This is a genomic window from Gordonia cholesterolivorans (assembly GCF_039531975.1).
In the GTDB taxonomy this organism is placed as follows: Bacteria; Actinomycetota; Actinomycetes; order Mycobacteriales; family Mycobacteriaceae; genus Gordonia; species Gordonia sihwensis.
In genome coordinates this window covers 1-55,021 of the sequence record NZ_BAAARB010000013.1, presented here as the reverse complement: position 1 = coordinate 55,021, position 55,021 = coordinate 1, and the positions used below count along the sequence as shown (strand labels likewise).

The following is a 55,021-nucleotide window of genomic DNA, read 5'->3' as shown; positions in this document are numbered from 1 at the left end:
CGATGATGGCGGATTTGCCTCGATCGGACTGCATGGTCAGCATCGCCTCGCCGACCACGACGTCGGCGCTCGCCGCATCGAGCCCGGTGTCGTCGGCGTCGGCGTGAACCACTCGGCCGCGGTCGCCGATCGCGGCCGCGGTCAGTGCGACGGCCTGCTCATCGGCTTCCACGCCGAGGTAGCTCCGCGGCCGGCGGCCGAGGATCTCGACCGCGGTCTTGCCGAGGCCCGGTGCCAGTTCCACCACGTCGGCGCCGGCGAGCGCGGCATCGTCGAGCAAGGCGGCGGTGAGCTCGCGGCCGCCGGGCCGCAGCACGCGCTTGCCGACCTTGGCGAGCAGCCAGTGGCCGGGCAGATCCTCGTCCCGGCGGTCGGACAGAGGGAGCTCTCCTGTATGCGGATCGGACATGACCACTCCTGCCTATTCAGCGGAATAAATTCCTTTAAATAGGCTAGCCTAAGCTAGTTCGCTTGCCTAGGGGTCAGACGCGAGGTCGCCGCGCGTGAACGTATTGGCCGACGCCGGTGATGGTCTGCTCCACGTGTGTCATCCCGAGATCGTCGAACCGGTCCAGCAACTCCCGGCGCCCGAAGATCCGCAGTCCCGACAGCCCGGCGACGAGATCGGCGCCGGGGACTGCGGCGATCGACGATCGCACGGAGGTGAAGACGATCAGTTCGCCGCCCGGCTTCACCACGCGGGCCATCTCGTCGAGCACAGGGAGCGGGTCGGGGATCAGGTAGAGCGCGGCGAGGCACATCACGGTGTCGAACGACGCGTCCGGCACCGGCAGTCGGTGGGCGTCGCCGCGGACGTAGGCGATGCGGTCGTCGCGGTGATCGCGCTGCGCCTGTTCGAGCATGCTCGCGGAGAAGTCGAGGCCGACGTACCGGCCGTCGCCCGTGAGCCCCGAGGCGGCGTCCCGGCTGTAGTTGCCGGGGCCGCAGGCGACGTCGAGGACGAGCCGTTCGCCGGGCCTGGCCAGGTAGGCGCGCAGCGCGCGGTCGTAGTCCAGAGTCTGCGATCCGCCGAGGCTGAAGCCCCTGGTGAACACCGGCCGCCAGAGGCGCTCGTAGATCTGCGAGAACGCCGGGTTGCCCATGAGTCGTTGCGCCACGGAGGTCATCGGCGACCGCTTCCCCGGAACTCGTCACGCTGGACGCGGAGCGCGGTGATGGTGGTCGCGAGCCCGTCGTACTGCTCCACCAGCAGGACGAAGGCGACGGCGCGGCGCTCGTCGAGGTGCCGGCGCAGCGCCTGCCAGGTCTGATCGCCCAGGTCGCGCTCGGCGACGAGTTCGTCCACGGCCGACAGCAGGGTTCGCTCGCGGTCGCCCCAGCCGGCGTCGGGTCCCTCGAGGATCTGCTCGAACGCCTCAGCGGTGATCCCCGCGCGTGCCCCCAGGCGTCGATGGTGGTCGAGCTCGTAGTCGCAGGAGCGCAGGTGGGCGACGCGGATGATGATCATCTCGGTCTCTTTGCGCGACAGTTCGCCGAACGGCATCATGCGCGACGAGTAGTGCAACCAACCGCGGAACAGGCCCCGGCTGCGGCCGAGCGTGGCGAAGATGTGCGGGTCGTCGGTGCCGGTGGCCAGGCCCATCGCGCGGACCACCAGCCAGTTCACCGGGCCGAGTTCGCGCAGAGTGCCGGGGGCGACGCGAGGTGTATTCATGTCGACCCAAGGTAGTCCAGCCGCGGCTCACCCCGGCATGTACGGAGAAACCGTGCTGCGGTGTTCGTCGATCGCCAGATTGGCACCGAGTTGTGGAAAGGCGCGCTGGGGGCAGTTGAGACGGTCGCAGACCCGGCACCCGGCGCCGATCGGCGTCGTTCGCGCATCGGTGCCGATCTCGGTGCCGTCGGAGTAGACGATGCGTCCGGCGTGGCGCAGTTCGCAGCCCATGCCGATCGCGAACGACTTGCCGGGCTGCCCGTACCGCGCAGCGCGCCGCTCCACGGTGCGCGACACCCAGAAGTACTCGCGGCCGTCCGGCATCTCGGTGATCTGGGTCAGGATCTTGCCCGGCGAGACGAATGCTTCGTACACGTTCCAGAGCGGGCAGGTGCCGCCGCTGGAGGAGAAGTTGAAGCCGGTGGCCGACTGCCTCTTGGACATGTTCCCGGCGCGGTCGACGCGGACGAAGGTCCACGGGACTCCGCGCAGACTCGGCCGCTGGAGCGTCGAGAGCCGATGGCAGATGGTCTCGTACGAGACGGCGTAGAAGGCCGAGAGCCGTTCGATGTCGTAGCGGAAGTCCTCGGCCGCACCGTGGAACTGCCCGTAGGGCAGCATCGCGGCGGCGGCGAAGTAGTTGGCCAGCCCCTGTCGGCCGAGGGCCACGGCGTCGTCTGTGGTGAACCCGCCGTCGGCCACGAGTTCGTCGATCAGATCGCCGAACTCGAGGTAGGCCAGTTCCGCGGCGATCTTGAAGGTGCGCTGGCCGGCGGAGAGCGCCGCGGAGAATTCCAGCTGGCGCCGCTCGGGGTCGAACCGGTGCAGCACGTCGTCGCCCAGGTCCACGCGCCGGATGATCCGCACGCCGTGCCGGTCCTCGAGGCGCGAGGCCAGGCCGGCGCGGATGTCGGCCGAGTGCATGCGCATCCGCGAGGTCAGGTCCTCGGCGGCCTCGTCCAGTTCGTGCACGTAGTTGCGACGTTGGTAGAAGAAGTTGCGGACCTCCTCGTGCGGGGCGCTGATGGTTCCGCGCGTGCCGGAGTCGCCGCGACCGGCCGTCGCCGCCGCGAGTTGCTCGGAGACCACGCGGTACCGCTGGTAGATCCCGACCAGTGCTTCGGCGATCGCCCGGTGGCTGCCGACCAGCGACGCCACCTCACCCGCCTCGCTGGCGGCGGGATCGAAGTCGAGGTCCTCGTCCAGCAGTGCCTCCCGCAGTTCGGCGACGAGCCGGACGTCGTCCTGCGGGTCGAAGAAGTCGATGTCGAGTCCGAACAGATCGGTGATCTTCGCCAGGACCGGGCCGGTCAGCGGCCGGTTGTCGTGCTCGATCTGGTTCAGGTACGACGCGGAGATGCCCAGCATGCCCGCCAGGGCCTGCTGCGAGAGTCCGCGGTCGGCGCGGAGCCCGCGGATCCGCCCGCCGACGAACATCTTCTGGCCGGCCGGGTGTTCAGTGCTCACGCGATGTGCCTCCATCCCCGCGGCTCTCCGCCGGGTACGGTGCCGGTGTGCTTCGCTCCATTCTGTCCCGTTCCGCACTCGCCCGTACCACCGCACTCGCGGCCGCCTGCGCGGGTCTGATCGGCGTCGCCGGATGCGGGGACGGCAGTGCGCAGGAGCCGACGTTGCCCAGCCTGCTGCTCACCAGCGATCAGCTGCCGCCGGACTTCACCGCGGTTCCGATGATGGTCAACGATCTGATCGTGTCGAATCGCAGCACGCTGGAACAGTCGAAGACGGTGGCCTTCACCCCGCCGGAGTGCGCGCCCACCGCTGATGCCGAGTTCAATCCGCAACTGACCGAGGACAACTCGGCTCTGCTGGTGGCGCGATCGGACACCGGAGTCTTCAGTGAACTGCTCTCTAGCGTCCGCCGCGACATCGATGCGGACCGTCGTGCGACGACGGGCCCGTGCGCGGTCGTGACGGCGGTTCCCAGCAAGGGCACGCTGGCCGGGGCGCACATCGTGACCACGACGGTGGAACTGCCCGCGCTCCGCGACTCGGCCGTGGAGCAGTCGTTCCTGGTGCGCAGCGATTCGGTGACCACGCTGCCCGGCGGCGCCGTCCGCGCCCGCGCGGGTCTGATGGGCAACATCCTGGTCCGGCGGCCCAGCGGCGAGACCGTCACGCTGCAGCTGGGCCTGTCGACCGACGAACGCGCCGTCAGCGAGCAGGAGCGCGCGGCGGTGGTTCCGGGTTCGGCGCTCGTCGCGGCGCCGGTGACCGACGACGAGTTCGTGCGGCTCGTTCGAGACGCCGTCACGCGTGCCGCACGCTGATCTTCCGTCGTTTCGCGCCGCGGCCGTCTGTGAAGTGCCGCACTTTCGGCCGCGGTGCCCGTCGCCGCCGAGTGCCGCGGTCGGTGTCGCGCGGCCGAGCGTCCCGCGACGAGTTTTCCCAGTACGCGCGTACTTTTTTGAGATTCGGCCCGTGAGGTTCACACATCAATATTTACAAGCTTTGCAAAACTCGTCGGTAACATGCCCGTTATTTGCATCCATGTAGGGATTGAACTGCAGGTTTTCCCTATGGCAACCTGATGTCAGGCATCGCCTCAAGGTGTCAACCGGTTCGCAAGAATCGGATGGGGCCGTAAACCCTCAAAGCACTGCGATCGAGCAGTTCTAACGAAAGCGAAGGCTATGAGCAACGTCGGAAAGCCGCGTACCGCCGCCGAGATCCAGCAGGACTGGGACACCAACCCCCGCTGGAAGGGCATCAAGCGCGATTACACCGCGGAGCAGGTCGCTGAGCTCCAGGGCAACGTCGTCGAGGAGCACACGCTCGCCCGCCGCGGCGCGGAGATCCTGTGGGAAGGCGTCACCAAGGGTGACGACAGCTACATCAACGCGCTCGGCGCACTGACCGGCAACATGGCCGTGCAGCAGGTCCGCGCGGGCCTCAAGGCCATCTACCTGTCGGGCTGGCAGGTCGCCGGTGACGCGAACCTCTCGGGCCACACCTACCCGGACCAGTCGCTGTACCCGGCCAACTCGGTGCCGTCGGTGGTCCGCCGCATCAACAATGCGATGCTGCGCGCCGACGAGATCGCTCGCGTCGAGGGCGACGACTCGGTCGACAACTGGGTCGTGCCGATCGTGGCCGACGGTGAGGCCGGCTTCGGTGGCGCTCTCAACGTCTACGAGCTGCAGAAGGCCATGATCGCCGCGGGTGCCGCAGGCACCCACTGGGAGGATCAGCTGGCTTCGGAGAAGAAGTGCGGCCACCTCGGCGGCAAGGTGCTGATCCCGACCCAGCAGCACATCCGCACCCTGACCTCGGCGCGTCTGGCCGCCGACGTCGCCAACACCCCGACCGTCGTCGTCGCCCGCACCGACGCCGAGGCCGCCACCCTGATCACCTCGGACGTCGACGAGCGCGACCGTCCGTTCATCACCGGTGAGCGCACCTCCGAGGGCTTCTACAACGTCAAGAACGGCATCGAGCCCTGCATCGCTCGCGCCAAGGCCTACGCTCCGTACGCCGACCTGATCTGGATGGAGACCGGCAAGCCCGACCTGGCCCTCGCGAAGCAGTTCGCCGAGGCCGTCAAGGCCGAGTACCCGGACCAGCTCCTGGCCTACAACTGCTCGCCTTCCTTCAACTGGAAGCAGCACCTGGACGACGACACCATCGCCAAGTTCCAGAACGAGCTGGGCGCGATGGGCTTCAAGTTCCAGTTCATCACGCTGGCCGGCTTCCACGCCCTCAACTACTCGATGTTCGATCTGGCCTACGGCTACGCTCGCGAGCAGATGAAGGCGTACGTCGACCTGCAGGAGCGCGAGTTCGCTGCCGAGGAGCGCGGTTACACCGCTACCAAGCACCAGCGTGAGGTCGGTGCCGGCTACTTCGACAAGATCGCCACCACCGTCGACCCGAACACCTCGACCGCGGCTCTGAAGGGCTCGACCGAAGAGGGACAGTTCCACTAGGAACCGACGCGACCTTCGCTTGAAAGGTTGACGATCTCGTGATGATCCCGGGGCAGTGGGGTATTGAACCCCAACTGCCCCGGGATCATTGCTAAACAGGTAGTACTTCGCCGTTCGCGCGGCGCGACACGTCAGACAACACTTCAGGAGCCTTCACAATGGCAGGTGAGAAGATTTCACGCGTCGGTATCATCGGCGCAGGTCAGATGGGTGCAGGTATCGCCGAAGTGTGTGCCCGCGCGAACGCCGACGTCCTCGTCTACGAGTCGACGCGCGAACTCGCCGCGGCCGGCCGCTCCCGTATCCTCCGCTCCCTCGACCGCGGCGTCAGCAGCGGCAAACTCACCGAGCGCGAGCGCGAGCAGGCCTCGTGGCGCCTGCGGTTCACCTCCGACCTCGGAGACTTCGCCGACCGCCAGCTGGTGGTCGAGGCGATCATCGAGGACGAGGAGGTCAAGACACAGATCTTCCGGGAACTCGACAAGGTGGTGACCGACCCCAACGCGGTACTGGCCTCCAATACCTCGTCGATCCCGATCATGAAGCTCGGCATGGCGACCGAGAACGCGAGCCGGGTCATCGGCATGCACTTCTTCAATCCGGTCCCGGTGCTGCCCCTCGTCGAACTGGTGACCACGCTGATGACCTCCACCGAGGTCAGCGAGCGCGCCGAGGCCTTCGCGCACGACGTGCTCGGCAAGCAGGTGGTCCGCTCGTCCGACCGTTCCGGCTTCGTGGTCAACGCGCTGCTGGTGCCGTACCTGCTGTCGGCGGTGCGCATGGTGGAGAGCGGATTCGCCACGGTGGAGGACATCGACAAGGCGATGGTGCTCGGCTGCGCACATCCGATGGGTCCGCTCAAGCTCACGGACCTCGTCGGGCTCGACACCGTCAAGGCGATCGCCGACAGCATGTACGAGGAGTTCAAGGAACCGCTGTACTCGCCGCCGCCGCTGCTGCTGCGCATGGTCGAGGCAGGGCGTCTGGGTAAGAAGTCCGGTCGCGGTTTCTATCAGTACGGCGACGGCGCGGCCAAGTAGGCGTGCGCCATGACACGCGCTGACGGCATCGAGTACGGGTCATCGATTCTCGGGTACCCGAGAATCGGTGCGCGCCGCGAACTGAAATTCGCGCTCGAGGACTACTGGCACGGCTCCGGCGATCGCGGGAAGCTCCTCGCCGCCGGCCGTGAGCTCGCCGAGTCGACGTGGCGTGAGCTCGCCGCCACCGGTCTCGAGCAGGTTCCGGGCAACACCTTCTCGTTCTACGACCACGTTCTCGACAACGCGCTGATGTTCGGGATGGTGCCGCGTCGCTTCGAGCCGCTGCACGCCGAGCTCGATCCGATCGACTTCTACTTCGCGATGGCTCGCGGCAAGCCCGACTTCCCGCCGTTGGAGCTGATCAAGTACTTCGACACCAACTACTACTACCGGCAGCCGGAGGTCGGCCCGGACACCGAGTTCTCGCTCGGCCGAGCGGGTTGGCTCAGTGAGAACCTGCTCGACGAGCATGCGCGCGCCGCGGAAGCGGGCATCGAACTGCGACCGATCATGCTGGGGCCGGTCAGCCTGCTGCTGATGAGCAAGCCGGCGGCCGACGCACCGGACGGGTTCCGTCCGCTCGACCGGCTCGACGACCTGCTCGAGGTGTACATCGAGTTGTTCGAGAAGCTGGCCAAGCAGAACACCAAGTGTGTTCAGCTCGACGAGCCCGCTTTCACCTCCGACCGCACCGACGCCGATCTCGCGGCGCTCGCCCGCGCCTACGACCGACTCGGCGGCGCGGGGCTGCGTCCGCGGATCCTCGTCACCGGCGAGTACGGCGATCTGGGCCCGGCTCTCCCGATTCTCGCGGCGACCAAGATCGAGGCGATCGGTCTCGATCTCGTGTCCGCGCCCATGACGCCGAGCATGCTGATGGAGATCGCCGGGCTCCGCCGCAAGCGGCTGTACGCGGGGGTGATCGACGGCCGCAACGTCTGGAAGGCGGCCAAGGGCGGGAAGCTCGACTACCTGCTCCAGATCAAGAAGGTGATCCCCGATCTCGTCGTGTCGACGTCGTGCACCCTGATGCACGTCCCCGTCGACAAGCTCATCGAACCCGACCTTCCCGGCGATGTGGCCGACCGGCTCTCGTTCGCCAAGCAGAAGGTCGCCGAGGTGATCGCGCTGGCGAAGGCGATCTCCGAGGGGGCGCCCGAACACTGGTACACGCGTCCGGCGACCGTCCACTTCAAGCTCAAGCACGAGGTCCGTCAACGAGTCGCCAATATCCGACCGGACCAGCGCGAACGAGCTCCGTACGCCGAACGCCGGAGGGCCCAGGCCGCAGTCCTCGGGCTGCCGCCGGTGCCGACGTGCACGCTGGGGTCGTTTCCGCAGACCGCGGACATCCGACGCGCCCGGCACTACTACGGGCAGGGTCGGCTCACCTGGGACGAGTACGCCGAGCGGCTCCGCGAGGAGATCCGGCGGGTCATCGAGTTGCAGGAGGACATCGGGCTCGACGTCCTCGTCCACGGTGAACCCGAGCGCAACGACATGATCCAGTACTTCGCCGAACTGATGGAGGGCTACGCCTTCACCCACATGGGCTGGGTCCAGGTATACGGCTCGCGATACGTCCGGCCGCCGATCCTCTACGGCGATGTGAAGCGGCGGGGTCCGATGACGATCGAATGGATCACCTACGCGCAGTCGCTGACCGACAAGCCCGTCAAGGGCATTCTCACCGGCCCGGTCACGATGCTCGCACGGTCGTTCGTCCGGCAGGACCAGCCGCTGTACGAGACCGCCGAGCAACTGGCGCTGGCCGTCCGCGACGAGGTGGCGGATCTGGAGCGGGCGGGAATCAAGATCATCCAGGTCGACGAGCCGTCGATCCGGGAGTTGCTGCCTCTGCGCGAACGGGGCCGCGAAGGCTATCTCGACTGGGCGGTCGCGGCGTTCAAACTGGCGGTCGGCGGCGCGAAACCCGAGACGCAGATCCACACGCACCTCGGCTACTCCTCGATCGCCGAAGTGGTCGAGGCGTTCAACGCGATGGACGCCGACGTCACGTCGATCGTGGCGACGCGGTCCATCGACTGGGTGCTGAGCGAACTGACCGAGCACGGCACCGCCATCGAGCGCGGGGTGGGGCCGGGGGTTTACGAGAGCCGCAGCGCGGTGATCCCGGACATCGACACGATCGACGACCGTCTCACCCGGGCCGCGTCGGCGATTCCGATCGATCGGCTCTGGGCCAACCCGGACGGCGGATTGAAGACGCGGCACTACTGGCAACTGGAACCGGCACTCCGCAACATGGTTGCTGCAGCACGCAGGCTGCGGCGTCGGATGGACGCTGACAAAGCGCCTAAGGCGTAGATTCTGCTAGCAGCGAGCTAAAGGGTTGCGCTGGGGCGGACGAGTGGTAGTTGCGCAAGAAACCACGGTGAACACGACGTTTATTGCAGGCGGAAGTACTTTCAGTAGCAGTGACATCGACCACTCACACGCTCCTAGCGCTAGCATTTGCTAGCACATTGACGCACACTGGTGGTGCAAGTTAAAGCAAGCAAGGAGTTGCCATGAGCACCGCCGAACGTACTCTGCCCACCCCGGTCTACGCCGTCGTCGGCGCCGGCGACGTCGCCGTCCAGGAAGTCAAGGACGCCCTCGCCGAGCTGAAGAACCGCGCCCAGGCCTCGCGCGAGCGCACCCAGAGCCGCCTGGACGAGACCCGTAGCCGGATCACCGATCTGCCGACCGAGTTCCCGTCGATCGAGGAACTGCGCGCCAAGCTGACCGCTGACGAACTGCGCAAGGTCGCCGAGCCCTACATCGAGGCCACCACCGGCCTGTACAACTCGCTCGCCGAGCGCGGCGAGAGCGCCGTGGAGCGTCTTCGCCAGACCCCGTACGTCGAGGAGAACCTGGCTCGCGTCGAGAAGGTCTACAACGACGCCGTCGACCTGACCGAGGACGCCCTGGGCGCCGTCTCGACCCAGACCCGTGCCGTGGGCGAGCGCGCTGCCGCACTCGCCGGCCGCGCCGCCGACCGCGTCGAGGATGCGGCTGTCGCCGCCGACGAGGTCTCCGAGAAGCTGCAGGAGACCGCGGCGGACATCGAGAAGGCCGGCACCAAGGCCAAGGCCGACGCCGATGCCGCCGCCAAGAAGGTGAGCACCGCTGCCGCGCGCAAGCCGGCTCCGGCCAAGAAGGCCACCCCGGCCAAGAAGGCCGCGCCCGCCAAGAAGGCTGCGCCGACCGAGAAGTAGTTCCGGTCCGCCGAAACGGCCCCGACACTCGAGAGAGTGCCGGGGCCGATTCGTTGTCTGCGGAGCGTGGGAGACGCTCAGCGGGGAAGCGCGGCCAGGCGCGCGTGCGCTTGCGTCATGATCGAGGTGATCAGTTCCGCGCAGGACGGCAGATCGTCGATCATGCCGACCACCTGGCCGGACGCGAGCACGCCGGCGTCGGTGTTGCCGTCGACCAATCCGGCCTTGAGCAGCATCGGGGTGTTGCCTGCCATGATGATCTGCTGCCAGGTCCGCTCGCCCGACTTCTTCATCGATGCACCGTCGCGCAGCATGGTGGTCCACTTCATACCGGTGAGCTGCTTGAACTCGTTGGCGTTGCGCGCCGCGGCCAGCAGCGCCTTCGCGCGGGAACCGCTTTCGAGGGCGTTGACGAGCTCGGTCCGCAGCACGCGGTGCGGCATGCCGTCCACCTTGAGCGACACCACCGTGTCGTTCAGTCCCCGTTTGAGGTATTCGCGCTTGACGCTGTCCGGGACGGCGGAGTCACTGGTCAGGAGGAACCGGGTGCCCATCGCTATGCCTTCGGCGCCGTAGGCGAGTGCGGCCACCAGACCGCGACCGTCGAAGAAGCCGCCGGCGGCGATCACCGGGATCGACGTCGTCCCGTCGCCGCCGCCGAGGGCGTCGATCACCGACGGCAGCAGCAGCGTGGTCGCCACGCCGCCGGTGTGGCCGCCGCCCTCGCCGCCCTGCACGATGACGGCGTCGGCGCCCCATGACGCGACCTTCACCGCGTGCTTGGCGGCGCCGATCGACGGCACCACCACCAGGCCGTTGTCTTTCAGCTTCGCGATCAGCTCCTTCTTCGGAGCCAGCGCGAACGAGGCGACCTTCACGCCTTCGCGGATCATCAGATCCACGCGCTCGGCCGCATCGGTCGCGTCCGCGCGCAGGTTGACCCCGAAGGGCTTGTCGGTCAGCGACTTGGTCTTCTTGATCGCGAACTCGAGTTCGTCGTAGGTCATCGTCGCCGATGCGAGGATGCCCAGTCCGCCGGCTTCGGCGGTGGCGGCCGTCAGTGACGGTCCGGAGACCCAGCCCATGCCGGTCTGCACGATCGGATAGTCGATGCCGACCAGTTCGGTGAAGCGAGTCGGCAGCGGAGCCGCGGGCGCCGGTCTGTTGTGAGGCGCGGTCACGACCGGACCTCGCGGTCACGGAGATTCTTGGGGTCGAGGACCTCGCGGATGAGCCGCAACTGTTCGTCGGTCGGGTCCGCGGTGGCCGGGGCCGATTCGAGGTCGGCCACCGGGAAGCCGGTGGCGTCGGCGACCGCCTCCGGCGTCACGCCCGGATGCAGCGACAGGGCCCGCATGGTGTGGCCGGGTCCGCGGAAGTCGAAAACGCCGAGGTTGGTGACCACTCGGTGGATGTTCAGATCGTCGAAGGCGGGATTGCGCTCGTCCACCTTGTCGAAGCCGACGCCGGAGACGATGTCGACCCGCTCCGGGAACACCCGAGCCGTATGGTTCCCGACCCAGTAGCTGGTCGGGTGGTTGATGGTGTTGCCGGGAGCGCCGCGCACGCCGAACATCTGGCGAGTCGGCTGCTGCAGCGGACCGAACGCCGAGAGGTTCTGGTTTCCGTAGCGGTCGATCTGGTTGGCGCCCATCACCACGTGCCGCCGGCCGGAGGCGACCACGTCGAACACCTTGCGGAAGGGCATCCACCCTTCCACCGGACCCGACCGGCCCACCGCGGGTGTGTCGGCCAGGATGAGCGCTTCGCCGTCGGTGATGAGCAGATCGGGTTCGGTGGTCAGTCGCGCCAGCCGGGCGCCGATCAGCGGAGTGGTGGCCATCGGCGACGCCATGATCTCGCCCGCGCCGGTGAAGATGTCGGCACACGCCGCGACGCAGTACTCGGCGCGGGTGATGACAGCGGTGGTCTCGGGACTGCTCACTTGGCTTCCTCCTGCTCGGCCTGCCACTTGGCGACCTCGGTCTGGTATCCGGCCTCGTCGACGTCGAGGAAGCGGGTCTTGAACGCCGACCAGCTCTCGTCGTCTGCCGCAGAGGTCGCGTAGTGCTTCAGGAACGCGTTGTCGCGGCCGTATCCGCCCGCGAAGGTGAAGTGTGCGCCGTTCGGGGTGTGGACCACGCGGTCGACGTTCATCCGGTTGATCAGAAGACGTTCGCGGGCGACGGAGTCCACCAGTTCCTCGGTGGGGACCACCTGGTCGGCTTCCAGATAGCGGCGCCGCGCCGCGGCCAGGTACAGATCGTCGAAGTACGGATCGACTCCGGTGTAGGCGGCGTTCCCGTGAGGATCGGCGATGTCGAGGTGGACGAATGCCGCGTCGAGCTCGAGCGCGGGCATCGCGATGAGAGTCTGGGTGCGTCCGTCGGCATCCGGATACGGGGATTCGACGGTTTTGAGCTCGCCTTCCCAGAAATCGGGGACGGCGGAGCCGAGTCCGGCGCGGATGGGCAGGAAGGGCAGGCGTGCGGCGGCGGCCTCCAGGCCGCACTTGACCATGCCCTCGTCCATCTCGCGGGCCTCGATGGCGCCGGACAGACGCGCCTTGGCGAACCAGGGATCGTAGAACGGTGCGGCGTCGAGGGAGACGAAGCCGTAGTACGCGCGTTTCACCTTGCCCGCCGCGCACAGCAGCCCGAGGTCGGCGCCGCCGTAGGTCACCACGGTCAGATCCTTCACATCCGAGCGGGCGATGGCGCGGACCAGCGCCATCGGCTTGCGCCGGGAGCCCCAGCCGCCGATGCCGATCGTCATGCCGTCGCGCAGTTCGGCGACCACGTCGTCGAGGCTCGACGTCTTGTCAGTCTTGGTGGCCATTCGGTGTCAGTTCCCCTTCAGTGTCTTACCGGTCTCGACGAACGCGTCGCGGTGCTCGTCGGCCACTCCGGCCAGATTCAGTTCGTACGTGTAACGCTGCTCGAGCAGATAGCTGGTCTTGACGTCCACCGGATCGATACCGTTGATCGCCGCCTTGGCCGCCCGGATGACACGCGTGTCCTTGGCGTCGATCAGACGGGCGACCTCGAGCGCGGTCTCCAGCAGTTCCTCTCGCGGGACGGCCTTGTAGCAGGAGCCGAACTGCACCAGCTGCTGCGCGGTCACGTTCTGCGCGGTGTAGTACAGCGTCCGCATCAGGTGCTGCGGCACCAGGCGTGCCAGATGCGTGGCCGCGCCGAGCGCACCGCGATCGACCTCCGGCAGGCCGAAGACGGCGTCGTCGGAGGCGACGATCACGTCGGCGTTGCCGACCAGGCCGATGCCGCCGCCCACGCAGAAACCGTTGACCGCGACGATCACCGGGACCTCGCAGTCGTACACGGCGGAGAAGGCCGCGGCGCACCCGCGGTTGGCGTCGATCAGGGCACCGAAACCGGTGGTCTGCTGCATCTCCTTGATGTCGACGCCCGCATTGAAGCCGCGTCCCTCTGCTCGCAGGATGACCACTGAGGTCTCCGGATCGGCGCCCGCGGCACTGATCGCGTCGGCGAGTTCGAACCATGCGGCGCTGGGCAGCGCGTTGACCGGCGGAAAGTCGACCGTCACGGTGACGATGCCGGATTCGGCGCGGGCGGTGGTGATCGGCACACCGACTCCTTTGTCTGGGCTGGGTGGGGCTCTGACGAGCTACCCAAGCAAATGCTTGGTTGTTTGTTACAGTAGCACCATGACCGAAGCAGTGCACGGCCCGGTGAATCTGGGGCTGGCAGGGAGAATCGTCCTGATCACCGGCGGTGTCCGCGGGGTGGGCGCGGGAATCGCGCAAGTGCTCGACGACCTCGGCGCCACGCCCGTCGTCTGCGCTCGACGCCCGGGCGACGACGACCGCGAGTTCTATCCCTGCGACGTCCGCGACGGTGATGCGGTGGCCTCGATGATCGAGCAGATCGTCGCCGCGCACGGCAGGCTCGACGGCGTGGTGAACAACGCGGGCGGCTCGCCGTTCGCGCCGGCCGCGGATGCCTCCGACAACTTCTCCCGGAAGATCGTCGAACTCAATCTCGTCGCGCCGCTGATCGTCGCGCGCGCCGCGCACCGAGTGATGTCGACCCAGGACGGCGGCGGCGCCATCGTCAACGTGTCGAGCGTCAGCGGGCACCGGCCGTCCCCGGGCACCGCCGCCTACGGTGCGGCGAAGGCCGGTCTGGACAATCTCACCGAGACGCTCGCCGTCGAATGGGCGCCGTCGGTGCGGGTCAACTCGGTGGTCTGCGGCCCGGTGCAGACCGAGCTGGCGCATCTGCACTTCGGCGACGAGGCGGGGGTGGCCGCCGTCGGCGCCACCATCCCGATGGGCCGCATGGCCCGGCCCGCCGACATCGGCAATGCGGTGGCTTTTCTGCTGTCGCCGCTGTCGCAGTACATCACCGGTTCCACCGTCACCGTCCACGGCGGCGGCGAGAAGCCGGCCTTCCTGTCCGCCGCGAACGCCGGCAACGACGCCTGAGAACCGCGACGGTCGGGTACCGCCGCAGACTTCCGAGAGAGAGTGAAGAGCATTGAGCAACAAGACCAATGAGGGCCGCGTCGTCATCGTCACCGGTGCCGGCCAGGGGATCGGGCGCGCGCACGCGCACGCTTTCGCCGCCGACGGCGCCAAGGTGGTGGTCAACGACTACGCGGCGGAATCGGCCGCGGCCGTCGTCGACGAGATCAGGGCGGCCGGCGGCGACGCCGTCGCGGCGGTGGGCGACGTCGCCGACTGGGACACCGGCGCCGCGATCGTCGCGACTGCGATCGATGCCTTCGGCCGTCTCGACGCGCTGGTCAACAACGCGGGATTCCTGCGGGACCGGATGCTGCTCTCGCTGAGTGAGGACGAGTGGGATTCGGTGGTCCGCGTGCACCTCAAGGGGCACTTCGTGATGCTGCGTCATGCCGGAGCGCACTGGCGCGCCCAGGCCAAAGCCGGTGAACGCGTGCAGGCCCGGATCATCAACACCAGCTCGGGAGCCGGCATCTTCGGCTCGGTGGGGCAGGGCAACTACGCCGCCGCCAAGGCCGCCATCGCCGAACTGACGATTCAAGCGGCCGCCGAACTCGGCGGATACGGGGTCACCGTCAACGGCATCGCCCCGGCCGCACGCACTCAGATGACGATGGGTGCGGGCGAGGCGATGGCCGCGCAGATGGCGGCGCCGGAGGACGGCTCCTTCGACGCGATGGATCCCGCGAACATCTCGCCGCTGGTGGTGTGGCTGGGCTCGCCGGCGTCGGCCTCCGTCACCGGGCGGCTCTTCGAGGTCGAGGGCGGCCGCGTCACGGTGCTCGACGGCTGGCAGCGTGCGGCCTCGCGCGACAAGGGCGCGCGCTGGGAGGTCGCGGAGCTGACTCCGGTGGTCGCCGAGCTGATCGACGCTTCACCGGTCCAAGTCAAGGCATACGGCGCCCGCTGAGAGGGCTCGCAGATGTCTGAGACCGCGGAGGGATCGGTCCGCTACGAAGCGTGCGACGGCGTCGCCGTGGTGACGCTGAACCGGCCCGAGGCGCTGAACGCGATCGACGGGGCCGTCGCGACCGGGCTGGGGGAGGCGCTGGAGAGGGCCTCCGCCGATCGCGCGGTGCGGGCGGTGGTGCTCACCGGAGCGGGCCGGGCCTTCTGCGCGGGGGCCGACCTCAAGGCCGTCGCACGCGGTGAGCCGATCATCGACGACACCCATCCGGAGTGGGGGCTGGCGGGTCTGGTGCGGCACTGGACCGACAAGCCGCTCATCGCGGCGGTCAACGGAACGGCGCTCGGCGGCGGGACCGAACTCGCTCTCGCCTGCGATCTCGTGGTCGCCGCCGACTCCGCGGTCTTCGGACTGCCCGAGGTGAAACGCGGACTGATCGCCGGTGGCGGCGGTGTGATCCGGCTGGCGCGGCAGCTTCCGCTCAAGCGGGCCCTGGAGATGATCCTCACCGGCGACGGGGTCGACGCCGCGACCGCCTGCGAGTGGGGACTGGTCAACCGCGTCGTCCCGGCCGCCGAGGTCCTGGACACCGCGCTCGCGTTGGCGCACCGGATAGCGGCCAACGCACCGCTGGCGGTACAGCTCAGCAAACGCGCCGTCTACCGGACACATCAGGGCCGGTCGGAGTGGGACCCCGAATGGGGCGCCGAAGAGCCCTGGGCCGTCAATCAGGAGGCCGGGCTCACGGTCCTCGCCTCCGCTGACGCGAGGGAGGGACCGCGCGCGTTCGCCGAGAAGCGCGAACCGGTCTGGCGCGGAGAGTAGGTCTCGGGTATCGGCGGTCCGATCAGTGCCTGACCGGGCATCCGGGCGGTGCGAAGGTGCCCATCCGCTCGATGTCGAAGCCGTTCGGATAGCTCTTGATCCGGGGCAGATCGTGAACATGTCGCGGCCGCCGACGCCGGGGCAGCAGTGAGACCAGCCGGCCCCGGATTCGGAGGCCTGCCCTCGACGCGAACCGCAGCGCGGCGGGCGGACGCCGGTAGCCGAAGGCGTCGAGCAGTGCGCCGTCCATCACCGACAGACTGAAGGCGCCGATCAACGGTCGCAGCGGCGCCGGGTAGAAGGTCTTGAACAGGTCGATCGTCGCGTCGCCGGTGCGGCGGACGCCCGCGGTGCCGCCGGACCGGTAGTGGGCGGCCTCGTACGAGTCCATCAGAGCTGCGAACTCCTCGTAGGTCTCCGGTACGTCCTTGATCGCCATGTGTCTGCCGAGTTGCCGGTAGTACAGCACGGTCGCGCGGATCTCGTCGTCGGTGAGCGGGCGTCTGCCGTAATCGGCGATCCAGCGGACCGGCACGACGACGAAGGTGGCCAGTACGTACCGCATGTCGTCGTTGCTGATCTCGAACATCTTGTGCATCTGGTTGATCCGGCGAATCGCGGCCCTGCCGTCGGTGCTGTCGAAGCCTTTCAGGAGCGGCACCTCGAGCAGGACGGCGGTGTCGTCGTACCGCTTCTGCGGTCGGTCGCGGAACTCGCCGGTCCGGTCGAGGAGGTCGCCGATGCTCGGGACCGCGTACGTCCGGAACAGGGCGAAGCTCAGCGCTTGATTGATGTCCCAGGGGAACTCGTACGTGGCCAGGGCACGGTAGATCTCGTGGAACTCGGTCTCCGGATCCATGCCCGCGGTCCGGGACGGTGTCTGGACCAGCGTCTTGAGTGTCATCGGTCGGCTCCTGCCTGTCGGTGAGCTCACTGTAAGTTGAGTTATAGTTTTGTGCAAGGGGTCACGTCGCAGGTGTGGGAGGCGGGTTCGCATGGTGAAGAAGCAATCGGTGCCGTCCGAGCATGCGCGCAGGCGGTTTCTGGACGCGGGCCTGGAGGTGCTGGGGGAACACGGGCACGCGGGTCTCAAACTGGCGCAGGTCTGCCGGGTCGCCGGCACGACGACGGGCAGCTTCTATCACGCCTTCGCGGACTGGGCCGAGTACAAGTCGGCGCTGATCGACTACTGGCGAGAGGAACACAGCCGCAGACCGATCGGAGACGCGATCGCCGTCGACGACCCCAGGGAGCGGATCGACTTCCTGATCGGCGTCGGCCTCGGGCTCGATCGTGCCTCCGAAGCGGCGATCCGGGTCTGGTCGACCCACGATTCCGGGGTGCGGGCGCACTTGGTGGAGGTCGACCGGGAGCGCGCGGAGGTGATTCGCGAGACGTCGGCCGAGGTCATCGGTGACGCCGACAGGGCGGAGAAGTTCGCGCAGGTGGCCATGTACCTGCTCATCGGCTACCAGATGGGGACGGTCGATTCGCTGGACGCGCTGCGGTTCGGTTTCGAGTCCATGCTGGCCGGCGCAATGGGCGACGGGCCCGGTCCGTCGTGGACCGGGCCCGCCTGAGGGTCTGCAGGGTGCCGCGTCAGGCGCTGGGGGCCCGCACCACCATCGGGACGCCGGGGAACAGCGCTGCCATCTCCGAGCGCGACTTGCGCAGCGCCGCAGTGCCGTAGCCGCGCTTGCGTGATTCCGGGCGAATCCAGATGCGGACGTCGACCTCTCCGTCGTTCAGCTCGCCGAAGACGATGCCCACCTTCTGGTCGCCTTCCACGGCCACCAGCCAGACGGCGTCTTCGGCGTCGACGCGGTCGACGCCCTTGGTGATCTCGTCTGCGACGTCCCCGGCCGGCGCGCCCGACCCGTCGCCCGCGACACCCTGTTCGGCGGTGCGTTCGGCGAACAGATCGGCGTCATCGTCGGCGGAGAAGGGACGGAGGTCGAGGCTGTCGCCCGAACTCGCCGGCCGCTCGGCGAGCGTGAAGGTGATCTCCTCGTTGAGATTGTCGAGTTCGGCCTGGTTGTGGCGCCGCTCGGTCTTGGTGAGCTGGTAGAAGGACATGTTCAGGACCGCTTCCGCGCCCAGTTTCGACTTGCCGAGAAGGTCGGCGATCGCAGTCGCCGCGGCATCGCGATCCTCTGCGTCGACGATCGCGTCGAGTACCTCGTGCCGCCGCTCCATCGCGGTCAACAGCGCGTCGGTGATGTCTCGTCGGGTTGCTGCCTGGTCCAGATCCGTCATATCTCGATACTAGGTCCGATCCCGGCCGAACGGTTGGACTTCTTTTCGCCGGTCGCGATCTCGGCGCTCTTTTCGTGACGGGATCCCGAATCGGAGACCTCTCGAGAGAGTCTGTGCGGCAACAGTTTTCGATCGAGTGCTTCCAGTCAGCTAGAACACGTTCTAGTATTTGCGCACATGGGATCCGAAATGACTGCGGCCGACGCGCTGCGCAACCCCGTCCACCTCGGCGACCTGATGGTCGCGGCCCTGCGCCGTCACCGGGACAAGCCGGTTCTGAAGCTCGGCGACGCCGAACTCACCGGCGGTGAGATGGCCGACCAGATCAGTCGCTACATCCAGGCCTTCGAGGCGGCCGGTGCAGGCACGGGAACCGCCGTCGGGCTGCTCGCACTGAACCGCCCCGAGGTGCTGTTCGTGATCGGAGCGGGCCAGACGCAGGGCTGGCGCCGAACGGCGCTGCACCCGCTCGGGTCGCTCGACGATCACGCCTACGTCCTCGCGGACGCGGGCGTGTCGACGCTGGTCATCGATCCGAATCCGATGTTCGTCGAGCGAGCGGTGGAACTGGTGAAGCGGGTCGACGGGCTCACCCGGGTCCTCACCCTCGGCCCGGTACCCGCTGAGCTCACCGACATCGGCGTGGACATCGTCGCCGCCGCTCAGAAGTACCCCGTCCGAGAACTGACCGCCGCGGTGCTCGATCCCGACCACGTCGTCTCGATCACCTACACCGGCGGCACCACCGGAAAGCCCAAGGGCGTCATCGGGACCGCCCGCGCGATGTCGACGATGACGCAGATCCAGCTGGCCGAGTGGGAATGGCCCGAGCGGCCGAAGTTCCTGATGTGCACTCCGCTCTCGCATGCGGGCGCGGCCTTCTTCGTGCCCACCCTCATCAAGGGCGGCACGATGCTGGTCCTGAGCAAGTTCGATCCGGCGCTGGTCCTCGAGACCATCGAGCGGGAGCGGATCACCGCCACCATGCTCGTGCCGTCGATGCTGTACGCCCTGATGGACCACCCGGACTCCCGCACCCGCGATCTCTCGTCCCTTGAAACCGTCTATTACGGCGCGTCGCCGATGAATCCGGTCCGGCTGGCGGAGGCGATCGAGCGGTTCGGGCCGATCTTCGCGCAGTACTACGGCCAGTCCGAGGCGCCGATGGTCATCAGCTACCTGCGCAAAGACGAACACGACAAGGCCCGCCTAGGCAGTTGCGGACGCCCGTCGGCGTTCCTGCGCACCGCCCTGCTCGATTCGGAGGGCAACCGCGTGGCGCGGGGTGAGCCGGGTGAGATCTGCGTGTCCGGTCCGCTGCTGGCCGGCGGTTATCTCGGGCTGCCCGAGCAGACCGCCGAGACCTTCGTCGACGGCTGGCTGCACACCGGCGACGTCGCCCGCGAGGACGAGGACGGCTTCTGGTTCATCGTCGACCGCACCAAGGACATGATCGTCTCCGGCGGATTCAACGTGTTCCCCCGCGAGGTGGAGGACGTGGTCGCCGAGCATCCCGCGGTCGCACAGGTCGGGGTGATCGGCGTGCCGGATGAGAAATGGGGAGAGGCGGTGACCGCGGTGGTGGTCCTGCGCCCCGACGCCGATGCCGGGGACGCGGCGCAGACGCAGATCGCCGCGGACATCCAGGCCGCGGTCAAGGAACGCAAGGGTGCGGTGCAGGCGCCCAAACAGGTCGTGTTCGCCGAATCGCTGCCGTTGACGGCGCTCGGCAAGCCGGACAAGAAGGCGCTGCGCGCGCAGTTCTGGGAGGGTGCCGGCCGCGCCGTCGGATAGTTCGGCGGGAGAGGAGCCGGACGAGTGTGCAGGAATCGTGACAGTTCCGGCGTCGCAGGCCGGGAGACGATGAGCCCGAACCGGCCTCGCCTCTCGGGGCCACCGACAGCGAAAGTCCTGACATGGCTATTCTCCCGAACGGTGTCCGCGTCCGGCTGACGGCTCTTCTCACCGGCCTCGTCCTGCTGACCGCCGGGGTGCCGGGCACGGCACACGCCGGCACCCCGCATCCGCGCTTCCTGCTGACCGCGGGTACCGCGTCCCAGGGGATCAGCGTCCTGCGCGTGCACGACGACGGTGCGCTCACCCCAGTCCCGGGCAGCCCCTTCGCCACCGGTCTCGGGGTGCTGTCGCTCGTGGTGAGTCCGGATGGAGAGAAGGTCTACGTTCCGCACGCACTCGATGGCGGGGTCAGCGGTTACCGGATCTCCGGCAGCGGCCGGCTCACTCCGATCCCGGGTGCCGATGTGAAGGTGGGCGGCGCGCCGACGGCCGCCCGGCTCACGCCCGACGGCAAGTATCTGTACGTGGTTCTCGGCGGCGTCCCCGGCCGGGTGACGTCCTATCGCGTCACCGGCAGCGGCGCGCTGATCGCGACGGGGAAGCCGACCGCGCCGGTCGACGGGTTCAGCATGGTCGGTATGGGCGGCATCGACCCGAGCGGCACCCGGATGCGCGTGGTCAGCTACATCGGCAACACGATGACGAATTACGCCCTCGGCCCGGGCGGCGGCATCCGCCGTCTCGGTGTGACGCAGGTGGGGCTCGGGCCGGTCGCGCCCGGTTACTCGCCCGACGGTCGGTTCCTGTACGTCAGCGACGAGTTCTCCATGGGACTGTCGGGATTCCGCATCGGCGACGACGGCTCCGTGACACCGACCCCGGGGTCTCCGTACCCCACCGGAGGCGTCCCGCACGGCATCGTCATGACACCGGACGGCAAGCGCCTGTACGTCCCGAACGCGGTCGGCACATCGATCGCCGCGTACAACGCCCACGCCGACGGGCGGCTGACGCCGATCGCGGGCTCGCCCTACCCGGGGCCGGCCGGAACCCTCCCCGGGCAGGTGCTCCTACACCCGAACGGGCGCTACCTGTACGACATCGACGTGCTGACCGCACGGCTGACCTCGAGGGTGACCACCTAACGGATCGGGGCCGACGGGTCGCTCTCCCGGACGTCCCGACCGGAGGTGGACACCGGCGTGATCATGTCCGACGGCCCGATCGCCGCGATGACGCCGTGAGCGATCACACCGGTTCGCAGATCACGACCGGGATCTCGCGGTCGGTCCACGCGGCGTACGTGTCGAAGTCCGCGTACATCTCGACCAGCCGCGGCCAGAGTTCGGCGCGTTCGGCGTCGCCCGCGATTCGCGCCAGATAGTTGCGCTCTTCCCGGCCGATCTGGATCCGGACGGTCGGCTCATCGCGCACGTTGTAGTACCAGGCCGGATTGTTCGGCAGTCCGCCCTGCGAGGCGACGAGCACGATCGACTCGCCGTCGCGCAGGAACAGGAGCGGAACGGTGCGCTCCTGTCCCGACTTGCGCCCCGTCGTGGTGAGCAGGCAGACGGGTGTGGGGCGGCGCAGCGCGGCACCGACTCGCCAGGTCCCGCCCAGCCGTCCGCGCGTGAGCCGGTACAGCCGGGTGTTGAGCCGTGAACCGATCCTGATGATCCGCGCGACCACCGGCGAATCGAGTTGGGCCGGTCGGGAGCTCGCCTCCAAATCAGATCCGTTCGATGATGGTCGCGGTCGCCAGCGCGCCGCCGGCGCACATCGTGACGAGCGCGGTCTGCTTGTCGCTGCGCTCGAGTTCGTGCAACGCGGTGGTGAGCAGCCGGGAGCCGGTGCTGCCCACGGGGTGCCCGAGGGCGATGGCGCCGCCGTTGACGTTCACCTTGTCCATGTCGGCACCGTGCATCTGGGCCCAGCTGAGGACGACGGAGGCGAAGGCCTCGTTGATCTCGACCAGATCGATGTCGTTGAGATGCATCCCCGAGCGGGAGAGGACTCGTTCGGTGGCCTGAACGGGTCCGTCGAGGTGGTAGTACGGTTCGGCTCCGACGAGCGCCTGGCTCACCAGCCGGGCCCGCGGACGCAGGCCGAGCGCCTTGGCCTTGTCCTCGTCCATCAGCAGCACGGCCGCCGCGCCGTCGGAGATCTGCGACGAGTTGCCGGCGGTGTGGATGCCGCCCTCGATCACCGCCTTGAGTCCGTTCAGCGACTCGGCCGTGGTGTCGCGCAGACCCTGATCGCGGTTCACCTCGAGGATCTGACCGGTCAGCTCGCCCTCCTTGGTGCGCTCGGGCGCCTTGACCGTGAGGACCTCGCGGTCGAAGCGGCCCTCGTCCCACGCACGCTTGGCCTTGGTCTGCGAGGCGAGCCCGAGTGCGTCGACGTCGGCGCGGGTGATGCCCCGGCGCTTGGCGATCCGCTCGGCGGCGTCGAACTGGTTGGGCATGTCGATGTCCCACGAATCGGGGCGGCGGGGGCCCGCATCCGTGCCGACGTTGGCGCCGAGCGGCACATGTGACATGCATTCGACGCCGCAAGCGATGCCGATGTCGATGGTGCCGGTCGCGATCAGGCCGGCGACCATGTGATTGGCCTGTTGTGCGGATCCGCACTGGCAGTCGATGGTGGTGGCGCCGGTCTGCCACGGTAGGCCCGAGTGCAGCCATGCGGTGCGCGTGACATTGTTGCCCTGCTCGCCGACCTGCATGACGCAGCCGCCGACCACTTGCTCCACCAGGCCCGGATCGATTCCCGCGCGTTCGACGACGCCGCGCTGTGCCGCACCGAGGATCTCCGCCGCATGCAGGCCCGACAGCCAGCCGTTGCGCTTGCCGATCGGAGTACGGACCGCTTCGACGATCACCGGTACACCCATGCCAACTCCTTGTTCGAGAAACGTTTCTCCGTCAAAACTAGAACAAGTTCTTGTTCGCGTCTATCCAGTGTGGCAGAGTGTGAGTTACGCAAATTGTAACGGGTTCTCGTTCCGATCGAGACCGGAGAACATGGCCAGAGAATTGAGGTGATGACGTGACTCAGGCGCAGAGCGTTGAAGCGTCCGGCACGTGTCCGTTCATGCATCAGGAGGGGTGGGATTTCACGAACCCGGACCTCCTGGTCGAGGGTATTCCCGTCAAGGAGTTCGCCGAGCTCCGCAAGACCGCGCCGGTGTGGTGGAACGCTCAGCTGCCCGGCAAGGGCGGCGGCTTCCATGACGGCGGCTACTGGGCCGTCACCAAGCACGAGCACATCCGTGAGATCTCGAAGAACGCCGACGACTGGTCGGCGAACGAGAACGGCGTGATCATCCGCTTCGAGGACGACATGGACCCGGAGCAGCTCGAGGTCACGAAGACCCTGCTGATCAACCACGATCCGCCCGAGCACACGCGCCTGCGCAAGGTGGTCTCCCGTGCGTTCACGCCGAAGGCGGTCCACGCGCTGGAGGAGAAGCTCGACGCCGCCGCGCGAGAGATCGTTCAGAAGGCCGCGGACGAGGGTAAGGGCGACTTCGTCCACCAGGTCGCCGTCGACCTGCCGCTGCTGGCGATCGCCGATCTGCTCGGCGTGCCCGAAGTGGACCGGATGAAGCTCTTCGACTGGTCGAACTCGATGATGAACGCCGATGACCCGGAGTTCACCACGGACCCGCTCACCGCGAACATGGAGATCCTCGGCTACGGCTACAACATGGCCGAGGAGCGCAAGAAGTGCCCGGCCGACGACATCGTCACGCAGCTGATCGAGGCCGACATCGACGGTCACGGTCTCACCGAGGCGGAGTTCGGCTTCTTCTTCATCCTGCTGACGGTCGCGGGCAACGAGACCACCCGCAACGCCATCACGCACGGTATGAACGCCTTCCTGGACAACCCGGATCAGTGGGAGCTGTTCAAGAAGGAGCGTCCGGCCACGGCGGTGGACGAGATCGTCCGGTGGGCGACTCCGGTCAACGTCTTCCAGCGCACGGCCAAGCACGACACCCAGGTCGGCGGCGTCGACATCAAGGCCGGTCAGCGCGTGGGCATGTTCTACGGTTCGGCGAACTACGACGAGGACGTCTTCGAGGATCCGTTCACGTTCAACATCCTGCGCGATCCGAACCCGCACGTCGGCTTCGGCGGCAACGGCACGCACTTCTGCATCGGCGCCAACCTGGCTCGCATGGAGATCAACCTGATGTTCAACGCGCTCGCCGACCTGGTGCCCGACATCACCAAGCTCGAGCAGCCGCGCCGGCTGCGTCACGGCTGGATCAACGGCATCAAGGAACTGCAGGTCGATTATGGGACGAAGTCTTGACCGACACCCAGAACTCTCCCGCGTATCTGAACATCGACCGCGCGAACCATCCGGCGGTACTCGCCGGGCGGCGCTCGCGGGAGGCCGTCGAAGCTCGTGACAAGGCGGCATGGCTGGCGAACTTCGCCGCGAACGGATCCGTCGAGGATCCGGTCGGCCCGTCGATGTTCGACGAGGAAGGGCGGGGTCATCGTGGCGCCGACGGGCTGTCGGCGTTCTGGGACAAGGCGATCGCACCGACCGAGAGCATCGACTTCCAGTTCGAGAAGGAGATCATCTGTGGTCGCGAGGTGGCCTACATCGGCACCATCGTCACCCGGATCGGCGGCCACATCTCCGAGGCCGAAGGCGTGTTCACTTACAAGGCGGACGAGAACGGAGACCTGGAGGCGCTCCGCGCGTTCTGGGAGGTCGAAGCGACGATGAAGTCGTTCCGGCCCCAGTAGGTCTGCGGATGCAGTAACGGGCGAAGAAGTCCCGGCGACCGAGATGGTCGCCGGGACTTCTTCATGTCGAGCCTCGCGGCTGCGCCCGACGGACCCGCGTTCGCCTCGATGCGCTCCGTCGCTTCGCTCCTGCGCTTACTCGACTGGCCCTGGCGGAACGGCCCGCTTACTCGGCTGGCTTGACGGAACGGCCCGCTTACTCGGCTGGCTTGACGGAGCGACCCCCAGGGCAGTCGAGTAGGACGAGGCGCTAGCCGAGGACGTATCGAGGCTGACGCGGGGCCGTCTCGATGCGCTTCGTCGCTTCGCTCCTGCGCTTACTCGACTGGCCTTAGCGGTGCCCCAGGGTAGCCGAGTAGGACGAGGCGCTAGCCGAGGACGTATCGAGGCCGCCTCGATGCGCTGCTGGAATCAACGGCCGTTCAGCTGTCGGCGCCGACCTTCTCGGGGGCCTTGTCCGCGGAGACCGCCTTGAGGAGGTGGGTGTCGACGGCCAGCACTCCCTGCTTGACGAAACCGACGGCCAGCAGGCCGGCGATCAGGGCCAGGACCAGTTCGTAACCGCCGTCCGAGGCCCAGAAACCCGCGTCGATGTGGGCGATGAAGATCGCGCCGATCATGTCGACGATCAGGATCACCGACACCACCGGAACCGCGAGGCCCACGATCAGCAGGCCGCCTCCGATCAATTCGGCCAGCGCGGCGAGCCAGGCGCTCACACCGGGGACCGGCGCGCCCATCATCTCGAAGTTGGCCTTGACTCCGTCCATGCCGAACGTGAAGAACTTCTGCCAGCCGTGGGCGAAGAAGATGACGCCGAGGATGATCCGGGCGATGCTGACGGCCAGGCCCTGGCCCTGCTTGAAGTAGGTCATGGTCGAGGTGACTCCTTGTGGGATCGTTCTGTTCTCGCCCACCGAGATGTGTGGGGTCCCCGGAATTCGATCACTTACTTTTCGTAAGCGCAAAAGGTCAGAGCTAGTATCTAGGCATGATCCCGTTCGACGTCTTCGCGAAGCAGTGCCCGTCCCGGGAGGTGTTCTCGCACGTCACCGGCCGCTGGGGAGCTCTCGTGCTGGGCAAGCTGAAGACCGTTCCGCAGCGTTTCTGTGAATTGCGTGAGCAGGTGGAGGGCATCAGCGACCGGATGCTGACGCAGACGTTGAAGACACTGACGAACGACGGCCTCGTCGTGCGGACGATGTCCGACGAGAGGCCGTCGCACCCGGAGTACTCGCTGACCGACTCCGGGGTGGAGGTGGCGCGCGCGGTGCGCGCCCTGGTGGAGGCTGTTCAGAACAACATGCCCGCGCAGGCGTACGTCTGACCCCCGCGCGGCGCGGCTAGGGCTTGTCCGCGCCGAGCAGCCACATCGAGAAGTACTGTGAGCCGCCGCCATAGGCGTGGCCGAAGGCCTTGCGGACATCGGGCACCTGGTGATCGCCGCCCTTGCCCATCACCTGGATCGCCGCCTCAGCGCACCGGATCATGCCCGAGGCGCCGATCGGGTTCGACGACAGCACGCCGCCGGACGCGTTGACGGGGAGCTTCCCGCCGATCTCGGTCTCTCCCGCCTCGGTGAGCTTCCAGCCCTCGTACTCCGGCATGAAGCCGAGGTTCTCCAGCCACATCGGCTCGAACCAAGAGAAGGGCACGTAGATCTCGGCCGTGTCCACCTCTTCGAGCGGATTGGTGATCCCGGCGGCCTTCCACAATGCGGCCGAGGCGTCGCGTCCGGCCTGCGGGCTGACCACATTGCGGTGCGAGTACGAGAGCGGCTCGGTGCGCATGGCGGTCGCGTGCACCCACGCCACGGGGCGTCCTTCGGCGATCGCATCGTCCGCGGATCGCTCGTCGCCGAGCACCACCGCGCACGCTCCGTCGGACGACGGGCACGTCTCGTCGAAACGGATCGGATCCCACAGCATCTGCGAGGCCATCACCTTCTCGACGGTGATATCGGGCTGGTGCAGATGCGCGAGCGGGTTCTTCGCGCCGTTGCGGCGGTCCTTGGCGGCGACCATCGCGCCGATGTGCGCCGGCGCCTTCGAATTGTTGATGTAGGCGCGCACGTGCGGGGCGAAGAACCCGCCCGCACCGGCGCCGACCGGCATCGTGAACGGCACCGGGATCGAGAGCGCCCACATGGCGTTCGACTCCGACTGCTTCTCCCAGGAGACGGCCAGCACGCGTCCGTGGACGCCGCTGCTGACCAGGGAGGAGCCCACGATCGCGGTGGACGCTCCCACCGAGCCCGCGGTGTGCACGCGGATCAGTCGTTTGCCGACCGCGCCGATGGCCTCGGCCATCGCCAGCTCCGGCATCATCGAGCCCTCGAAGAGATCGGGCGCCTTGCCGATCACGATGGCGTCGATGTCGTCGATCGAGACGTGGGCGTCGGCGAGTGCACGGTCGATCGCCTCGCGGACCATGCCCGCCATCGTCACGTCGGTGCGCTTGGCGACGTACTTGGTCTGGCCGGTTCCGAGGACGGCGACGCGATTGCGGCCCATCAGTTCTCTCCTCCTGCGAGTGTGACGACCATGTTCTGCTGCAACAGCGGTCCGCTGGTCGCGTGAGCGACCGCGGTGCGCGCGTTGCCCGCGAGGATCTCGTGCGCGGCGTAGCCGATGCGCTGAAGACCCACGGAGAACAGGGCGTTTCCGGTCAGGGCGCCGCCCGACGGGTTGATTCTGGTGCGAGCGCCGAGCCCGAGTTCGCGCGCGACGATCAGTTCCTGATGCGTGTAGGCGGCGTGGATCTCGGCGACGTCCACATCGCGCGAGCGGTCGCCGAACGCGGTGTTCGCGGCGAGTTCGGTGGACGGCGACCGCGTCAGGTCGCGTGCACCGAAATTGGGTGTGTCGATGCGGTGATCCCAGCCGGTCACCCACGCCGGGTTCGCGACCAGCTCACGGGCGCGGGCCTCGGAGGCCAACACCACGGCGGCACCGGCGTCGGCGTACGGCGCGATGTCGTGAGCGCGGAGCGGATCGGCGACGTAGTCGGCGGCCAGCAGTTCCTCGACCGAGGCTCCGGTGGTGCGCGCGGCGACCGCCGCCATGTCGGCCTCGGTCCAGGCGCCTGAATCCAGGCCTGCGCGAGCCTGCAGGCCCGCGAGCGACCGGGCGTCCGGCCACAGCGGAGCCACCGTGTAGGGGTCTGTCTGCATCGCGAGCGTACGGTCGGAGTCGCCTGCCGAGGCCTTGCCGAATCCGTAGGCCAGTGCGACGTCGACCTCGCCGGTCGCGATCTTGACCCACGCCTCGTACAGAGCCCAGGCTCCGTCCATCTCGACGTGCGACTCGTTGATCGGCGGAACGGCGCCGATGGCGTCGATCGCGGAGATGAAGGAGAACGCGCGGCCGGCCAGGTAGTCCGACGATCCACTGCACCAGAAGTCGATGTCGGTGCGGCTGATGCCCAGATCGGCGTACAGCTTCTGGAAACAGGGGATCAGCATCTCGACGCCGTTGGTGGTGCCGGTCGATGCGGGGTCGTTGGTGCTGTGCGCGAATCCCACGACTGCGATGCGCGGGAGTGTGCTGTTGCTCATGTGAATAGCTCCTTCCCGCTCAGAGGTGATTCCGGTACGCGTCGAAGTCGGCGTCCGGTTCGCCGCTCGGGGCGAAGTGGCTGATATTGCGCATGGTGTAGTCCCATTCGGCCTCGGGACGCCACACGGCCTTGACCCGCATGCCCATGCGTACCTCTTCCGCGGGGCAGTCGAGGATCAGGTGCAGGAACGGGATGTCGGCGCCGTCGAGCAGCACGTAGGCGGCGACGTAGGGCGGCTTGATCTGCTGCCCCAGGAAGGGCACGTTCACGATGCAGAAAGTGGTGACGGTGCCGGTGTCGGGCAGCTCCACCCGCTCGACGGTCGGGCTGCCGTCGGCCGGGCTCACGTACCGGGGTGGGAAGTACACCTCGCCGGTACGCACCCGACCGCCGATGAGACGGCCTGCCTTGAGGCCCTCGAGGTACCAGCTCTCGGACTCCGCGGCCGAATGCATGATGTCGGTGGTGATCGGCGTGGTGATGATGACGTCGCCCGCGTCGTCGACGATCATCTCGCCGGTCGCCTCCGGTGCGGTCTCCGGTGTCTCACCCAGGCTGAAGTGGGCGATGTCGGTGATCGCTCCGCTGCGCGCCGCATGCCACACGGCGTGGACGCGTGCGCCGACGCTCATCTGCGACGGCTCGTCGGCGTCCACCACGTGCAGCAGCGCGGTGTCGGCGCCGTCGAGCCTGATGAGGGCGAAGGCGAACGGCCGGTCGAGGATCTGGCCGTCGAGCGGCTCCGGCTGCCAGGACCAGCTCTCGACCGTGCCGACCGGCGCGACCTCCACCAGCGAGGTCGTCGGCTCCCCGGAGGTGGGGTCGAACTCGGCGGGAGGAACCGTGACGCGGCCGTCGGAGCCGCGGCTTCCGACGATGCGGCCGTCGCGCAGGGCGAGGGCGAACTGCGACAGGACCGGTCCGAGCGAGCGTGTGTAGGCGAAGGTGTTGGTCAGCTTCGCGGACAGGATTCGTGACTCGGGTGCGGGGACCTGCACCTCGGGAGTCGGGTGGGTTGCACTATTGGACACCACCAAAGTAGAACACGTTCTAGTATGTGTCGCAAGGGTTCGACGGAAGGGTTCTCGCGTGAAACTTGGCCTACAACTGGGGTATTGGACTGCGCAACCGCCGCTGGGCGTCCCGGAGATGTTGGTGGCCGCGGAGGAGTCGGGATTCGACTCGGTGTTCACCGCGGAGTCCTGGGGATCGGATGCGTACACCCCGCTGGCCTGGTGGGGAGCGGCCACCGCGACCCTGCGGCTCGGCACGGCGGTGGCCCAGCTGTCGGCCCGGCCGCCCACCACCCTGGCCATGGCGGCCTTGACCCTCGACCATCTCTCGGGCGGCAGGCACATTATCGGTCTCGGCGTCTCCGGGCCGCAGGTGGTGGAGGGCTGGTACGGGCAGTCGTTCGGCAAGCCGTTGGCGCGCACCCGCGAATACGTGCGGATCGTCCGCGACGTGCTGGCGCGCGAGGGCGCCGTGGTCAGCGACGGACCCCACTACCCGCTGCCGCGGCGGGAGGGCGAGGGGGTCACCGGTCTGGGGAAGTCGCTCAAGCCGATCACCCATCCGCTGCGCGCGGACATCCCGATCTGGCTGGGAGCCGAAGGTCCCAAGAACGTCGCGCAGACCGCCGAGATCGCCGACGGCTGGCTCGCGATCTTCTACACGCCGCGGCTCGCGGGCATGTACGACGAGTGGCTCGACGAGGGCTTCGCCCGTCCCGGCGCGCGCCGATCGCGTGCCGACTTCGAGATCTCGGCGACCGTTCAGTGTGTGATCACCGACGACGTCGCCGCGGCGATCGACCGCTATCGGCCGTCGACCGCGCTCTACGTCGGCGGGATGGGGGCGGCGGAGAAGAACTTTCACGCCGACCTCTATCGGCGCATGGGGTACGGCCAGGCGGTCGACGACATCGGCCGGCTGTTCCGGTCCGGCCGCAAGGAGGAGGCGCTTGCCGCGGTGCCCGACGAGATGGTCCGCGAGACGATGCTGGTCGGCACCGCCGACGAGGTGCGCGAACAGATCGGGTTGTGGGAGGCCGCAGGGGTCACCACGCTGATGGTGACCGCGCGCGATGTGCAGACCGTGCGAGCACTCGGCGAACTGGTCTAGCGACGCAGCGGCGAGCGGTTCAGGGCGCGACCACCACGCCGCCGCAGCTGCGCGCGGGTATCGCCCAGAGTGCGTTGCGGTTCACCGTGCTCAGCCGCAACTGCACTCTGCCGGGCCCGAAGGTGCTGCGGGGGAGGCTGAAGTTGTGCACCCCGGTGTTCGGCGGCCGCACCTGGCTGTGGTCGATCATCGTGCCCTTCCGCCCGGTCTGCAGGTTGTGCCAGTCCAGGCGGGCCACCGAGTCGTATCCGACCCCGATCCAGAGGCTGCCGTAGTCGATCTGGATATACGTGGTCCCGGCGTACTCGGAGACGATCGCGCGGAAGGGCCGGTAGGGCATGTCGACGATGTTCGGGCTGACGTTGAGGCAGCCGTGGAGCGGGTACTCGCGTGTCACGGCGCCGGCGCTTCCCGCCCCGGCGAGAAGCGACGAGACGACGGCAGCGGCGGCGACCGCCGCGGCGAAGACACGGGTCCTGAGTGAACGACGATGTGTCGGCAGGGTGGGCATGAGCTTCTCCTCGGCGGGCTCGTCGCGTGGCTTCGTACTCGGTATGTCGACGCCGAGGGGGCGATCTGTTAGCCGGATCACAGAATCGGTGAGCCCCGGGCGTCAGGTCTCGCGGTCGGACGGGAACGAGACCTCGGCCACCACGACGTGGCCGTTCGCCAGTCTGCGCGGGTGCCGAGTCCGGACGCCGACGTCGTCGGCGATCGATTTCAGATCGCGATCGGAGACGACGGTGAACCCGAAATCCTCCAGCAGGTCGCGCATCGCCGCCGGTCTCCAGGCCGAGACATGGCGTTCCTCGCCCATCGGATCGGGCCGCCCGGCGATCGCGAAGACCGTCTTGAGCGCATAGTGCGCCGGACGGCTCACCGTGTGGCGTTGCGGATAGGTCGCTATCAGCTGAGATCCCGGAGCCGAGCGTTCGGCGACGTCCGCGAGGGTGGCACGGACCTGGTCCGTCGTGAGATACGGCAGCACTCCCTCCCAGATCCACGTGGTGGGGAGTTCGGAGCGATGACCGGCTGATTCCAGGGCGCCGGTGAGACTGTCGGTGCCGAACTCGACCGGGACGAATGCGAGTTCCTCGGTGACCGGCTCCAGATTCCGGACGCGCCTGCGCTTGTCGGCCTGCGATGCGGGGCGGTCCACCTCGAAGACGGTGGTCTGCGGCAGCTTTCGCATCCGCCAGGCCCGGGCGTCCAGACCCGCTCCGAGGACGACGAGTTGGCTGTGCCGCCGCTCGCGCACGGCGTCGTCGATCGCGACGGTGCGCGCCGCCAGGATCTCCACGGTCGCCGTCAGCAGTTCATAGGCCGGACGGTCACGCCAGTGTCTCGGGTCCGGCCCGCGTGCCGTCTCGACCTCTCTGCGCTCGTCGTCGTCGAGCAGGTCGATGGCGATGGGATCGCTGAACCGTCCGATCGCGATGCGCCCGTCCGCGACGGCGCGCGCCTGGCAGACCAGGACGGCGGTGCGGCTCGCTTTCGGCATGGCAACGACCGTAGGCCGGGACGGACCGATGGGCAACGCAGCCTCTCCTACTCGCCGGTGAACACCGGCTTCTCGCGGTTGGCGAAGGCGCGCGGGCCGATCTTGGCGTCCTTGGACGCGAAGACCTTGGCGCCGAGTTCGGCGTCGATCTTGAAGGCCTCCTCCTCGTGCAGGCCCTCGCTGTCGCGAATGGTCTTGAGGATGGCCTGGACTGCGAGCGGGCCGTTGGCCGCGATCTGGTCGGCGATCTCGAGAGCCTTGTCCAGCGCCGTGCCGTCCGGAACCACGTGGCCCACGAGTCCGTACTCCTTGGCCTCGGCGGCGGTGATGTGACGGCCGGTCAGGAGGATGTCGGCCGCCACGGTGTAGGGGATCTGGCGGACCAGCCGGACGGCGCTGCCGCCGAGCGGGAACAGGCCCCACTTGGCTTCGGAGACGCCGAACTTCGCGCTCTCGGCGGCGACGCGGATGTCGGTGCCCTGGAGGATCTCGGTTCCGCCGGCGATCGCCGGGCCCTCGACCGCGGCGATCAACGGCTTCGACAGCCGGCGTCCTTTGAGCAGTGCGGGGAGCCGCGTGAGGTCCCATCCGCCTTTCGCGAAGGAGTCGCCCGGTGCCGACTGGTTCATGGCCTTGAGGTCGGCGCCCGCGCAGAAGTAGCCGCCCGCTCCGGTCAGGATCGCGACCCGGATGTCCGGATCGTCGTCCACCTGGTCCCACGCCTGCTCCATGATCCGCATCATCGGACCCGACAGTGCGTTGCGCGCCTCGGGTCGGTTCATCGTCACGATCAGCACGTGGCCGCGCTTCTCGACGAGGCACTCCGGTGCGGCGGCGGTGGTGGCGGCAGCGCTTTCTGGGGACATGTTTCCTCCTGGCCCGACGTTTTCCTTGCCGCGAACAGTAACACGTTCTAGTTTTGACGCATGGCCTTCACTGTCGCGGACCTCTTCGAGCACGCCGTGGACCTCATGCCCGACCGCGTGGCGCTGGAATCGGGCGACCGCTCGCTGACCTACGCCGAGCTCGATCGCCGGGCCAACGCGCTGGCGCACCGGCTGCGGTCGCTCGGCGTGGCACCCGGCGACGCGGTGGGCCTGTACAGCAGAAACACCATCGAAGCAGTCGAGTCGATGATCGCGATCTTCAAGGCGCGGGCAGTGATGGTGAACGTCAACTACCGCTACGTGGAGAACGAGCTGAAGCACATCTTCACCGATTCGCAGATGACGGTGCTGATCCATGAGCGCCAGTACGCCGCGAAGGTCTGCAACGTGTTATCGAATGCGACCACCGACATCACCGCGCGCATCGTCGTCGAAGACGGATCCGACGCGCCTGCCGAGTGTTCAAACGCGGCCGGCGTCTCGGTCGTCGGATACGAGGCGGCGATCGCCGAGTCGTCGTCGGAACGGGATTTCGAGGAGCGGTCGGACGACGATCTCTACCTGCTCTACACGGGCGGCACGACGGGAAAGCCGAAGGGCGTCGTCTGGCGTCAGGAGGACGTGTGGCGGGTGCTCGGGGGCGGGATCGACTGGTACACCGGACGGCCTGTCGAGGACGAATGGGAGCACGCGCGGACCGGATCGCAGGGCGGCCAGCTGGTGCGCTTCCCGATTCCGCCGTTCATCCACGGCGGCAGCCAGTGGGCGGTGTTCCAGTCCCTGTTCGCCGGTGGGAAGGCGGTGGTCTACCCGGATTTCGACGCCGCCGAGGTGTGGAAGGCGGTGCAACGGCACGGTGTGAACGTCGTGTTCATCACCGGTGACGCGATGGGCCGGCCGATGATCGAAGAACTCGAGAAGGGTGGCTACGACACCTCGACGGTGGTGTCGGTGGCCTCGTCCGCGGCCCTGTTCTCGGCGTCGATCAAGGACCGCTACCTGGAGTGTCTGCCGAACGCGGTCATCGTCGACGCGATCGGATCGTCGGAGACCGGCTTCGGCGGCATGGGAGTGGCGGTGAAGGGTCAGAGCCGGGTCGGTGCGCCGACGGTGAAGGCCGACCCGAGCGCTCACGTCCTCGCCGAGGACGGTCGCCGTCTGGAGCCGGGCAGCGGGGAGGTGGGGCGCCTGGCGCGGTCGGGCCACATTCCGCTGCGCTACCACAACGATCCGGTCAAATCGGCCGAGACCTTCGTCGTCTACGACGGTGTCCGCTACTCGATGCCGGGCGACTTCGCGACCATCGAGGCCGACGGCACGATCACGATGCTCGGCCGCGGGTCGATGTCGATCAACACCGGCGGCGAGAAGGTCTTCCCCGAGGAGGTCGAGGCCGCGCTCAAGGGTCATCCGGACGTCTTCGACGCAGTCGTGGTGGGCGTGGCGGACGATCGCTTCGGGCAGCGGGTCGCGGCCGTGCTGCAGACCCGCGACGGGGTCCGGCCGGACCTGGTGACCCTCAACGAGGCCGTCCGCGCCGAACTCGCGGGGTACAAGTGCCCGCGGAGCGTGTGGTTCGTCGACGAGGTGAAGCGCTCACCCGCGGGCAAACCCGACTATCGGTGGGCGCGCGAGGTGACCGGCTCCCGCGAAGCCGACCACGCTCTCTGAACCCGTGACTCCCATCCCTTCTACGACCATCGCCTCTACGACCATCTCCTTTACACAATCTCTTCTACGACAAGGACATCGATGAAAACCCCATTGTGCGAGCGGTTCGGGATCGAATACCCGATCTTCGGCTTCACCCCCAGCGAGGAGGTGGCCGCTGCGATCAGCCGCGCGGGCGGCCTCGGCGTCCTGGGATGCGTGCGGTTCAACGAGCCGGATGAACTCGACGCGGTCCTGGAATGGATGCACGAGAACACCGACGGGAAGCCCTTCGGCGTCGACGTCGTGATGCCCGCCAAGATCCCCACCGAGGGATCCAAGATGGACCTCGACGCGATGATCCCGCCCGAGCACCGGGCGTTCGTCGAGCGGACGCTCGACGATCTCGGAGTGCCGCAGTTGCCGGACGGCGGCGATCGGGTGAACACCGGCGTGCTCGGCTGGCTGCACTCGGTCGCACGCTCGCATGTCGACATCGCGATGGAGCACACGCGCAAGTACGGGCAGATCAAGCTGATCGCCAATGCGCTCGGCTCGCCTCCCGAGGACGTCATCGGCATCGCGCACGACAACGGTGTGGCGGTCGCGGCGCTCGCCGGAGCGCGGGAGCATGCGCTGCACCACCTCGACGCCGGCGTCGACATCGTCATCGCGCAGGGCTATGAGGGCGGCGGGCACACCGGCGAGGTCACGTCGATGGTCCTCTGGCCGGAGTTGGTCGACGCCGCCGGTGAGGCTCCGGTGCTCGCCGCGGGCGGTGTGGGCAGCGGCAGGCAGATCGCCGCCGCCATCGCGCTCGGTGCGCAGGGCGTGTGGATGGGCACCTATTGGCTCACCGCCGCAGAGTACAACCTCGGCGCGCACAAGCCGGGCGAACCGTCGACGGTTCAGCAGGCACTGCTGGCCGCGACCTCGCGCGACACCGTCCGGCGTCGCATCTACTCGGGCAAGCCGGCGCGCCTGCTCAAGACGGCGTGGACCGACGCGTGGGACGCTCCCGGCGCCCCGGAACCGCTGCCGATGCCGCTGCAGAACCTCCTGGTGGGCGAGGCGCACGCGCGGATCTCGGCATCCGACGACCCGAAGGTGGTGGCGATGCCCGCCGGACAGATCGTCGGGCGCTGCAACGAGATCACCCCGGTGGAGAAACTGATCGACGGACTGGTCTCGGAGTACCGCGAAGCGGTCGCGAGGATGAACGCCACCCTGGACTGAGCGTCCGGGTCGGCTTTACAGCCCGTACCGCCGCTTGAACCGTTCGACGCGGCCCTCGGCGTCCACCAGACGCTGGGTGCCGGTCCAGAACGGATGGGAATCGCTCGTCACATCGACGGTGATCAGCGGGTAGACCTCGCCGTCCTCCCACTCGACGGTCGCGTCCGAGGCGGCTGTCGATCGGGTGAGGAAACTCGTGCCGGTGGTCGCGTCGCGGAATACGACGTGGCGGTACTCGGGGTGGATTCCGGGCTTCATCGGTTCTCTCCTTCGGTCTGGTCCACGGTGGCGGACCGGTCGGTGGTCTCGAGGTCGTCGCACGGGTCGCGATGGTCGGTGCCGAACGGGGACGGCAGGTTCGCCAGGGCCCGCGGCCCAGCGGCCAGTTCGTCATCGGTGACGAGCGCCGCGTCGAAGGCGGCGCGGATCTCGTCGGGCGCGGCCCGATGGCACAGGACGACGATGCTGGTGTGGCGATCACCGTGCACGTCGTCCCAGTAGAACGCCGCCGTCGCGGACTGCTGCGGATCCGCGGCGGCCGCGGGATCGGTGGCCAGCCAGGTGCCGACGCGGCGGATGCCCAGGGCGCCGCCGGCCGAGTCGAGCCACAGCACGTCGTTCGGATTCGCCGCGATCCACAGCCGACCCTGCGCGGTCACGACGCCGTCGAGCAAGGCGTCGAGCGCCACGTGCAGCCGCTCCGGGTGGAACGGGCGCGTCGCTTCGATCGTCATCAGCTCCACGCCGCAGTCGGCGGTGAGGTCCGGTCGTCCCGACAGCAGGGGATCGAACGGGCGGCGCGGGCGTCCGTGCGGTGACTCCGCCGTGCCGGAGGCGAGCGCCCGCGCCATCAGTGCGGCGTCGAGCGGCTGCCTGCTGTTGAGCGTGCGCATTCCCGCGGCCGGCGCCAACCGGACGAGCACGGCGTGCAGCCGTGCGAGCTCCCATGCACCCGCGGCCGAGTCGGCGCGCTCCACGATCACGGTGTCGGCGAATCGCACCTGCCCGACCGCCACCTGTGCGAGGGTGCGCTCGTCCTCGGCGGCCGAGAGTCCCGCCTCAGCGAGCGTGAGATCGCCGGTGGCGTCGGCGAGCCACCGTGCCGCGTCGACGCCGCAGACGGTGTGGCTCAGGCACACGTCGTCGCCCGCGGGGGCGGGTGGCAGCCCCGGCACGTGCACGACCGTCTGGTGGACCTCGAGCGCGACGTTCTCCGGTTCCACCACCGGATCGAGAACCACCACGATCCGGGACACCTGCGTCTCGCGGTGCAGGGTGCGCAGGAGCGGGAGGAGATCGAGGCGGAGTGTGCACGACACGCATCCGTGTTCCAGGTCGATGTCGTCGAGACTGAACTCGTCGTGGCCGTCGGTGTCGATCCGATGCACGGTTCGCGTGACGCGGCCGCGCTCGACGTCACGCAGATCGTGGCTCACCACCGCGGTCCCGGGAGTGGCCAGGGTGTGGGCGATTCTGGCGGAGATAGTGCGATCGAGGCCGGTGACCAGGATCAACGGTGTTCTGTGCGAACGTTCCTGCGGCATCTCGACTCATTCCTTACTTGTAATGGTTTTCATTAATTCCGGATTTCACTGTACCGTCATGGGCGAAGTTAATGCGAATCGTTGTCAGTAAGGAGGCTTCATGTCAGCGAGATGCCAGGTGACGGGGGCGGTACCCGGATTCGGGAAGTCGGTGTCGCACTCGCACCGTCGGACGTCGCGTCAATGGCGGCCCAATCTGTTCCGGAAGACGTACTGGGTGCCCAGTCTGGGTCGCCGGGTGACGTTGCGGGTCAGCGCCAAGGGGATCAAGGAGATCGATCGGGACGGGATCGATGCGGTCGTCGGTCGCATCCGGCGGCGAGGGGAGCGGGTCTGATGGCGAGCAGCACTGATCTGCGGCCGGTGATCAAGCTCCGGTCGACGGCCGGTACCGGATACACGTACGTGACGCGCAAGAACCGCAGGAACGACCCCGATCGTCTCGCCCTGCGCAAATACGACCCGATCGTGCGGCGGCACGTGGATTTCAAGGAGGACCGCTGATGGCGAAGAAGTCGAAGATCGTCCGTGACGGGCAGCGGCGCGCGGTGGTCGAGCGGTACGCCGAGCGGCGGGCCGAGCTGAAGCGGATCGTCGTCGATGCGAGCGCCGAGCCCGCGGCCCGCCGGGCGGCTCAGGCGGAGTTGTCGAAGCAGCCGCGCGACGCCAGCGCCACCCGGCTGCGCAATCGTGACGCGGTCGACGGCCGGCCGCGCGGCTACCTCCGCAAAGCGGGAGTGTCGCGCATCAGATTCCGTGAGATGGCGCACCGCGGCGAGCTGCCCGGGATTCAGAAGGCGAGCTGGTGATGCGTGAGGTGAAACGGCGTACCGCCGATCCGAACCTGACCTTCGACTACAAGGACACGCAGACGCTCAGGCGCTTCCTGACCGACCGCGGCCGCATCCGGAAGCGATCGGTCACCGGCTTGTCCGTGCAGCAGCAACGCCGCCTCGCGGTTGCGGTGCGGAATGCGCGGGAGATGGCGCTGCTGCCCTGACGCTCAGCCGGCCAGGCGCCAGGTCGGCTCGCCGAGCGACGCGGCGAGAGCGGCGCGGGCGGTCTTGAAGGTCGCGGTCTCGGGCTGCGAATCGGTGAGCCAGACCAGGGTCGGCCACTGCTTCGGCCCGAGATCGGTCTGCGCCTTCAAGAACTCCACCAGCGACTCCCGCGTCAGTCCCGGTGCCACCAGCACGGCACCGACGGCGTCGCCGATGTCGTCGGGGACGCCCAGCACGGTGGCGTCGGCTATCAACCGATGGCGCAGCAGGATCTGCTCGATGGGACGGGTACCGAGATTCTCGCCGTCCACCCGCAGCCAGTCGCCGAGACGGCCGGCGAAGTGCACGTACCCGTCGTCATCCACCCATCCCAGATCTCCGGTGCGGTACACGCCGCCGCGCAGGCGCTGCGCCGTCGCCTCCTCATCGCCGTAATAGCCGTCGAAGAGTCCGGCACCGGCGGTGTTGACGATCTCGCCGATCTGTCCGGCGGCGACGGGTTCGAGTGTGTCCGGGTCGACGACGGCGTTCGGGGCGGTGAGCGGCCCGAGCGCATCGTCCGGGGTGTCCGCGGTGCGGGTGATCGAGACACCGCCCTCGGTGGACCCGAAACCGTCGACCACGCGCGAGCCGAACCGGCGCGCGAACTCGGTGCGATCGGCGGCCCCGGCCTCGTTTCCGTACACCAGGCGGAGGGTGCTGTGGGCGTCGTCGTCGCGCTCGGGCGTGGCCAGGACATAGCGCAGCGGCTTGCCGACGTAGTTCGCGTAGGTGACGCCGTACCGACGCACGTCCTCGCAGAACCCGGTCGCCGAGAACTTCCTGCGAAGGACGATCGACGCGCCGGCGGCCACCGCCACCGACCATCCGGCGATCAGCGAATTGGAGTGGAACATCGGCATCGACAGGTAGGCGACGTCGTAGGGTCCGAGTCCGAAACGCTGCGCCAGCATCACTCCCGGCGCACCGAACTTGCGCTGACTGCAGCGCACGGCCTTGGGGTCGCCCGTAGTGCCGGAGGTGAAGATGAGCATCACCAGATCGTCGGGTCGCACGGGCACCGGTGCGAACCTGTCGGACGACGCCGCGGAGACCGTCTCGGCCCACTCGGCGCCGTCGACGTTGAGCACCGGGACCGGGAGATCCGCCGGAATCAGCTCGGCCGTCTCGTCCGAGACGATCACGATCTGGCAGTCCGCCCGGGCCACGTCCGCGGCCAGCGCCGCACCCCGGCGCGTGCTGTTGAGCCCGACCAGGACGAACGCGCCCAGTGCGGCCGCTCCGAACAGGAAGCTGAACTCGGGGACGTTCGGCAGCAGCACGCCGACGTGCGGAGGACGGACGGGATCGAGTCGTTCGCGCAGCGCCGCAGCACGTTTCCTGCTCGCAGTGAAGTGATCGCGCCACGGGGTGAACCCGCCCTCGAAATGCATCCCGCGGTCGGTGACCTCCGACAGCGAGGCGTAGAGGTCCGACAGGCAGCGGGCGTCGGTGACGGCGGCGGGCGGCGCGGTCACCGAATCACCGCGTCGCCGTCAGCAGGTCGCCGAGTTCGGCGAGCACCACCGGGGCGCTGCCCAGCGTGAATTCGTTCTGCTTGGCGCGCAGGAAGTACCGGTGCACCGGGTGGCTGGTGTCCAGACCGACGCCACCGTGCACGTGAACCGTGGTGTGGGCGACGCGGTGTCCGGCTTCGGCCGCCCAGAACTTGGCGGTGTCGACCGCGGCGGTGGCCCCGTCGGCGTCGGTGTCGGCGAGTCCCGACAGCAGCCACGCGGCCTGCAGCACGCTCAGCGTGAGTGCCTGGACATCGATGTAACCGTCGGCGAGCCGCGCGGCCACGGCCTGGAACGAACCGATCGGCCTTCCGAACTGCTCTCGTTCGCGTGCGTAACGGGCGGTGGCGTCGAGGGCTCCGGCGATCACGCCGGCCTGGTCCGCGCTGACGGCCAGCCGCAGCAGGTCGAGTGCTCGATCGACGGTGCCGGCGCCGCCGTCGAGGATCTCGTCGGCCGCCACCTCCACCGCGTCGAACTCGACGAGGTAGGTCGGGGTGAGGCCGGTCGCGACGGTCTCGGTGATGCGCACGCCGGACCGGTCCGCGGGTACGACGGCGATCAGCGGCCCGCCCGCGCTCGCAGCGGTGACGAGGAGGATGTCCGCGGCCGCCGCGTAAGGGACGTTGACTTTGGAACCGGTGAGGGCCGAGCCGTCGAATTCGGTGAGCCCGTCGACGGGTCCGTAGGCGCCGTCCTCCTCGACCGCGGCGGTCAGCACCTGCTCGCCGGAGACGGCCCGCGGCAGCAGTTCGGATCGGAGCCGGTCGCTCGCGTGCGCGCAGAGCAGCGGAACGCCGGCCACCGCGTGCGGACCGAACGGCACTCGGGCCAGGCCGCGGCCCAGTTCGGTGGCCACCGCGGTGGTCTCCAATGTGGTGAGACCGGCGCCGTCGACGGACTCGGGTGCGGCCAGGCCGAGGAGGCCGGCCGCAGCGATCTCGGTCCAGAGCCGCCGGTCGATCGGCGCGCGATCGCTCTCGAGTTCGGCGACCCGCTCGGCGGGGCTGAGTCGGTCGACGATGTCGGACGTCAGCTTGGCGAGGTCGGTCGCAGCTTCGGTGGGGTTGAAGTCCATGGGTTCGTCCTTTGAGTACGGCGGCGGTTCAGCGGCGGGCCGGCGGGAGCTTCAATGCGAGCATGCCGATGATGTCGCGCTGGATCTCGTTGGTGCCGCCACCGAAGGTGAGGATCAGGGAGGTGCGCGCGAAGCGCTCCAGCCGGCCGAGCAGATGAGCTCCCGGACTGCCCTGCCGCAGAGTGGCGGCGGGTCCGACCACCTCCATCAGCAACCGGTAGGCCTCGGTGGCGAACTCGGTGCCGAACACCTTCGTCGCCGAGGCGTCGGCGGGCGACGGCGAGCCGCCCGAGGCGGCGATCGACGCGATCTTCCAGTTCACGAGCTTGAGGAACTCGACCTTGGCGTGGACACGTGCGAGGTTGGCCCGGACCCAGGCTTGATCGGCCGGTCGCCGACCGTCGGTCTCCGCGGTGGCGAACGCCAGCGTCTCCCGCAGTGCGGTCTGGATGGGGGCGGCACTGCACAGCGCCACCCGCTCATGGTTGAGCTGGTTGGTCACCAGGCTCCATCCGCCGCCCTCTTCGCCGACGCGATTCGTGACCGGAACGCGTACGTCCTGGTAATAGGTGGCGCTGGTGTCGACGCCCGCCATCGTGTGGACCGGGGTGTACGAGAAGCCCTCGGCGGTGGTCGGCACGATCACCATCGAGATCCCCTTGTGCTTGCTCGCCTCCGGATCGGTGCGGCAGGCCAGCCAGACGTAATCGGCGTAGGGGATCAGCGAGGTCCACATCTTCTGCCCGTTGATGACGTACTCGTCGCCGTCCCGGACCGCGGTGGTGCGCAGCGCTGCCAGGTCGGTGCCCGCACCGGGCTCGGAGTAGCCGATCGAGAAGTGCAGGTCGCCGGCCGCGATCTTTGGCAGAAAGAACTTCTTCTGTTCGTCGGTGCCGAAGTGCATGATCGTCGGCGCCACCGAATTGATCGTCAAGAACGGGACGGGGGCGCCCGCGATTGCCGCTTCGTCGGTGAAGATCAGCTGATCCATCATCGAGCGGTCGGCTCCGCCGTACTCGGTGGGCCAGCCCAGCGCGAGCCAGCCGTCCCGCCCCATCTGGCGGACGACGTCCCGGTAGGCGTCGCCTTCTCCGAGTTCTCCGTCGCCGCCGGTGAGTGCGGCTCGGCGCTCCGGCGTCATCAAGGCGTCGAAGTAGGCGCGAAGCTCGCTCCTGAGCTGCTCTTGTTCCTGCGTGTAGGCGATCCGCATGGCTCTCCCGCCGTTGCTGTTTCCCAATCGGGGCGCAATACTGCTTCCCTAGTATTGAAACACGTTCTAACGTGTAGGACGCGAGCCCGTCAACTGTTCGGGCTGCAAGCGGAGGAGGAATAGATGCACATCAAATGCGACTTCGATCTGTGCGAGTCGAACGCTGTCTGCGTCGGTATGGCACCCGACGTCTTCGAGCTCGACGACAACGACTACCTGGTGATTCTGCAGGACGACGTGGCCGAGACCCGGCGCGAGGAGATGCGTCAGGTGGTCGCCAGCTGCCCCCGCTCGGCACTGTCCATCGTCGACGACTGACAACACTCATTTCCCGATCGAGTGGATGCTCGAAGGGATCTGTGTTAGAACAAGTTCTAGTTTTCGCGTCGAAGGGATAGAAGTGAGTCAGTCGTTGGACGGTCGGGTAGCAGTCGTCACCGGTGCGGGTGCGGGTCTGGGGCGTGCGGAGGCGATCGGTCTCGCGCGCGACGGGGCCACCGTCATCGTGAACGACCTTCAGTCGGCGCTCGACTCCAGCGACGTCTTCGACGAGATCGCCGGTGTGGGCGGCAAGGCGGTTCCGGTGGCAGGCGACATCGCCGACTCGGCCACCGCGGCCGAGATCATGCGTGTCGCGACGCAGGACCTCGGCGGTCTGCACGTCGTCATGAACAACGCGGGCATCACCCGCGACGCCATGCTCTTCAACATGACCGATGAGCAGTGGGATCTGGTGCAGCGCGTCCACCTGCGGGGTCACTTCCTGCTCAACCGGAACGCCGCCGCACACTGGCGCGCCGAGTCCAAGGCCTCCGGTGCGCCCGTGTACGGCCGCCTGATCAACACATCGTCGGAAGCGGCGCTCCTCGGTGGCGCCGGCCAGGCGAACTACTCCGCGGCGAAGGCCGGCATCTCGATGCTGACGGTCTCCGCGAGCCGCGCACTGGCCCGCTACGGCGCCACCGCCAATGCGATCTGTCCCCGTGCGCGCACGGCGATGACCGCGGACGTCTTCGGTGCAGCCCCCGAGGACGCCGTCGACCCGCTGTCGCCCGAGCATGTGGTGACCCTGGTCCGCTACCTCGCCGGTCCCTCGGCGCAGAATGTCTCCGGACAGGTCTTCGTGGTCTACGGTCCCAAGGTCAGTCTGATGGCCGCTCCCAAAGTGCAAGAGGTCTTCGCCGCGGACGGCGACCAGTGGTCGCCCGAGGCGCTCGGCGACGTCGTCTCGGCGTACTTCGCCGAGCCGGAGAAGGTCGGCACATTCTCGGCCTCGGATTTGATGGACTAGCACACCTCTCTTTAGAGTGTGTCGGCTCGGCTTGTAACGCAGAGCACAATTTTCGTACGTGATAGGTTGCCAGCATCGGAGCGGGAGGAGGGGCCTTGACGAGCAGACTCGCTGCCCCGATGAACGGCGTGGGAGAGTTCGTCTCCCTGGGTGTGGAATCCGCCCGTGAGCTTTTTCGACGTCCTTTTCAGTGGCGTGAGACCGTCGAGCAGTCGTGGGCCATCGCCCGCGTGTCACTCGTGCCCACCCTGCTGGTCGCGATCCCGTTCACGGTGCTGGTGAGCTTCACGCTCAACATCCTGCTCCGGGAGATCGGTGCGCAGGACCTCTCCGGTGCCGGTGCCGCGCTCGGAACGATCACCCAGATCGGCCCGATCGTCACGGTGCTCATCGTCGCCGGTGCCGGCGCCACCGCGATCTGCGCCGACCTCGGTGCGCGCACGATCCGTGAGGAGATCGACGCGCTCGAGGTGCTCGGCATCAACCCCGTCCACCGGCTGGTGGTGCCGCGCATCATCGCCTCGACCGGGGTGGCGCTGCTGCTCAACAGCCTGGTGTGCACCATCGGCATCGCGGGCGGCTTCATCTTCTCCGTATATCTGCAGGACGTGAATCCCGGCGCCTTCATCGCCAACCTCACGCTGCTCACCGGTCTCGGGGAACTGGTGATCTCCATGATCAAGGCCGCGCTCTTCGGCCTGTTCGCCGGACTGGTGGGCTGCTACCGCGGCCTCAACGTCAAGGGCGGAGCGAAGGGCGTCGGTGACGCCGTCAATGAGACCGTCGTCTACTCGTTCATGGCGCTGTTCGTCGTGAACGTGGTCGTCACCGCGGTCGGTCTCAAGGCGACGATGGGATAATTGATGGTTCTGCCAGGTACTACCCGTCTGCTCACTGCCCGTGTCGCGCTCAAGCGCGCCGGCGAGGACTGGAACAAGATCGGTGATCAGGCCCTCTTCTACTGGGACGCGATCGCCTCGATTCCGCGTGCCATCCGGCTCTACAAGAAGGAGACGCTCCGCCTCATCGCGGAGATCTCCATGGGTACCGGTGCGCTCGCGATGATCGGCGGCACGGTGGTCGTGGTCGGCTTCCTGACCCTGTTCACCGGCGGCACGATCGCCGTCCAGGGATACAACTCGCTCGCGAACATCGGCGTCGAGGCCCTCACCGGCTTCTTCTCCGCGTTCATCAACGTGCGAATCGCCGTCCCGGTGATCGCCGGCATCGCCCTGGCGGCCACGATCGGCGCGGGGGCCACCGCTCAGCTCGGCGCGATGCGAGTGTCCGAGGAGATCGACGCCCTGGAAGTGATGGCGATCGCGTCCGTGCCCTACCTGGTGAGCACGCGCATCGTCGCGGGACTGGTCGCGATCATTCCGCTGTACTCCCTCGCGGCGCTGGCGTCGTTCCTGGCCAGCCGGTTCGCGACCGTGGTGCTCTACGGTCAGTCCTCCGGCGTGTACGACCACTACTTCTCCACGTTCCTGATCCCGTCGGACATCCTGTGGTCGTTCGTACAGGCGATCTGCATGGCCGTCGCGGTCATGCTCATCCACACCTATTACGGATTCAACGCGTCCGGTGGTCCGGTCGGCGTCGGTGTGGCGGTCGGTAACGCGGTCCGCGCCTCGCTGGTCGTGGTCGTGGTCATCACCCTTCTGACGTCGCTCGCGATCTACGGCGCCGACGGCAAGTTCAATCTGGCGGGCTGAACGGATGGCGAAGAAGAACAGCAGAGGCTACAGCGACCGCACCCGGAAGCTCGCAGCCGTCATCATGGTCGGCGTGCTCGCCGGCATCGTCGCGCTGGCGTCCGGGCAGTTCCTCGGATGGTTCGCCAGCACCGAGACGGTCACCCTCTTCGCGCCGCGCGCGGGACTGGTGATGAATCCCGACGCGAAGGTCAAGCTCCGCGGTGTGGAGGTCGGGCGCGTCGCCTCGGTGACCACCCTCGGTGACCGGGCCGAACTCAAGCTCGACATGGCCTCCGACCAGATCGGCATGGTTCCGGCCAACGTCAAGGCCGACATCAAGTCGAACACGATCTTCGGGGCCAAGGCCGTGAACCTCGTGGTGCCGGAGTCCGGACCGGAGGGACAGCTGCGGGCGGGCTCGGTCATCACCGCCGACCACGTGGTCGTGGAGTTGAACACGGTGTACCAGCAGCTGGTCAACGTGCTCGCCGAGCTGCAGCCGGACAAGCTCAACGTCACCATCGGCGCCGTCGACGAGGCCCTCTCGGGACGCGGCAAGCAGATCGGCGACGCGCTGGTCCAGCTCACGGACGTGCTCGGCAAGACCAACCCGCACCTGCCCGAGCTCAACCGGCTGCTCCGCGAGGGTGCAGGCGCCACCAACGTCTACGCCGACGCGATGCCCGATCTGATGCGCGTGCTCGACAACGCGACCGTCGTCGGGAACACCCTGGTCGACAACGCGGCGAACCTCGACGCGCTGCTCATCAACGTCACCGGCATGACCAACACCGTCAACGGCGTGCTGACGGCGTCGAAGAAGAACCTCATCTCCACTCTGACCGATCTCAACCCGGTCAGCCGGCTGCTCGGCAGGCAGGCGCCGGGACTGCGGTGCTTCATCACCGCGGCGTCGGACGCCACCGACATCGCCACGCCGCTGCTCGGCGGGCGCAACGGCATGCTGCTGCTCGACGCCGGACTGATCCCCGGTCAGGACCCGTACCGCTACCCGCAGGACCTGCCCGAGGTCCACGGCGACGGTCCGCCGACCTGCCAGGCCGGACTGACCGATGTGCAGTCCAAGGAACACATCCCGTTCTACGTCATCGACAACGCGCCGCAGCCGTATCAGCCGCGCACCACCCCGAAGGTGGAGTCGCGCAAGCTCTTCCAGTTGCTGTTCGGAGGTACCCCCCGTGGATAGTCGCGCACGCGCATTCCGTGCGACCGTCATCAAGCTCGGCGCCTTCGCCCTCGCCATGATCCTGGTGCTCGTCGGCCTGGTGCTGGTGTTCAGCCGTTACCAGGGCGGAAGCAGTGACAAGTACAGCGCCGTCTTCGCCAGCGCCTCCGCCATGAAGTCCGGCAGCGTCGTCAAGATCGCGGGCGTCGACGTCGGTGCCGTGAGTTCGGTGGAACTCAATCGCGACAACCAGGCCGAGGTCACGTTCACCGTCAACGACAACTACCGGCTGCCGAAGTCGGTGCAGGCCCGGATCCGGTACCAGAATCTCACCGGCGACCGCTATCTGGAGCTGCAGCCAGGCACCGGCGACATGAGCCAGACGCTGTCGGCGGGCGATCAGATCCCGCTGAAGCAGACCGAGCCCGCCCTGGACCTCGACAACCTGCTCGGCGGATTCAAGCCGCTGTTCCGGACGCTGGACCCCGATGAGGTCAATCAGCTGACCTCCTCGCTGATCGCGATCTTCCAGGGGCAGGGCGCGGGACTGAACACGCTGCTGGCCAGCACCTCGGAGTTCACGAACAAGATCGCCGACCGCGACCAGCTGATCGGCAGCGTCATCGACAACCTCAACAAGACGCTCTCCACGCTCGAGGCCGACCACAAGGGCCTGGACCAGAGCGTGGACCGGATGCAGAAGCTGATCTCCGGACTCGCCCAGGACCGCGGTGTGTACGGTGAGGCGATCAGCCAGGCGAGCCAGGCCACCACCGGATTGGCGAGCCTGATGAACGCCACCCGCCCGGATCTCAAGGAGACGGTGTCGGCGCTCGGGCGGACCAGCGAGCAGGCGCTCAAGGCCGAGCCCTTCATCCGCAATCTGCTCGGTCGCCTGCCCGGCGACTTCAAGATGCTCTCCAACCTCGGCAGTTACGGGGCCTGGCTGCAGATCTACTTCTGCCGTATCCGGCTGCTGCTGCCCGGTCCGGGCAACACCCAGTACTACTTCACGGCGATCGACGCGATGGGCGATCAGACCAGAGCGGGCGGGAGGTGCGCGAGTTGAGTGAGAACGTGAATCCCGAACCCGCCGAGTCGCAGGATCCGGACGTCGACGTCACACAGGCCGAGACCAAGCCCTTCCACCGTGCGGGGCGGCCCAAGTATCAGGTCGGAATCATCGGCGCACTCATCACCGCGATGGTCGTGATCATGGCCATGCAGATGGACCGGCTGCCGTATCTCTCGCAGATCAGCACCTACGACGTCTACTTCGACGACGCGGGCGGTCTGGTCACCGGGGACGTGGTGCTGGTGGCCGGCGTCAACGTCGGCACCGTCGAGGGCATCAGCCTGGCCGAGACCGACCAGGGACTCAAGGCCAAGATCAGCTTCCGGCTCAACGACACGGTCGTCATGGGCGATCGCACCCGCGCGGCGATCAAGACCGAGACCGTCCTGGGACGGCGCAATCTGACGATCACACCGATCGGCACCGGCCGGATCAAGCCCGGCGGGTCGATCCCGGTGGACTCGACCGTGTCGCCGTACTCGCTGTCGGACGCTCTGGAGGATGCGACTTCCACCCTGGCGACCACCGACACCGATCAGCTCAACAAGGCGCTCGAAACCCTCACCGAGACGTTCTCGAAGACACCGGCCAATGTCAGCGGGGCCGTCGAGGGGGTGAGCCGGCTGTCGAAGGCGATCGCCGATCGCGACAACGCGCTCAGCGACCTGCTGCGGCAGGCCCGCGGGGTGACCCAGATCGTCGGTCAGCGCAGCAACCAGATCCGCGACATGTTGATCGACGCCAATGCACTGCTCGGCGAGCTCAACATCCGCCGCGAAGCGCTGCGTCAGGTGATCAAGGGGACCAAGGACGTCACCGCCGAGATCACCGGGTTCGTCGAAGACAACAACGCTCAGCTGAAGCCGGTGCTCGACAAGTTCAACGGCGTGCTCGACATCCTCAACGACAACGAGGAGAACTTCGGCAAGGCGATCGACAACCTCGGCCCGTACGCCAACATCCTCGGTGAGGCGGTCAGCTCGGGACCGTACTTCTCCTCGCTCGTCGGACTGCCGACGTGGGGCGACTACTTCGGCACGTTCCTGAAGGTCCTGCAGCGCAAGTACCCCGAGGCGGCGAAGTACTTCTACCAGTACTCGGGCAACCCGCTGTTCCCGAAGAACTGGAACCAGGGGCCGGATGCGGGCGCCCCGGACGTGGGACGTCCCTCGCCCAAGCGTCAGTACCCGACGCCCATCCCGCAGCAACCGCAGAACAACAATGACCTGAACCCCAGCCAGCGTCACGGAACGGGAGGCTGACGTGGGCATCTCGAAACGAGTGTGGGCGATCATCGCCGGAGTCGTCGTACTGGTGCTGCTGGCCGTCGGGGTGTTCCTCGGCGTCCAGAAGGCGACCACGCGGACCATCACCGCCTATTTCCCGTCGGTGAGCGGCCTCTACAGCGGCGACCCGGTGCGCGTGATCGGCGTCAATATCGGCAAGGTCTCGTCCATCGAGACCCGTCGCGGCGATGTCAAGGTCACGATGCGCATCGACGACGACACCCCGATCCCGGCCGATGCGCGTGCCGTGATCGTCGCGCAGTCGCTCGTGTCCGGCCGGTTCATCCAGCTGACTCCGGTGTACGACAAGGGCGCGAAGCTGCAGGACGGCGACTCGATCCCGATGGAGCGGACGGCCGTGCCGATGGAGTGGGACGACGTCAAGAAGCAACTCGACGAGCTCACCAAGGCCGTCGGCCCGCACGGCGCCGAGCCGGGCACCGCCGCCGACGCCATCAACGTGATGGATAAGAACCTGTCGGGCAACGGCCAGGCGATCGCCGACTCGATCAAGCAGATGTCGACGGTCTTGGGCACGCTGTCGGACAACCGCGACGATGTCTTCGCCACCATCAAGAGCCTGCAGAAGCTGACCGACGCACTCTCGACGAGCCACGAGCAGTTGGTGCAGTTCAACGGGCGGATGGCCAGCGTCAGCAGCGTGCTCGAAGGCAGCAGCGACGATCTCGGCGATGCGATGACGAATCTGAACGAGGCGGTCGGTGAGCTCGAAGGCTTCCTCGGGACCAACAGCGGCGTCGTCACCTCCACGATGAGCAAGTTGGCGCAGCTGACCGGCACGCTCAAGCGCAAGGACGAGCAACTGCGCGGCCTGCTGCACTCGGCACCCAACCAGCTCGCCAACTTCTTCAACATCTACAACCCGCTGACCGGGTCGCTCGACGGCGTCTTCGGTCTCGGCATGGGCAACAACCTGATCACGCTGCTGTGCGGATCGATGGCGTCCACCGCTCGCCCCGGCGACACCGAGAAGGACATCGAGCAGTGCGTCGACATCATCGGTCCGGTGATGAAGGACGTCGTGGTCAACTACCCGCCCTTCATGGCGAACCCGGTGATCGGGCGTACGGCGAATCCGGACCAGATCACCTACCAGAACGAGAGCGTGAAGCAGCGCGCCCAGGCCGGCGTGCGTGAGCGCGATGCGGCCAGCCGCAACGCCAATCCCGATCCGCTGGGGAAGCTGCTGGTGCCGTTCGGAGGTGAGGGCTGATGAGGTCGAAGAAATTGGTCGCCGCCGTGGCGTGTGCGGGCCTCATCGTCGTCCCCGTCATGGCGGGCTGCAGCAGCGGCACCATCTCCACGGTGTCGGCCGTCGGTGCCGCGGGAACGGGTTCGGACGCCTACCGGATCACCGCTCGCATCCCGTCGGCCGCGGGCCTGGTGCGCAACGCGCCGGTGATGATGAACGACGCGACCGTCGGCAGCGTCGGCGACATCACGATCGACGACTGGACCGCGAAGGTGACGCTCCGACTGAACGGGGACGTCAAGGTGCCGGTCGGTTCGCACGCGATGATCGGGATGACCAGCGTGCTCGGCTCGTCGCACATCGCGATCGTTCCGCCCGACCACCCGAGCGGGCAGTATCTCCGTGAAGGCGGCTCGTTGGCGCTGCCGAACTGCCCGGAGCAGCAGAACCTGGCCCAGACCGATCCCAAGAAGATCCCCGACATCACCTCGGCGCAGACCGTCGATCCGTGCATGTATCCGACCACCGAACAGGTGCTGAGCTCGCTGTCGGTGGTCCTCAACGGCGGCGGACTGTCGCAGATGGGCGACGTGGTCCACGAATTGGACCAGATCGTCGGAGGTAACGAGGGGACGCTCAAGAGCCTCATCCCGCGGCTGAACACCCTGGTCTCCGACTTGAACACGCAGACCGACAACATCATCGACGCCATGTCCGGCCTCGACCGGCTGGCGGAGACGATCAACCGCCAGACGCCGACCGTCCAGCGTGCGCTGGAGAGCGGCCCGAGGATTCTGCAACTGCTCGTGGATCAGCGCAAGAATCTGACCAGCGCGATGGACGGGGTCGGCAAGCTCTCGGCCACCGCCAACGAGGTGCTCCGCAAGAACAGCGACGACATCAAGACGATCGTGCCGAATATGCGCGAGTTGCTCGATCAGCTGTCGATGACGGGTCCGGCGCTCACCAACTCACTGCGGATCCTGCTGACCTTCCCGTTCGTCGAGGATCTGATTCCGACGATCGTGAAGGGCGACTACGTCAACTCCGATCTCGTGCTCGACCTGACCTGGAACCGACTGGGCAAGACGATGGTCGCCTCGGTGACCGCGGCCGGGCCGGAGACCGTCGTCGGCAAGCCGGCGGGTGGGGCCAAGCAGGGTGCGAATCCGTACTCGGCGCCCTTGAAGAAGGGACCGACAGAGCGTAAGCAGCAGAATCCGGCGAATCCCTCGCCGCTCGACCTGCTTCCGAAGATCCAGGGCGGCAACTGATGAAGATCACGCATTTCGTCCGTGTGCAGCTGATCATCTTCAGCATCGTCACGGTCATCTCGATGGTCGCGATGGCGGTGTTCTACATCCGGCTCCCGCAGATGTTCGGGATCGGCACCTACACGATGACGCTGGAACTGCCGTCGACCGGTGGCCTGTACGAGAACGCCAACGTCAGCTACCGCGGCGTGGACGTCGGCAAGGTCACCGGCGTCCGTCTGACGCCGACGGGCGTCTCGGCGACGCTGACGATCGACTCCGGCACCGACATCCCCGCGAACTCCGCGGCCTCGGTCCGCAGCGTCTCGGCGGTCGGTGAGCAGTTCGTGAACTTCGAGCCGCCCAAGAACCCGTCGAGCGACAACCTGGGCAATGGGGCGACGGTCACGAGCAGCGATGTCCCGGTGGAGATCTCCTCGATGCTCGACCAAGCCGACGCGCTGCTCAACCAGGTCAGCGACACCAAGCTCCGCTCGGTGATGGACGAGGCTTTCACCGCGTTCAACGGCACCGGCGAGGATCTTCAGCGGTTGATGGACTCGATGGTGCTCTTCGTCGGCGCGTTGAACAAGAACGTGGACGCCACCATCGATCTGGTCGACCAGGCCGGGCCGATACTGGCGACCCAGAACCGCACCGCCGACCAGATCCGCTCGTGGACCAAGGATCTGACGAAGGTGACCGATCAGCTCCGCGCCAGCCGCCCGGACATCACCGACATCCTCGCCAAGGGACCCGGTGTGGCGTCGCAGGCGCAGAAACTGTTCGAGGACATGAGTGACTCGTTCCCGCTGGCGATCTCGAATCTGTCGGTGGCCGCGCACACGCAGGCGGTGTATCTGCCGAATCTGCGGCAGACGATCGTGTTGTATCCGCGCGTGCTCTCCGCGCTGATCACCGCGATCAACTCCGGCTCCAACCGGCACGGTCCCAACGTGAACTTCACGCTCGGCTTCCAGGATCCGCCGACCTGTACTGTCGGGTTCATGCCGACCGACCAATGGCGTTTCCCGTCAGAGCAGGATGCCCGCGACCTGCCGCCGGGCCTGCTCTGCCGGCTTCCGCAAGACGCTCAGGCCGCGGTCCGAGGTGCACGCAACTTCCCGTGCGTCGAGTATCCGGGCCGCCGTGCTCCGACACCCGAGGAGTGCAAGACAGGTTTCGTTCCCTCCAAGCGCGACAACGTCGCCTTCCCGAACGCCCTGCCGGGCACCGACCTGCCGAAGCAGCCGGCCGGGCGCGTGGTGCCGGGAACCCCGAGCGACTACGATCCGTCGCCGGCGGTCTACGCCACCACCTACGATCCGCAGACGGGACAATTCATCGGACCCGACGGAAAGACCTATGTGACCGCTGAGAATCAGCAGGCGCAGGGCAAGAAGCAGAAATGGTACGACCTGATCACGAAGACGGTGGAGTCCTGAACTCGCCCGAAGACGACGTTGTCCGCCGCTCCAGTCCGCTGAGCCGACGACGCAAGAAGCCGAAGAAGTCCGAGGCCGAACCGGCCGTGGAGACCGAGACCGAGCAGCCGGCCGAGCCGGTCGACGAGGCCCCGGCCGCCGAACCGGAACCGGAGCCCGACCCCGAAGAGGTGGAGCGCAGCGCCGGATACCGTGAGCGTCGGCGCAGCCGCGGTGTGGTGCGCAAGTCCACGCGGCAGAAGGCCGGCGACGGCTCGAAGCTGATGATCGTCGCGGTGGTGCTCACGTCGCTCGTCCTGGTGATCGGCGCGGTGCTGTCGGGCGTGTTCGGCTACCAGTACCACCAGATCGAGCAGCAGCGGCAGTGGCGGGCCGAGTACTCCACCTTCGCCCAGCAGATGGTGGTGTCGATGACCACGCTCGACCCGCAGAACGCCGACCAGATGTACAAGAACGCGATCGACAAGACCAGTGGCCGCGCGAAGCAGATGTTCCAGGAGAACATGAAGCAGGTCGCGGACATGGTCCGCAAGGGCGACCTGGTCACCAAGACGACGATTCTCGCCGACGCGGTGTCGAAGGCCGACGAGGACGAGGGCTCGGTGCTCATCGTGTACGGCTGGGAGGGCCACCCGAAGAACGACCCGAAGAGCAGCGAGTCGACGACCTTCCGCGCCCGCGTGGACATGACACGCATCAACGGTGAGCTGAAGATGACGTACTTCGATTGGGTGGCGTGATGAGTCGAGTGCAGCGCTGGCTGCTGCCGGTACTGGGATTGATCGTGGTGATCGTCGTCGGCGTGACGATCGCGCTGGGCATCGTCTACGCGAACGCGGCCGCGCAGGAGCGGGCGCGTGACTCCGCACTGTCGGCTGCGCAGACGTACGTCGTGGACATGTTCTCGTGGAACTCGAAGACCGTCGACGCGCACATCAACACCACGATGGGCCGGCTCACGGGCGGGGCCCAGAAGGACTATCAGAAGCACATCGTCGAGTCGAAGGTGGCCGAGGGCGTCAAGCAGGAGGGTGTCTCGACCGTCGTGACGGTTCAGGACTCCGGTGTCATGGAGAACACCCGCGACACCGCGAAGGTGCTGCTGTTCATCAACCAGTCGTCGACCCGGAACAATGCCGAAGACGTTCAGGTCGACAAGAGCCGCCTGATCTTCGGCATGGAGAAGCAGGGCGACGACTGGAAGATCAACGAGATCGACATCCTCACCGACGACAGTCTGCAGAAGAACGTGCAGTCCGGTGGCGAGACGCCGCCGTCGAACGCCGTGCCCATTCCGAGCGCCCCGAGCTCTCCGGCACCGCAGTCGACGCCCGCGGGCTGAGCCTCGCCGCTCCTCGAGTGAGCTTCGGTCTGTCTCGGGCCGGATGAGGGCCGGCAGGCTGGTCGAGCGGCCCTTCTCAGGCTGGTCGAGAGTTCTTTGCCAGGCTGGTTGAGCGGTCTTTCCCAGGCTGGTTGAGCGAGCGAAGCGAGTCGAAACCGCGTGACATCCGCTGGGCCGCGAACCGCCACCTCGGCACTCACTCGAGCCCATCCAGCCGGTCAGGCGGAGAAGGCTCCTTCGATCCAATTGCTGAACTCGCACGCGAGATGCCAGCGGTGTTCTTTAACCATCTGCGGTGCCATGAGTTTCGGGAACTCCACGCACGCGCGGAGGTGAAAGCCGTACCTGTCGTCGCGAAGTTGATGACGTACGCCGCCGACCGCCGTATCCGCTTCGGTCCGAGCGACTCCGGCGAGTTCGAGTGCGAACGCCGGATCCCGCGCGGTGGTCAGCCGGGAGGTGTCGTCGTAGTCGACGAAGAACCGAGTTGCGAAGGGACTGCCACCGGTCGTCTCGATCACCTCCTGCCTGCCGTCCGCCGTGCTGTCGATGATGAAGTGGTCCGGACTCGCGACGACCATGCTCCACGCATAGTCGTCGCGGCCCGCATCCGAGAACCAGTCCACGAACCCCTGAGCGTCCCCGCCCTCTACGTACAGATCACAGACGCTGGTGGCTCTGCGACCTCCCGACAGCCCGCCGGTGACGCGTGCGACCGCATCCGACAGTCGGACGTCGCGGGCCAGGCGGCGCCGGATCTCATCGACCCCCAGCTCGAACTTGCCATCGCAGAACGCGCGCCGCATACCTTCGACCGGACCCGAGTGAAGCGCCCTGGGTTTGATGGAGACTCGCGCTATTTGATTCCGACCAGCTGTTCGCGGTCGGCTTGGACAGCATAGAACGCGTGCTCGAACTCGGCGGGCGGGACGTCGCCGAGGTATCCGTGG

The 55,021-nt window shown here is 67.6% G+C and carries 58 protein-coding genes (1 of these 58 cut by a window edge); 33 read left to right on the top strand and 25 right to left on the bottom strand.

All coding sequences use genetic code 11. The annotated features are described in order from the left end of the window. The 4 genes from ABFX36_RS12725 to ramB form a co-directional block, all read right to left on the bottom strand. Positions 1-409, bottom strand: partial view of a class I SAM-dependent methyltransferase gene (locus tag ABFX36_RS12725; RefSeq protein WP_222110946.1) — the 5' portion only. It extends 404 nt beyond the left edge of the window; only the first 409 of its 813 coding nucleotides appear in the window; it begins with the start codon at positions 407-409; its stop codon lies beyond the left edge, outside the window. A gap of 73 nt (positions 410-482) precedes the next feature. Beyond that, positions 483-1,127, bottom strand: a complete 645-nt coding sequence (locus tag ABFX36_RS12720; protein WP_006894188.1) for a class I SAM-dependent methyltransferase — start codon at positions 1,125-1,127, stop codon at positions 483-485. After that, entirely contained in the window at positions 1,124-1,675 is a 552-nt protein-coding gene (locus ABFX36_RS12715; RefSeq protein WP_222110947.1) for a carboxymuconolactone decarboxylase family protein, read from the bottom strand. The genes ABFX36_RS12720 and ABFX36_RS12715 overlap by 4 nt, the downstream gene beginning before the upstream one ends. A gap of 27 nt (positions 1,676-1,702) precedes the next feature. Continuing rightward, a complete protein-coding gene (gene ramB, locus ABFX36_RS12710) occupies positions 1,703-3,112 on the bottom strand; it encodes an acetate metabolism transcriptional regulator RamB (RefSeq protein WP_082083902.1) in 1,410 nt (469 codons plus the stop codon). Between the two features lie 77 nt (positions 3,113-3,189). Between ramB and ABFX36_RS12705 the strand changes: the two genes are divergently transcribed. The 5 genes from ABFX36_RS12705 (at position 3,190) to ABFX36_RS12685 (ending at position 9,883) form a co-directional block, all read left to right on the top strand. Then, complete coding sequence (locus ABFX36_RS12705) at positions 3,190-3,963, top strand: hypothetical protein (RefSeq protein WP_052692381.1); 774 nt, start codon at positions 3,190-3,192, stop codon at positions 3,961-3,963. 363 nt (positions 3,964-4,326) lie between these two features. Next, the gene (aceA, locus tag ABFX36_RS12700) at positions 4,327-5,619 is read left to right on the top strand and encodes an isocitrate lyase (protein WP_006894192.1); all 1,293 of its coding nucleotides are present in this window, start codon (positions 4,327-4,329) and stop codon (positions 5,617-5,619) included. 158 nt (positions 5,620-5,777) lie between these two features. After that, positions 5,778-6,659 carry a 3-hydroxybutyryl-CoA dehydrogenase gene (locus ABFX36_RS12695; RefSeq protein ID WP_006894193.1) on the top strand — a complete coding sequence of 294 codons (882 nt, stop codon included), beginning with the start codon at positions 5,778-5,780 and terminating at the stop codon, positions 6,657-6,659. A gap of 9 nt (positions 6,660-6,668) precedes the next feature. Next, the gene (gene metE, locus ABFX36_RS12690) at positions 6,669-8,990 is read left to right on the top strand and encodes a 5-methyltetrahydropteroyltriglutamate--homocysteine S-methyltransferase (RefSeq protein WP_346076630.1); all 2,322 of its coding nucleotides are present in this window, start codon (positions 6,669-6,671) and stop codon (positions 8,988-8,990) included. Between the two features lie 203 nt (positions 8,991-9,193). After that, on the top strand, positions 9,194-9,883 hold the full coding sequence (locus ABFX36_RS12685; RefSeq protein ID WP_006894195.1) for a hypothetical protein: 690 nt from the start codon (positions 9,194-9,196) through the stop codon (positions 9,881-9,883). Between the two features lie 77 nt (positions 9,884-9,960). Here ABFX36_RS12685 and ABFX36_RS12680 read toward each other — a convergent pair whose 3' ends face one another. Genes ABFX36_RS12680 through echA20 form a run of 4 tightly spaced genes read right to left on the bottom strand, consistent with a single transcriptional unit; the run spans position 9,961 to position 13,489 of the window. After that, complete coding sequence (locus tag ABFX36_RS12680; protein WP_346076628.1) at positions 9,961-11,064, bottom strand: NAD(P)H-dependent flavin oxidoreductase; 1,104 nt, start codon at positions 11,062-11,064, stop codon at positions 9,961-9,963. Then, complete coding sequence (locus ABFX36_RS12675; protein ID WP_346076626.1) at positions 11,061-11,828, bottom strand: CoA-transferase subunit beta; 768 nt, start codon at positions 11,826-11,828, stop codon at positions 11,061-11,063. Before ABFX36_RS12675 ends, ABFX36_RS12680 begins: the two co-directional genes overlap by 4 nt. Continuing rightward, positions 11,825-12,721, bottom strand: coding sequence for a CoA transferase subunit A (locus ABFX36_RS12670; protein WP_006894198.1), 897 nt, complete (start codon positions 12,719-12,721; stop codon positions 11,825-11,827). The genes ABFX36_RS12675 and ABFX36_RS12670 overlap by 4 nt, the downstream gene beginning before the upstream one ends. Positions 12,722-12,727: 6 nt before the next feature. Next, a complete protein-coding gene (gene echA20, locus ABFX36_RS12665) occupies positions 12,728-13,489 on the bottom strand; it encodes a (7aS)-7a-methyl-1,5-dioxo-2,3,5,6,7,7a-hexahydro-1H-indene-carboxyl-CoA hydrolase (RefSeq protein ID WP_006894199.1) in 762 nt (253 codons plus the stop codon). 79 nt (positions 13,490-13,568) lie between these two features. Here echA20 and ABFX36_RS12660 point away from each other — a divergent pair, with 79 nt between their 5' ends. From ABFX36_RS12660 to ABFX36_RS12650, 3 genes are read left to right on the top strand one after another with little or no spacing between them, the layout of a single operon-like run. Continuing rightward, positions 13,569-14,348, top strand: coding sequence for an SDR family oxidoreductase (locus tag ABFX36_RS12660; RefSeq protein WP_006894200.1), 780 nt, complete (start codon positions 13,569-13,571; stop codon positions 14,346-14,348). Between the two features lie 52 nt (positions 14,349-14,400). After that, a complete protein-coding gene (locus ABFX36_RS12655) occupies positions 14,401-15,297 on the top strand; it encodes an SDR family oxidoreductase (protein ID WP_346076622.1) in 897 nt (298 codons plus the stop codon). 12 nt (positions 15,298-15,309) lie between these two features. After that, on the top strand, positions 15,310-16,119 hold the full coding sequence (locus ABFX36_RS12650) for a crotonase/enoyl-CoA hydratase family protein (protein WP_006894202.1): 810 nt from the start codon (positions 15,310-15,312) through the stop codon (positions 16,117-16,119). Between the two features lie 22 nt (positions 16,120-16,141). Here the strand turns inward: ABFX36_RS12650 and ABFX36_RS12645 are convergent, their stop codons facing one another. Continuing rightward, the gene (locus ABFX36_RS12645; protein ID WP_346076620.1) at positions 16,142-17,023 is read right to left on the bottom strand and encodes an oxygenase MpaB family protein; all 882 of its coding nucleotides are present in this window, start codon (positions 17,021-17,023) and stop codon (positions 16,142-16,144) included. A gap of 91 nt (positions 17,024-17,114) precedes the next feature. On the opposite strand from ABFX36_RS12645, the gene ABFX36_RS12640 reads away from it, so the two are divergent. After that, complete coding sequence (locus tag ABFX36_RS12640) at positions 17,115-17,699, top strand: TetR/AcrR family transcriptional regulator (RefSeq protein ID WP_006894204.1); 585 nt, start codon at positions 17,115-17,117, stop codon at positions 17,697-17,699. Between the two features lie 19 nt (positions 17,700-17,718). On the opposite strand, the gene ABFX36_RS12635 is transcribed toward ABFX36_RS12640, so the two are convergent. After that, positions 17,719-18,375 carry a GNAT family N-acetyltransferase gene (locus tag ABFX36_RS12635; RefSeq protein ID WP_006894206.1) on the bottom strand — a complete coding sequence of 219 codons (657 nt, stop codon included), beginning with the start codon at positions 18,373-18,375 and terminating at the stop codon, positions 17,719-17,721. Between the two features lie 189 nt (positions 18,376-18,564). Here ABFX36_RS12635 and fadD8 point away from each other — a divergent pair, with 189 nt between their 5' ends. Together fadD8 and ABFX36_RS12625 are read left to right on the top strand one after the other, a co-directional pair. Further along, entirely contained in the window at positions 18,565-20,169 is a 1,605-nt protein-coding gene (gene fadD8 / locus ABFX36_RS12630) for a fatty-acid--CoA ligase FadD8 (RefSeq protein WP_346076675.1), read from the top strand. Between the two features lie 122 nt (positions 20,170-20,291). Beyond that, the gene (locus ABFX36_RS12625; RefSeq protein ID WP_346076617.1) at positions 20,292-21,317 is read left to right on the top strand and encodes a lactonase family protein; all 1,026 of its coding nucleotides are present in this window, start codon (positions 20,292-20,294) and stop codon (positions 21,315-21,317) included. Positions 21,318-21,420: 103 nt separating this feature from the next. On the opposite strand, the gene ABFX36_RS12620 is transcribed toward ABFX36_RS12625, so the two are convergent. Together ABFX36_RS12620 and ABFX36_RS12615 are read right to left on the bottom strand one after the other, a co-directional pair. Continuing rightward, the gene (locus ABFX36_RS12620; protein WP_346076615.1) at positions 21,421-21,900 is read right to left on the bottom strand and encodes a nitroreductase family deazaflavin-dependent oxidoreductase; all 480 of its coding nucleotides are present in this window, start codon (positions 21,898-21,900) and stop codon (positions 21,421-21,423) included. Between the two features lies 1 nt (position 21,901). Continuing rightward, positions 21,902-23,065 carry a steroid 3-ketoacyl-CoA thiolase gene (locus ABFX36_RS12615; RefSeq protein ID WP_346076613.1) on the bottom strand — a complete coding sequence of 388 codons (1,164 nt, stop codon included), beginning with the start codon at positions 23,063-23,065 and terminating at the stop codon, positions 21,902-21,904. 200 nt (positions 23,066-23,265) lie between these two features. Here ABFX36_RS12615 and ABFX36_RS12610 point away from each other — a divergent pair, with 200 nt between their 5' ends. Both ABFX36_RS12610 and ABFX36_RS12605 read left to right on the top strand, forming a co-directional pair. Then, positions 23,266-24,492 carry a cytochrome P450 gene (locus tag ABFX36_RS12610; RefSeq protein WP_081598037.1) on the top strand — a complete coding sequence of 409 codons (1,227 nt, stop codon included), beginning with the start codon at positions 23,266-23,268 and terminating at the stop codon, positions 24,490-24,492. Further along, positions 24,489-24,938, top strand: a complete 450-nt coding sequence (locus tag ABFX36_RS12605) for a nuclear transport factor 2 family protein (protein WP_006894212.1) — start codon at positions 24,489-24,491, stop codon at positions 24,936-24,938. Before ABFX36_RS12610 ends, ABFX36_RS12605 begins: the two co-directional genes overlap by 4 nt. A gap of 422 nt (positions 24,939-25,360) precedes the next feature. On the opposite strand, the gene ABFX36_RS12600 is transcribed toward ABFX36_RS12605, so the two are convergent. Further along, positions 25,361-25,813: a DoxX family protein gene (locus tag ABFX36_RS12600; protein ID WP_062366242.1), complete on the bottom strand. Its 453-nt coding sequence runs from the start codon at positions 25,811-25,813 to the stop codon at positions 25,361-25,363. A 116-nt stretch (positions 25,814-25,929) separates the two neighbouring features. On the opposite strand from ABFX36_RS12600, the gene ABFX36_RS12595 reads away from it, so the two are divergent. Further along, positions 25,930-26,265 carry a winged helix-turn-helix transcriptional regulator gene (locus tag ABFX36_RS12595; protein ID WP_006894215.1) on the top strand — a complete coding sequence of 112 codons (336 nt, stop codon included), beginning with the start codon at positions 25,930-25,932 and terminating at the stop codon, positions 26,263-26,265. Between the two features lie 16 nt (positions 26,266-26,281). On the opposite strand, the gene ABFX36_RS12590 is transcribed toward ABFX36_RS12595, so the two are convergent. The 3 genes from ABFX36_RS12590 to ABFX36_RS12580 are packed head-to-tail and all read right to left on the bottom strand — an operon-like array spanning position 26,282 to position 29,530. After that, positions 26,282-27,451: a thiolase domain-containing protein gene (locus ABFX36_RS12590; RefSeq protein WP_006894216.1), complete on the bottom strand. Its 1,170-nt coding sequence runs from the start codon at positions 27,449-27,451 to the stop codon at positions 26,282-26,284. Next, on the bottom strand, positions 27,451-28,494 hold the full coding sequence (locus ABFX36_RS12585) for a thiolase domain-containing protein (RefSeq protein WP_006894219.1): 1,044 nt from the start codon (positions 28,492-28,494) through the stop codon (positions 27,451-27,453). Before ABFX36_RS12585 ends, ABFX36_RS12590 begins: the two co-directional genes overlap by 1 nt. A gap of 19 nt (positions 28,495-28,513) precedes the next feature. Beyond that, positions 28,514-29,530 (bottom strand): Zn-ribbon domain-containing OB-fold protein, encoded by a 1,017-nt coding sequence (locus tag ABFX36_RS12580; protein WP_346076608.1) that lies wholly within the window; start codon positions 29,528-29,530, stop codon positions 28,514-28,516. Positions 29,531-29,585: 55 nt separating this feature from the next. Between ABFX36_RS12580 and ABFX36_RS12575 the strand changes: the two genes are divergently transcribed. Further along, positions 29,586-30,620: an LLM class F420-dependent oxidoreductase gene (locus ABFX36_RS12575; protein ID WP_346076606.1), complete on the top strand. Its 1,035-nt coding sequence runs from the start codon at positions 29,586-29,588 to the stop codon at positions 30,618-30,620. A gap of 19 nt (positions 30,621-30,639) precedes the next feature. Here ABFX36_RS12575 and ABFX36_RS12570 read toward each other — a convergent pair whose 3' ends face one another. The 3 genes from ABFX36_RS12570 to ABFX36_RS12560 all read right to left on the bottom strand — a co-directional run bounded on the left by ABFX36_RS12570 (position 30,640) and on the right by ABFX36_RS12560 (position 32,987). Next, positions 30,640-31,131, bottom strand: a complete 492-nt coding sequence (locus ABFX36_RS12570) for a hypothetical protein (RefSeq protein ID WP_346076605.1) — start codon at positions 31,129-31,131, stop codon at positions 30,640-30,642. A 102-nt stretch (positions 31,132-31,233) separates the two neighbouring features. Next, positions 31,234-32,121, bottom strand: a complete 888-nt coding sequence (locus tag ABFX36_RS12565; protein WP_346076603.1) for a class I SAM-dependent methyltransferase — start codon at positions 32,119-32,121, stop codon at positions 31,234-31,236. 47 nt (positions 32,122-32,168) lie between these two features. After that, positions 32,169-32,987, bottom strand: coding sequence for a crotonase/enoyl-CoA hydratase family protein (locus tag ABFX36_RS12560; RefSeq protein WP_006894224.1), 819 nt, complete (start codon positions 32,985-32,987; stop codon positions 32,169-32,171). 60 nt (positions 32,988-33,047) lie between these two features. On the opposite strand from ABFX36_RS12560, the gene ABFX36_RS12555 reads away from it, so the two are divergent. Both ABFX36_RS12555 and ABFX36_RS12550 read left to right on the top strand, forming a co-directional pair. Continuing rightward, positions 33,048-34,679: an acyl-CoA synthetase gene (locus tag ABFX36_RS12555; RefSeq protein ID WP_346076600.1), complete on the top strand. Its 1,632-nt coding sequence runs from the start codon at positions 33,048-33,050 to the stop codon at positions 34,677-34,679. Positions 34,680-34,760: 81 nt separating this feature from the next. Further along, positions 34,761-35,894 carry an NAD(P)H-dependent flavin oxidoreductase gene (locus ABFX36_RS12550; protein ID WP_006894226.1) on the top strand — a complete coding sequence of 378 codons (1,134 nt, stop codon included), beginning with the start codon at positions 34,761-34,763 and terminating at the stop codon, positions 35,892-35,894. Positions 35,895-35,909: 15 nt separating this feature from the next. Here ABFX36_RS12550 and ABFX36_RS12545 read toward each other — a convergent pair whose 3' ends face one another. Continuing rightward, on the bottom strand, positions 35,910-36,152 hold the full coding sequence (locus tag ABFX36_RS12545; protein WP_062366254.1) for a type B 50S ribosomal protein L31: 243 nt from the start codon (positions 36,150-36,152) through the stop codon (positions 35,910-35,912). Then, positions 36,149-37,438: a ribosome hibernation factor-recruiting GTPase MRF gene (gene mrf, locus ABFX36_RS12540; RefSeq protein WP_346076597.1), complete on the bottom strand. Its 1,290-nt coding sequence runs from the start codon at positions 37,436-37,438 to the stop codon at positions 36,149-36,151. Before mrf ends, ABFX36_RS12545 begins: the two co-directional genes overlap by 4 nt. Before the next feature lie 100 nt (positions 37,439-37,538). Here mrf and rpmB point away from each other — a divergent pair, with 100 nt between their 5' ends. The 4 genes from rpmB to rpsR are packed head-to-tail and all read left to right on the top strand — an operon-like array spanning position 37,539 to position 38,438. Beyond that, positions 37,539-37,775, top strand: coding sequence for a 50S ribosomal protein L28 (gene rpmB / locus ABFX36_RS12535; protein WP_006894229.1), 237 nt, complete (start codon positions 37,539-37,541; stop codon positions 37,773-37,775). After that, complete coding sequence (rpmG, locus tag ABFX36_RS12530; RefSeq protein ID WP_428832057.1) at positions 37,775-37,942, top strand: 50S ribosomal protein L33; 168 nt, start codon at positions 37,775-37,777, stop codon at positions 37,940-37,942. Before rpmB ends, rpmG begins: the two co-directional genes overlap by 1 nt. Beyond that, positions 37,942-38,247, top strand: a complete 306-nt coding sequence (gene rpsN / locus ABFX36_RS12525; RefSeq protein ID WP_062366260.1) for a 30S ribosomal protein S14 — start codon at positions 37,942-37,944, stop codon at positions 38,245-38,247. Before rpmG ends, rpsN begins: the two co-directional genes overlap by 1 nt. Then, complete coding sequence (rpsR, locus tag ABFX36_RS12520) at positions 38,247-38,438, top strand: 30S ribosomal protein S18 (RefSeq protein WP_006894234.1); 192 nt, start codon at positions 38,247-38,249, stop codon at positions 38,436-38,438. The genes rpsN and rpsR overlap by 1 nt, the downstream gene beginning before the upstream one ends. A gap of 3 nt (positions 38,439-38,441) precedes the next feature. Here rpsR and ABFX36_RS12515 read toward each other — a convergent pair whose 3' ends face one another. The 3 genes from ABFX36_RS12515 to ABFX36_RS12505 are packed head-to-tail and all read right to left on the bottom strand — an operon-like array spanning position 38,442 to position 42,283. Continuing rightward, positions 38,442-39,956 (bottom strand): AMP-binding protein, encoded by a 1,515-nt coding sequence (locus ABFX36_RS12515; protein ID WP_346076595.1) that lies wholly within the window; start codon positions 39,954-39,956, stop codon positions 38,442-38,444. Positions 39,957-39,960: 4 nt separating this feature from the next. Next, positions 39,961-41,073 carry an acyl-CoA dehydrogenase family protein gene (locus tag ABFX36_RS12510; protein ID WP_346076593.1) on the bottom strand — a complete coding sequence of 371 codons (1,113 nt, stop codon included), beginning with the start codon at positions 41,071-41,073 and terminating at the stop codon, positions 39,961-39,963. A 28-nt stretch (positions 41,074-41,101) separates the two neighbouring features. Next, a complete protein-coding gene (locus tag ABFX36_RS12505; RefSeq protein WP_006894237.1) occupies positions 41,102-42,283 on the bottom strand; it encodes an acyl-CoA dehydrogenase family protein in 1,182 nt (393 codons plus the stop codon). 123 nt (positions 42,284-42,406) lie between these two features. Here ABFX36_RS12505 and ABFX36_RS12500 point away from each other — a divergent pair, with 123 nt between their 5' ends. From ABFX36_RS12500 to ABFX36_RS12445, 12 genes are all read left to right on the top strand, one after another. Further along, positions 42,407-42,601, top strand: coding sequence for a ferredoxin (locus ABFX36_RS12500; RefSeq protein WP_006894238.1), 195 nt, complete (start codon positions 42,407-42,409; stop codon positions 42,599-42,601). A gap of 82 nt (positions 42,602-42,683) precedes the next feature. After that, positions 42,684-43,574 (top strand): 3-oxoacyl-ACP reductase, encoded by an 891-nt coding sequence (locus ABFX36_RS12495; RefSeq protein WP_006894240.1) that lies wholly within the window; start codon positions 42,684-42,686, stop codon positions 43,572-43,574. A 95-nt stretch (positions 43,575-43,669) separates the two neighbouring features. Then, the gene (locus ABFX36_RS12490; protein ID WP_006894241.1) at positions 43,670-44,434 is read left to right on the top strand and encodes an MlaE family ABC transporter permease; all 765 of its coding nucleotides are present in this window, start codon (positions 43,670-43,672) and stop codon (positions 44,432-44,434) included. Positions 44,435-44,437: 3 nt separating this feature from the next. Beyond that, positions 44,438-45,289 (top strand): MlaE family ABC transporter permease, encoded by an 852-nt coding sequence (locus tag ABFX36_RS12485; protein ID WP_045536831.1) that lies wholly within the window; start codon positions 44,438-44,440, stop codon positions 45,287-45,289. Positions 45,290-45,293: 4 nt separating this feature from the next. After that, positions 45,294-46,478 carry an MCE family protein gene (locus ABFX36_RS12480; RefSeq protein WP_045536833.1) on the top strand — a complete coding sequence of 395 codons (1,185 nt, stop codon included), beginning with the start codon at positions 45,294-45,296 and terminating at the stop codon, positions 46,476-46,478. Then, positions 46,471-47,526, top strand: coding sequence for an MCE family protein (locus ABFX36_RS12475; RefSeq protein WP_006894244.1), 1,056 nt, complete (start codon positions 46,471-46,473; stop codon positions 47,524-47,526). The genes ABFX36_RS12480 and ABFX36_RS12475 overlap by 8 nt, the downstream gene beginning before the upstream one ends. Next, positions 47,523-48,794: an MCE family protein gene (locus tag ABFX36_RS12470; RefSeq protein ID WP_346076587.1), complete on the top strand. Its 1,272-nt coding sequence runs from the start codon at positions 47,523-47,525 to the stop codon at positions 48,792-48,794. The genes ABFX36_RS12475 and ABFX36_RS12470 overlap by 4 nt, the downstream gene beginning before the upstream one ends. A 1-nt stretch (position 48,795) precedes the next feature. After that, complete coding sequence (locus ABFX36_RS12465; RefSeq protein WP_346076585.1) at positions 48,796-50,052, top strand: MCE family protein; 1,257 nt, start codon at positions 48,796-48,798, stop codon at positions 50,050-50,052. Next, positions 50,052-51,305, top strand: a complete 1,254-nt coding sequence (locus tag ABFX36_RS12460; RefSeq protein WP_006894247.1) for an MCE family protein — start codon at positions 50,052-50,054, stop codon at positions 51,303-51,305. Before ABFX36_RS12465 ends, ABFX36_RS12460 begins: the two co-directional genes overlap by 1 nt. Then, positions 51,305-52,729 carry an MCE family protein gene (locus ABFX36_RS12455; protein WP_346076583.1) on the top strand — a complete coding sequence of 475 codons (1,425 nt, stop codon included), beginning with the start codon at positions 51,305-51,307 and terminating at the stop codon, positions 52,727-52,729. Before ABFX36_RS12460 ends, ABFX36_RS12455 begins: the two co-directional genes overlap by 1 nt. Beyond that, positions 52,693-53,469, top strand: a complete 777-nt coding sequence (locus ABFX36_RS12450) for a YfgM family protein (RefSeq protein WP_006894249.1) — start codon at positions 52,693-52,695, stop codon at positions 53,467-53,469. Before ABFX36_RS12455 ends, ABFX36_RS12450 begins: the two co-directional genes overlap by 37 nt. Then, complete coding sequence (locus ABFX36_RS12445) at positions 53,469-54,071, top strand: hypothetical protein (RefSeq protein WP_006894251.1); 603 nt, start codon at positions 53,469-53,471, stop codon at positions 54,069-54,071. Before ABFX36_RS12450 ends, ABFX36_RS12445 begins: the two co-directional genes overlap by 1 nt. Before the next feature lie 218 nt (positions 54,072-54,289). On the opposite strand, the gene ABFX36_RS12440 is transcribed toward ABFX36_RS12445, so the two are convergent. Beyond that, on the bottom strand, positions 54,290-54,877 hold the full coding sequence (locus ABFX36_RS12440) for a hypothetical protein (protein ID WP_346076580.1): 588 nt from the start codon (positions 54,875-54,877) through the stop codon (positions 54,290-54,292). Positions 54,878-55,021 lie beyond the last annotated feature (144 nt).

Coding starts and splice junctions, on each gene's coding strand:
- ABFX36_RS12720 (WP_006894188.1), bottom strand. CDS start 1,127: ATGACCTCCGTGGCGCAACGACTCATGGGCAACCCGGCGTTCTCGCAG.
- ABFX36_RS12715 (WP_222110947.1), bottom strand. CDS start 1,675: ATGAATACACCTCGCGTCGCCCCCGGCACTCTGCGCGAACTCGGCCCG.
- ramB (WP_082083902.1), bottom strand. CDS start 3,112: ATGTTCGTCGGCGGGCGGATCCGCGGGCTCCGCGCCGACCGCGGACTC.
- aceA (WP_006894192.1), top strand. CDS start 4,327: ATGAGCAACGTCGGAAAGCCGCGTACCGCCGCCGAGATCCAGCAGGAC.
- ABFX36_RS12695 (WP_006894193.1), top strand. CDS start 5,778: ATGGCAGGTGAGAAGATTTCACGCGTCGGTATCATCGGCGCAGGTCAG.
- metE (WP_346076630.1), top strand. CDS start 6,669: ATGACACGCGCTGACGGCATCGAGTACGGGTCATCGATTCTCGGGTAC.
- ABFX36_RS12685 (WP_006894195.1), top strand. CDS start 9,194: ATGAGCACCGCCGAACGTACTCTGCCCACCCCGGTCTACGCCGTCGTC.
- ABFX36_RS12670 (WP_006894198.1), bottom strand. CDS start 12,721: ATGGCCACCAAGACTGACAAGACGTCGAGCCTCGACGACGTGGTCGCC.
- ABFX36_RS12660 (WP_006894200.1), top strand. CDS start 13,569: ATGACCGAAGCAGTGCACGGCCCGGTGAATCTGGGGCTGGCAGGGAGA.
- ABFX36_RS12650 (WP_006894202.1), top strand. CDS start 15,310: ATGTCTGAGACCGCGGAGGGATCGGTCCGCTACGAAGCGTGCGACGGC.
- ABFX36_RS12645 (WP_346076620.1), bottom strand. CDS start 17,023: ATGACACTCAAGACGCTGGTCCAGACACCGTCCCGGACCGCGGGCATG.
- ABFX36_RS12640 (WP_006894204.1), top strand. CDS start 17,115: ATGGTGAAGAAGCAATCGGTGCCGTCCGAGCATGCGCGCAGGCGGTTT.
- ABFX36_RS12635 (WP_006894206.1), bottom strand. CDS start 18,375: ATGACGGATCTGGACCAGGCAGCAACCCGACGAGACATCACCGACGCG.
- fadD8 (WP_346076675.1), top strand. CDS start 18,565: ATGACTGCGGCCGACGCGCTGCGCAACCCCGTCCACCTCGGCGACCTG.
- ABFX36_RS12625 (WP_346076617.1), top strand. CDS start 20,292: ATGGCTATTCTCCCGAACGGTGTCCGCGTCCGGCTGACGGCTCTTCTC.
- ABFX36_RS12615 (WP_346076613.1), bottom strand. CDS start 23,065: ATGGGTGTACCGGTGATCGTCGAAGCGGTCCGTACTCCGATCGGCAAG.
- ABFX36_RS12610 (WP_081598037.1), top strand. CDS start 23,266: ATGCATCAGGAGGGGTGGGATTTCACGAACCCGGACCTCCTGGTCGAG.
- ABFX36_RS12600 (WP_062366242.1), bottom strand. CDS start 25,813: ATGACCTACTTCAAGCAGGGCCAGGGCCTGGCCGTCAGCATCGCCCGG.
- ABFX36_RS12595 (WP_006894215.1), top strand. CDS start 25,930: ATGATCCCGTTCGACGTCTTCGCGAAGCAGTGCCCGTCCCGGGAGGTG.
- ABFX36_RS12590 (WP_006894216.1), bottom strand. CDS start 27,451: ATGGGCCGCAATCGCGTCGCCGTCCTCGGAACCGGCCAGACCAAGTAC.
- ABFX36_RS12585 (WP_006894219.1), bottom strand. CDS start 28,494: ATGAGCAACAGCACACTCCCGCGCATCGCAGTCGTGGGATTCGCGCAC.
- ABFX36_RS12570 (WP_346076605.1), bottom strand. CDS start 31,131: ATGCCCACCCTGCCGACACATCGTCGTTCACTCAGGACCCGTGTCTTC.
- ABFX36_RS12565 (WP_346076603.1), bottom strand. CDS start 32,121: ATGCCGAAAGCGAGCCGCACCGCCGTCCTGGTCTGCCAGGCGCGCGCC.
- ABFX36_RS12560 (WP_006894224.1), bottom strand. CDS start 32,987: ATGTCCCCAGAAAGCGCTGCCGCCACCACCGCCGCCGCACCGGAGTGC.
- ABFX36_RS12555 (WP_346076600.1), top strand. CDS start 33,048: ATGGCCTTCACTGTCGCGGACCTCTTCGAGCACGCCGTGGACCTCATG.
- ABFX36_RS12550 (WP_006894226.1), top strand. CDS start 34,761: ATGAAAACCCCATTGTGCGAGCGGTTCGGGATCGAATACCCGATCTTC.
- ABFX36_RS12545 (WP_062366254.1), bottom strand. CDS start 36,152: ATGAAGCCCGGAATCCACCCCGAGTACCGCCACGTCGTATTCCGCGAC.
- mrf (WP_346076597.1), bottom strand. CDS start 37,438: ATGCCGCAGGAACGTTCGCACAGAACACCGTTGATCCTGGTCACCGGC.
- rpmB (WP_006894229.1), top strand. CDS start 37,539: ATGTCAGCGAGATGCCAGGTGACGGGGGCGGTACCCGGATTCGGGAAG.
- rpmG (WP_428832057.1), top strand. CDS start 37,775: ATGGCGAGCAGCACTGATCTGCGGCCGGTGATCAAGCTCCGGTCGACG.
- rpsN (WP_062366260.1), top strand. CDS start 37,942: ATGGCGAAGAAGTCGAAGATCGTCCGTGACGGGCAGCGGCGCGCGGTG.
- rpsR (WP_006894234.1), top strand. CDS start 38,247: ATGCGTGAGGTGAAACGGCGTACCGCCGATCCGAACCTGACCTTCGAC.
- ABFX36_RS12510 (WP_346076593.1), bottom strand. CDS start 41,073: ATGGACTTCAACCCCACCGAAGCTGCGACCGACCTCGCCAAGCTGACG.
- ABFX36_RS12505 (WP_006894237.1), bottom strand. CDS start 42,283: ATGCGGATCGCCTACACGCAGGAACAAGAGCAGCTCAGGAGCGAGCTT.
- ABFX36_RS12500 (WP_006894238.1), top strand. CDS start 42,407: ATGCACATCAAATGCGACTTCGATCTGTGCGAGTCGAACGCTGTCTGC.
- ABFX36_RS12485 (WP_045536831.1), top strand. CDS start 44,438: ATGGTTCTGCCAGGTACTACCCGTCTGCTCACTGCCCGTGTCGCGCTC.
- ABFX36_RS12480 (WP_045536833.1), top strand. CDS start 45,294: ATGGCGAAGAAGAACAGCAGAGGCTACAGCGACCGCACCCGGAAGCTC.
- ABFX36_RS12460 (WP_006894247.1), top strand. CDS start 50,052: ATGAGGTCGAAGAAATTGGTCGCCGCCGTGGCGTGTGCGGGCCTCATC.
- ABFX36_RS12455 (WP_346076583.1), top strand. CDS start 51,305: ATGAAGATCACGCATTTCGTCCGTGTGCAGCTGATCATCTTCAGCATC.
- ABFX36_RS12450 (WP_006894249.1), top strand. CDS start 52,693: ATGGTACGACCTGATCACGAAGACGGTGGAGTCCTGAACTCGCCCGAA.
- ABFX36_RS12445 (WP_006894251.1), top strand. CDS start 53,469: ATGAGTCGAGTGCAGCGCTGGCTGCTGCCGGTACTGGGATTGATCGTG.
- ABFX36_RS12440 (WP_346076580.1), bottom strand. CDS start 54,877: ATGCGGCGCGCGTTCTGCGATGGCAAGTTCGAGCTGGGGGTCGATGAG.